The sequence below is a fragment of the Lentzea flava genome (assembly GCF_014648475.1).
Classification (GTDB): Bacteria; Actinomycetota; Actinomycetes; order Mycobacteriales; family Pseudonocardiaceae; genus Lentzea; species Lentzea flava.
Map to the genome: position 1 here is coordinate 1 of NZ_BMRE01000014.1, position 57,172 is coordinate 57,172.

Genomic DNA, 57,172 nt, shown 5'->3' on the forward strand with positions numbered 1-57,172 from the left:
GCCCAGACCCTCGCGGCCTAACCTTCACTTAGCCAGTCCAACTTTCGGGGCCCAGTTCACACCTCATGTGGATGAAGGAGCCCTTCATCGAGCACTACTTCTCGATCACGCGGGCCGTGGGGCCGGCGGACCAGGTGGCCTCCAGGCGGGAGAGGCGGCCCTCGGGGGTGCGGAAGTTCACGACCAGCGGGCCGCCGGGCTGTTCGACGGACACCGACCAGCCGTCGGCGGGGGTGGCCGACAGGGCTTCCACGGCCGACGGGCGGTAGCGCACGACCACGTCACCGCCGCGCAGGTGAAACGCGTGGACGTAGGAACCGTCCGACTGCCATTCCCCCTCCTGAGGTTGAGCCGAGGAGGGACGCGCATCCGTACTACTGGGAGGAGCCGCAACGGACGAGCTGACCACAGGAGGCCTGGTGGACGACGAGGGCGTGACAGGCGGCGAGCTGACCGCCGTGGTGGCGGGCACCGGGACGCTGAACGTGACGGTGGGAAGCGGCAGCACACCGGGGCTCGCCGTGGAGCCCGCGGCGTCGACGGCGGCCACCGGAGCGGGTTCCATCGCCGTGCGGATGCCGAACCAGGACAGGCCGATGGCGACGGTGGTCACCAACGCCCAGGCGACCAGGTATCCGACCGACCGTCTCACTGCGACGACCCTCCTGTAGCGGCTCATGGCATCAGTACTGCTGGTCGAGGACGACCCGGTGGTGCGAGCGGCGATCACGCGCGCTCTCACCGGCCAGGGCCACATGGTGCACGGTGTCGCGCTCGCGATCGAGGCTTTGCGCGAAGTCACCGCCAACAACTACGACGTCGTGGTGCTCGACCTCGGGCTGCCCGACCTCGACGGCGGCGACGCGTTGCGGATGATCCGGGGCGTCACGAACACGCCCGTGGTGATCGCGACCGCCCGCGACGACGAGCAGGAGATCATCCGCCTGCTCAACGCCGGTGCGGACGACTACCTCGTCAAACCCTTCTCCAGCGAGCACCTCGGCGCCCGCGTGCAGGCGGTGCTGCGCAGGGCGCGGGAGAGCAAGCAGCTCGTGATCGGCGGCCTCGAGATCGACGTGGAACTGCGGAGGGCCACTGTGGACGGTCGGGAACTCACGTTGACGCACAAGGAGTTCGAGTTGCTCTCGTATCTCGCGGCACGGTCGGGCGAGGTGGTTCCGCGCGCGGAGATCCTCGCGAACCTGTGGCCGTCCACCCGCGACGACCAGACGCTCGACGTCCACCTGTCGTGGTTGCGCCGCAAGCTCGGTGAGCGGGCGGCGCAGCCGCGTTACCTGCACACGGTGCGCGGTGTCGGCGTGCGTCTGGTCGCACCGAGATGAGGCGGTCACTGGTGCTGGTCGCTCTCGCGGCGACCAGCATGGTGGCACTGGCTTTTCTCATCCCGCTCGCCATCGTCACGAAGAAGGCCGCGTACGACAGCGCGCTCAGCGAGGCGGAGAAGCAGGCCAACGCCCTCACGCCGGCACTGCTGATCACGACGAAACCGCAGGAGATCCGCCAGGCGATCAGGAGCACCCGCTACGGCGGCCAGCAGCGGCTCGCCGTGCACATCAGCACACCGGCCCCCAACACCTACGGCACCTCGCACATCACCGCGGCCAACCTGCAGGACGCGCAGAACCTCGCGAAGGCGTCCACGCTCGAACGCCCCGACGGCGTCGCCTACCTGCAGCCGCTCGCCACCAGCGCCAACGGGATCGTGATCGTGGAGGCGTTCGTGCCGCGCGAACAGCTCACCCACGGCGTCATCGGCACGTGGTGGGCGTTGGCGGGCGTCGCCGTCGGGCTCGTCGCCGGCTCGGTGCTCGTGGCCGACCGGCTGGGTGCGCGGGCCGTGCGAGCGACCCGCGCACTGGCCGAGGGCGCACGGCGGATGGGCCAGGGCGACCTCTCCGTGCACGTGCCGGTCAAGGGGCCGCCCGAGCTCAAGGAGGTCGGCAAGGCGTTCAACGCGATGGCCGAACGCGTCCGGCACCTGCTCGCCGCCGAACGCGAGGTGGTCGCCGATCTCTCCCACCGCCTCAGAACGCCCCTCACAGCGCTGCTGCTGGACGCGGACACCCTCGGGAGGGGTCCTGGTGCGGATCGGGTCCGCGAGGCCGTCCAGGGGCTTGAGAGAGAGGTCGACGAGATCATCAAGGCGGCCCGGTCCGGTCTGCAGCCCGACAACGCCGGTGTGGACGCGGCGGGCGTCGTGCGCGAACGGCTGGTGTTCTGGTCCGCGCTCGCCGACGACCAGGACCGGCCGTGGACGATCCGCGGCGCCGACCGGCCCGCCCACGTGCCGCTCTCCCGCACCGACCTCACCGCCGCGCTGGACGCGTTGCTGGGCAACGTCTTCCGCTACACGCCGGAGGGCACGCGGTTCGCCGTCACGCTGGTGCACCAGGCCGATCTGGTGGCGCTCGTCGTCGAGGACGCGGGGCCCGGCATCGCGAACGTGGAACACGCGCTGCGGCGCGGCGCCAGCGGCGGTGGGTCCACCGGGCTGGGGCTCGACATCGCCCGCCGCGCCGCGGAAAGCACGGGTGGCTCTCTCCACGTCGACCGCGGGCCGCTGGGTGGGGCACGCGTGCAAATGAGGCTCCGGAGGCGCTAGGGCCCTGGTGAGGGCCGGGAAAGAACACCGCCGGCGGTGCGGACCGTGGGACGGGTCCGACACCGCCGGCGGGCACCGGCCGGCTGCGCTGCACCGCTGCCGCACCACCGAGTTCCGAGCAGGAGGGTGGAACCCGATGAGCAGTGCGCGCACGCCTTCCCACACCGGTGTTACGAGGTGGATCTGCCGGGGCTCTCGGCGCCAGGTGTGGGGACCGGCGTATTCAACGTGGTCTGTGTGATCGTTTTTGCGATCTGACACGAAGTTAGCCGACGGCCCGCCGTCGCCAATCCACCGTTCAGACGATTAATCCGTTTTAAATATATTTAAGTTCGCCCGGTCGGCTGTCCACGCCTTAAGTCTATTTAAGATAACGTCCTCGTCACGCCGCCATCCCATCCCCCGAAATGAAAGGCGCCTCATGCTCAGTGTGATGGCAGCTACGAGTTTGGCACTGTCGCTCCTCGTCGCCCCCGAGGCGCCGAGCACCGCCGATGTCGTTCCCCCCGGCAAAATCACCGTCGACGTCGTCACGGTCAACGGTTCCGGCTGCCCCGCCGGAACAGCGGCGGTCGCGGTGGCGGACGACAACACGGCATTCACGGTCACGTACAGCGACTACACCGCGCAGGCCGGTTCCGGATCCGCCCCGACCGACTTCAGGAAGAACTGCCAGCTGAACCTGCGCGTGCACTACCCGCAGGGCTTCACGTACGGGATCGCGAAGGCCGACTACCGCGGGTTCGCGCACTTACCCAGAGGCGCGAAGGGCATGCAACGCGCCAGCTACTACTTCTCCGGCTCGTCGTCGACGGGCATGAGCACGCACAACATCCCCGGCCCCAAGACCGACAACTGGCAGTTCACCGACACCACCGACATCGCGGAGATCGTCTTCGCGCCGTGCGGCATGGTGCGCAACCTCAACGTGAACACGGAGGTCCGCGTGTCCACGAACACCGCGAAGGAGCCGGCGTTCGTGTCGATGGACTCGACGGACGGCAGCGTCAACACCCGCTACCAGTTCGCCTGGAAGCGATGCTGACCGAACTTGATCACCAAGCGCTCCCGGCGCTCTACACACAGTGAGCGCCGGGGCGTATCCTCGTGACCCGGTCGTGACTTTTGACGGGTGAGTCAACCAGGGCATTGCTTCCCGCGTATACCCATGTAGATTCCCGCTCACCGCGACGGCCATTCGGGTGACTGTCGTTGGCTCGCGCGCCGCACGCGAACGGAGGCTGCATGCAGGTGAACGCCCAGACCGCACAGGTTGACGACCTGACACTCATCGCGTTGCCCACCGCGGTGAACTGCGCGGATCTGTTCGTGCGCTTCACACTCGGCGAGTGGCGGCTGCGCAACATGATCGACGACTGCTCCGCGGTGGCTTGCGCCCTGGTCGAGGCGGCCATCGAGTCGGCTGACCCCAAGACCTCGCGGCTCATCACCCTGCGGTTGCGGTTGAGCGGCGACTACCTGGTCGTCGAGCTCGAGGCGGCCCGGTTCACGATGCCGCCCACCTCTCCCGACCTCCGCACCGGCGAGCTGCAGCTCGGTGGCGGCGTGAAGCTGATCTGGTGCGAGCTCCCGCTGCCGACCGGCGTGAACGCCAACGCGGTGCCGCTGCCCCGGCGCGAGCCCCGCCGCTCCCCCGCGGCAGAGGCGCTGGGCGACGAGCCGGACGTCGATCCCGAGCTCATCCAGCGGATTCTCTTCGGACTCGGCGGCTCGATGGGCGGCGGTCCGCAGCGCTAGGGACTCGGGTAAACCGGTCCAGCTCCGATTTCACCCACAAGGGCGCGTCCGACGGTGGACGCGCCCTTGCCGGTTCCACGGGTTCACGGGTGTGGACACTTCACGAATTGAGTTCCGCATCTCAGACTGCGGTTGCTCCGTTCGAGCCGTGTTACATTCGCCACCCCGCGAGGACCATCACGTTCCCGAATAGCGTCCTTCCGGTACGGATGGCAATTAACCGACGACGGCTTCGGCTTGCCTTTTGATGCGGTAACCGATCGACCGCAATAAGTGACAAATGGTCGATGCGCCAATGTTGCTCTGGTTGGCGGAACGTTCGTTAACACCCTTTCCGATACGGTCTCGTATCACGCCGCCCGACATGTCCTGCACATTCGGAAAGGTGTCCCATGATTAGCACGTTGGCTGCGGCCGCTCTGGCTCTGTCCACCATCGTCATTCCCCCGGTCGCGGATCCGCCCCCGACGGGCCAGATCACCATCGACGTCGTCACGGTCAACGGCTCCGGGTGCCGCATCGGCACGGCCGCCGTCGCCGTCTCGCCCGACAACAAGGCTTTCACGGTCACCTACAGCGACTACATGGCCCAGGTCGGCCCTGAGGCGCGGCCGACGGATTTCCGCAAGAACTGCCAGCTGAACCTCAGGGTCAACGTACCGGGCGGATTCACCTACGGAATCGCGCAGGCCGACTACAGAGGCTTCGCCCACCTGGAGCGGGGAGCGAAGGGGACGCAGAAGGCGAGCTACTACTTCCAGGGAATGTCGGACAACGACCAGCGTTCGAAGACCTGGAACGGCGCGATGAGCGACGACTGGCAGGTGACGCACAAGACCGACGTCGCCTCCATCGTCTACCACCCGTGCGGCGCCAAGCGGAACTTCAACATCAACACCGAGCTGCGCGTGGACAAGGGCTCGTCCGACCCGAAGAAGACCAGCTTCATGGCGATGGACTCGACGGACGGTTCCATCGAGACGGTGTACCACTTCGCGTGGAAGAAGTGCCCGAAGCCGTGACCGGATAACCGCACAGCCAGGCCGCCGGGCCCCTCGGTCTCCTCCCACCAAACGAGACCGAGGGGCCTTCTGTTGTTTGTGCTCGCCGGAGAACCTCGGCTAGCCTTTCCGGCACGGATTGTAAACGTTTACAAAGCTGTGGAACCGGAGCTGTCGTGACGATTGACACCGTGGTTTTCGACCTGGACGGAACTTTGGTCGACACGGTCCCGGGAATCACACACGCCCTGAACATCGCTCTGCGCTCGTACGTGCTGACCGAGTTCACCGACGACGAGACGCGGCAATACGTCGGCTTGGGCGGCGATGCTCTCGTACGCGCGGCATTGGAGAAGTCCGAGGCGTCACCGGACCTGGCCGGCGAGGTCCAGGAAGCGTACCTGCGGGCGTACGCGGCGAATCCCGGCCATCTCGCGGTGGTGTACCCCGGCGCTGCCGAGTTGCTGAAACGTCTGCGCGCTCGCGGTATCAGGCTTGCGTTGTGCACCAACAAGTCCGGCCGCATCACCGGCGGGATGCTGCGCGCGCTGGGACTGGGCGAGGCGTTCGACGCGGTGGTGAGCGGTGACGAACTCCCCTACCGCAAACCGGATCCGCGCCACCTGCTGGAAGCGGTCCGCCGCGCGGGCGGCACGGCGGCGCTGATGCTCGGTGACAGCACCAGCGACGTCCGTGCCGCCCGCGCGGCGGGCGCTCCCGTCGTCTGCGTGTCGTTCGGTTACGGAACCGCGGGCCTGGAGCCGGATTCCTGGATCGACAGCTTCGACGACTTCGACTCAGATGTTCTGGTTCGCGAAGCCCTTGGTCGCGATCTTTGACAGCATCGCCTGCCACACCGACGAGCTGGTGTGCGGGTCGCCGGTGACGCCGAGCGCCGACTTGAGGCCGTTGAACGCGTTCTGCGTGTTCGTGCCCCAGATGCCGTCGATCACCAGGCCGGAGCCGCGGAAGTTGTTGCACACGGCCTGAACGAACTTGGTGTCGGACTCGGAGTCCTTGAGCACGCGGACCGGCAGGCCGCCGAAGTCGGAGTGGATGTGGTCCGCGTGGTCGGCGTTGTACCAGCCGTCGAGCACGTAGCGGAACCGGCGGCGGCACACGGCCTCGGTCGCGAGGTAGCGCTTGCGGATCGCGGCGTTGGTCGACGCGTGGTGCTTGTCGAGCGGCGAGATGGTGTTGCCGCCGGACCAGCGGACGTGGTCGAGGTCCATCGCGGTGCCCGCGCCGTGCTGACCCGGCTTGTCGACGTAGAAACCGGCCGAGACGATGTAGCTGATCGAGCCGTAGCTCGACGAGAGCGAGCGCAGGTCCCGGATCCAGGCCACGAGCGCGTTGTAGAACGCGTCGGTGCACTGCCAGTTGCGCAGGGTGGTGTTGCCCCGGTTGGAACGCCAGTAGTACACCGGCGTGCCGTCGATCTTCTGGAACGTCATCATCGCCAGCGCGCCGGCCTCGGAGGCCCGCAGCTCCGCCTCGGTGTGCTGGTCCGCGATCTTCGGGTCGGCGCTCGCGAGCCCCGGCGCGATGGTGGACAGGCCGGCGAGACCGGCGACGGCCGCCGCGCCCGTGACGAAGCCGCGCCTGGTGACGTTGTTTTCGAACACCCCAGTTCTCCCTCTGTGTCCTAGCCGGTGCGGACAGGAGGAAGGCCTGTCTCACGAACCGGCGCGAGGGAGTCTAGGGATCACCCCCGATCCGGGGAATGTATCCTGACCTGCGGTTTTCCTCTTCCTTTACCGCACGTCGCCCAGGACGCGGATCAAGCTCTTCTCGGTGTCGTTGCCGAGTTTCTCCAGCGCCAGCTTCGCCACCGGAGCCCCGAGCTTCGCCAGACCGGTGAACTCGAGGTGCGCGTGGTAGGCGATTCTGGTCGTGCCGGGAGCCGGTCCCGCGGTGATCGAGATGTCGTCGGTCGCGGTGGCGGTGTCGTTGCGCCCGACGAACTGCAGCCCCTGCGGATCGTCACGAGTCAGCTCGTAGACCAGCTCGGTCTTGCGGCCGAGGAACGTCGAGACGTTGCGCCAGCGCGAGCCGACCTCGACCGGGCCCTCGTCGAGGCGCGTGCAGGTCACGGTGCCCGGATCCCACTGCTCGGTGCGGGAGAAGTCGCGCAGGTACTCGACGACGCCCTCCGGCGAGGACGCCACGGTGAAGGTGCGTTCGACGTCGACACCCGACGTGTTCGGCGCGTTGAACGCACCGGGCGCGATGCGCAGGCGGTGCTGGTCGACGAGATCGGCCTGGCTCTCCGCCCGGCGCACCAGCCGGTCGAAGCGGTCGGCGTCGGCACCGGGCAACGTCCGCAGGGTGCGCCACATCGCGGCCTTGCCCTCGATGCCCATGCGCAACGTCTCCAGTTCGAGGACGTCGCTGAGCGGGGAACGGCCCAGCAGCCGTCCGTTGAGCTTCAGCCTGCCCGCCTTCTCGGTCAGCCAGCCGATCGCGGCCTTGTGCGGTCGCGGCTCGACGCCGAACGACCGCATCACGTCGAGCAGCTCGCGCCGGTCCGATTCCACGTCGTCGGCCAGCACGCGCAGTTCGGGATGCGTGCGGCAGATGCGGCGGGCGAGCTCGGTGCCCGCCATCGTCCCGGCCAGGTGGTCGTTGAGGTAGATGCCCAGCAGCTCCTTGTTCACGCCGCCCGGTTACCCGTGGGGCTGTCATAGGCAACCTATGGGCCGGCCGGGCCCAGCTGATATCCCTGGTTCCACAGGGTTTTGATCACCAGGCCGAGCGGGGCGATCCGGCGCCGCAGCCGCATGATGTGCAGGTGCAGCGCGTTGCTCGTGTCGCCGTCCTTCGTGGGCAGGCAGCGCAGCAGATCCTCGCGCGAGGTCAAGGAACGGAAATGCTTCAGCAGTTCGGCGACCAGCGCGCGCTCGGTCGGTGAGAGCACCACGGAACGCGTGCGGAAACGCAGGATGCCGGACGCGTCCAGCTCCGGCACCGCGTAACGCGCCGCGCGGGCCCGCAGCATCGCGATGCGCACGGCGAGGTCCTGCTGCGGCACCGGCGCGCGGACCCAGTCCTCCCGCATGTCCGTGAGGACGGGCGCCGGCACGTTCTTCTCCAGCACGAGCAGGCACAACGTCCCGCTGCGCTGGCACGCCTCCCGTGCCGCCGCGTCCACCGGCCACCGCACGACCTCGACGGGCAGTTGGTTCACCACGTTCGACATACGTCCACTTCCCCGGCCTTCGGCTGTCGTGGACGCTAGACGTGCGGGTTATTTCCGCTCTATCGCGTGCATGGGCTCCAGGATGATCGGCTGTGCCCGGCGCCCGGTGACGATGTTCCACGCCCACTGCGCCAGCACCGCGACCCGGTTGCGCCAGCCCACCAGGAACGCGATGTGCACGACCGCCCAGGCCACCTTGCCGATGAGGCCCTTGAGCCGCAGCTTCTTGATGTCCGCCACGGCGTCACCAGGCGAAATCGTCGCCATCGTGCCCAGGTCGAGGTACTTGAACGGCTTGCTGGGCCGCCCCTGCAGCCGTGCCCTGATCACGCGGGCGACGTGGTGCCCCTCCTGGATCGCGGGTTCGGCGATGCCGGGGAGGTCGTTGAGGTTGACCATGTCGCCGATCGCGTAGATGTCGTCGGTGACGCTGCAGTCCGAGGGGTTCACCAGGATCCGGCCCTTGCGGTCGAGCTCGGCGCCGGTGGCCTCGGCGAGCTTGCGCGCCAGCGGCGAGGCCTGCACCCCGGCTGCCCAGATGATCGTCCGCGCCTCGACCCGGTCGCCGTCCTTCGTGGTGAGGCCGCTGTCGTCGATCGACTCGACCATGGCGCCGGTCATCACCGTCACGCCGAGACTCTCCAGCTTCTTCCTGGTGTGCTCGCGCAACGGCGCGGAGAACGGCGGCAGCACGTGCGGCACGGCGTCCAGCAGCGTGATCCGGATGTCCCTCGGGTCGATCTCCCGGAACTGGCCCTTCAACGCCCTGCGCGCGAGGTCGGCGAGCTGCCCGGCCAGCTCGACCCCGGTCGGCCCGGCCCCGACGATCGCGAACGACAGCCACTCCTTGGCGTCACCGGCGGCCACCGCGGTCTCGAACGCCCGCAGCATCCGCGAGCGCAGGTCGACGGCCTGTTCGAGGGTCTTCATCGGCGGCGCGACCTCGGCCCACTCGTCGTGACCGAAGTAGCTGTCCCGCGCCCCGGCCGCCACGACCAGCGTGTCGTACCCGACCGTCCGCGACGTCCCGTCCGGCAGGTCGACGTGCACCCTCTTGTTCTGCGGGTCGAACCCCGTCACCTCCCCCAGCAGCACCTTCGCGTTGCGCTGCCTGCGCAGCACCGCCCGGAACGCCGGCGCGATGTCGCCGGCGGGCAGCAACGCGGTCGCCACCTGGTAGAGCAACGGCTGGAAGAGGTGGTGGTTGGTGCGGTCGATCAACGTGACCTCGACGTCCGCGCGTTTGAGCCCGCGCACGACGCCCAGCCCGCCGAACCCACCACCGACAACGACTACCCGGTGCTTACCCATGGTGGTCGCATACCCACTCAGGCGGCAGGGTATCCAGCCGCCATGACGACGACCGCCGACCAGTCACTTTGGCTCTCCGCGCTCTCCGCTTCGCCCCGTCCGCCGTTGACCGGCAAGCACACCTGCGACGTGGCGGTGGTCGGCGGCGGCATCACCGGCCTGACCACCGCACTGCTGCTGAAGCGCTGCGGCCTGAACGTGGTGGTCCTGGAGGCCGACCGGGTGGCCTCCGGCGTCTCCGGCAACAACACCGCCAAGGTGACCGCCCTTCAGTCCACTGTGTACACCCAGATCACCAAGGCCCACGGCGTGTCCGCGGCAGCCGACTACGCCACCGCCTCCCAGCGCGCCGTCACGCAGGTGGCAGATCTCGTGCAGCTGGAGGGCATCGACTGCGACCTGCGCCGCGCCCCCGGCGTGACCTACGCCTACACCGAGTCCGAAGTGCAGTCCGTGGAGGACGAACTCCAAGCCGCGGGCCGCGCCGGCCTCCCCGCGTACGCGAGCACCGACCTCGACCTCCCGTTCGAGGTGCACGCCGCCGTCAAACTCGACGACCAACTCGCCCTGCACCCGGTGAAGTACCTGCAGGGCCTGGCCGCCGCGATCGAAGGCGACGGCAGCAAGGTCTTCGAACACAGCCGCGTGACGAGCGTGAGCGGCAACCGCGTGTACACAGAGGACGGTCAGGTCGACGCCGAACGCATCGTCATCGCCACCCACTACCCCGTGCTGGACCGCGGCTTCTACTTCGCGCGCATGGAAATCACCCGCGCCTACTGCATAGCCGCCCGCCTGACGACCCCGCCACCGACCGCACTGGCGATCAGCACAGGCAGCCCGTCCTGGTCGATCAGCGCCAACGGCGACCACCTGATCGTCGCGGGCCAAAGCCACCCGACCGGCAAGTCCGCGGTGGAACCGTTCCGCAAACTGGAAGACTTCGCCCGCACCCACTGGCCGGTGGCCGAGGTGACCCACCGCTGGTCCGCCCAGGACCCCACGGCCTACGACCACCTGCCGATGATCGGCACCTACACCCCGGGCAACACCACCCTGTACACCGCCACGGGCTACATGAAGTGGGGCCTGACCTCAGGCACGTTCGCCGCCTCCCTGCTGGCCGACCTGGTCACCGACAAGCCCAACGACCTGGCCGACCGCTTCAGCCCCCACCGCCTGTCCCTGAGCTCCCTGCCCACCCTGCTGAAGAAGAACGCCGAGGTGGCCGCCGAGTTCGTGGGCGACCGCGTCCTCCCCGCCGACGCAACGTCCAGCGAGTCCCTGCAACCCGACCACGCCCACGTGATCCGCGACGGCCTGGGCAAAACCGGCGTGTACCGCGACCCGGAGGGCCAGCTGCACGCCGTCTCGCTGCGCTGCACCCACCTGGGCTGCCTGGTCCGCTTCAACGCGGCCGAACGCAGCTGGGACTGCCCGTGCCACGGCTCCCGCTTCGACGTGGACGGCGAGGTGCTGGAAGGTCCCGCCACCCGCCCACTCCCCAAACGCGACCCGCGCTAGGTCGTTGGTGGTCCGGTTGGGTGGTGGGTTGCGTGGGCGATTTACCGAGCCGGGTCATTTCATCGCCGCTTCGCGACGATTGCGATTGGGGCTCCGGATACTCGGCGCAGCAGTCGACCCGGCCGCAGACGGTCGGCTACGGGCTGGTCGACTCGCCGGCCGCCCTCTGCGCCTGGATCGTCGAGAAGTTCTGGTCGTGGACCGACTCCGGTGGCGACCTGCATCGGGTTGTTACCCGGGATGAGCTGCTCGACAACCTGATGCTCTACTGGCTGCCCGGCACCGGTGCCTCATCCGCCCGGCTTTACTGGGAAAGCCTCCGGCAGGTCAACGAATGGATCTCCGGGTCGGCCGGCGCGCCGGTGACCGTACCCACCGGCTGTTCGGTCTTCCCCAAGGAGCTGCAGCGCCCGTCTCGGCGGTGGGCGGAGCGCCGGTTCCCGAACATCCGAGGTCCGGTCATTCTTCCGGCTGGTCCGCCGATGGTCACCCCTACTCGGTAAGCGGCTGACTAAAGATCAACAAGTGCCCATCGGGTGTCCGTACGTTGAAGTCGCGCATCCCGTAGGGCCGGTCAGCCAGTGGCTCGACGATGTCGGCGCCGCGGGCGCGCAGCTCGTCGTGGCAGGAATCGACGTCGTCGACGACAACCGTCACCCTGGCCGGGCCGACGCTGCTTTCGGCGTACAGGTGGAACTCGGCGCTGTCGCGGATCACGGCCGCGTAGCTGGGTGGGGTCTCCCAGGTGAATATGGTGTCGAATCCGAGCACGTCCGTGAAGTACGACCGCGCTGCCTGCACATCTCGGCACGGCAGCACGGGAATCGCCACCCGCATGACCATTCCGTCACCCTACTTGACTTTGGCTCAAGATCGCTGATCTTGGGTAGGGTGCTGGCTGTTGAGCTGCGGTTTCGTCGTGTGAGCACATCGGCTCGGCGCATGACGATGCGGCGTTGGAGGCGCTCAGGGCGGTGGCGAGGCAGCGTCTGGCTGTGGGGCAGCCCGAGCTCGACTTCGGCCCGGACTTCGCGGCGTTGCAGGCCAGCAGTGGTGCTGGTGGTGGGCCGCTTGGGATCACGTCGTCGCGGATGGGGTACCTGTGGGACGCGCTCGGCCACGCCTACCAGCTGTTGGGGTTCGACAGTCTGCGGGTGGTCGAAGAGGCAGGTTTCGACCCGCCGGCGTACGCGACCCTCAAGCGGCGTCTGCCCGCGTTCGCGAAAGAGTCCTGGCGGCAGAAGTTGGCCGCGGCGTGCGCCCGCACCGCTGATCTGGGGCCGGCGTCACTGGTTCTCCACGATGTGTCCACCTTGTACTTCGAGACCGATGCCGGGGACGGGTTCCGTGAGCCCGGGTTCTCCAAAGAACGCCGCCTGGAGCCGCAGATCACGATCGGGCTGCTCACCGACGCAAGCGGGTTTCCGTTGATGGTTAACGCGTTCGAGGGCAACCGGGGCGAGACCACTACGATGCTGCCGACCATCCGTGCGTTCATGGACGCCCACCAGCTGGCTGATGTCACGGTCGTGGCCGACGCTGGCATGATCTCTGCGGCCAACCAGCAGGCCATCGAGGCCGCGGGGTTGTCGTTCATCCTCGGCGCGCGGATACCCGACGTGCCGTACGTGGTGCAGGCGTGGCGCCACGAGCACCCGGATGAGCAGATCCCCGACGGGCACATCTTCACCCAGCCCCCTGGCCTGCCGGCCCCAAGGACCAGCGCCGCGACCAGATCATCTACTACCAGTACCGGGCGGACCGGGCTCGGCGCACCCTGCACGGCATCGACGAACAGGTCGCCAAGGCCGAGCAAGCCGTCGCCGGCAAGACTGCGGTCAAACGCAACCGGTTCATCCAGCTCACAAGTCGTTCCGAATGTCTAAACACGACCTACGTGCGCGGCCGATCTACCACCACAAGCGCGAGTCGATCGACGCGCACCTGACGGCCGTGTTCGCACCACCCGCCGCTACCGCACCATCAACATCCAGGCCGGCGAGCACACCCTCACCGCCGTCGACCCGCTACCCGACGACCTCCGTGATGCCCTCACCCGCATCCACGACCGCGGTGCGCACTAATTTGAGCCAAGTCAGGTCAAGCAGTCGGGTTCCGGAAATTACCGCTTGAACGGCGTGGCACAGGGTGCTGTCCGGCTCGCTTCGCATCGCGGTTTCGAGATACGCCTCGGCTTCGCTTGCTATTTGTCCTTCGGCTTTGCCGATGCCTGGCCGGATTGTGGGCATGGCTGTGCCACGGCCGTGGTGGTGCTGCACGGCCGTGGCGGTCGAGATGGTGAGGGGCCGGTCGCGTCCCCCTGGCCGGGGTCAGGCGGCGGTGTGGAGCTGGTTGCGTCTGGGTCTGCGCCGCGGATCCAGCCAGGCGGGCGCGTAGAAGACCGGCACGCCCTGCTCGATCGTGACGCCCCAGCCGCTGCGGTGGATCAGCGTGTGGTGGTGACGGCACAGCAGTACGCCGTTGTCGACGCGGGTGTCTCCGCCGTCGGCCCAGTGATGGACGTGGTGGGCATCGCAATGCTTGGGCGGCCGACCGCAGCCGGGGAACGCGCAGCCGTGATCACGCGCCACCAGGGCGCGGCGGATCCCGGCGGTGAACAGCCGCGACCGGCGGCCCACATCGAGCGGCTGCGACTTCCCGCCCAGGACGATCGGGATGATGCCCGCGGTGCAAGCGAGCTGACGGACCTGGTCAGCGGGGATACGGTTGCCGTTGTCCAGCACCGCGTGACCCACCTGCTCGGCCAGGTCCTGGTAGGCCATGGTCAGGGTGAGAGTGACCGGTTCGCCACCGTGCTCGGGCAGTTGATCGGCGCGCAGCATCAGGTCGATCAGTTCGGCCAGGGCGTCGCCCTGGCGCTCGTCCCGCGAGCGCGGGTCCGGGCCTTCATCGGTGGTCGACCGGGGCTTGGCCAGCGGGTCCAGCAGCGTGACCAGCTTCGCGCCGGTGACCGCGTCCATCGTTCCCGCGAACTTCCAGTCCCCGGCCTTGTCCTGGCGCAGCGTCAGCCGGTTGCCCGGCGGGGCGGGCTCGGGATCACGGGGTTCGGGGTCGTTCTGGTAAAGCCCGTAGATCAGCCTCGTGCCCAGCGCGCGCACCGAGGCGGGCGCGAATTCGCGGGCGTAGCCCACGACCTGCGCCTCGTAAGTGGAGGGCAGCGACTTCATCACTTCGGCGACCACCGCGACGTGCTCGATCGACAGCGTGCCCTCGGCGGCTGCCTCGGCGGTCACGGGGAGTTCGGGGGCCAGTTCGTTGCCGGTCGGGGTGATCTCGCTGCCGAGCAGGACGGCCTGATCGACCCAGCGTTTCGCGGTCTTGGGGTCCCAGCGGACCGCGTGCTGCAACACCTGCGGCAAAGTCTTGTAGCCGAATTCGGTCGCGGCTCCGCGCCGGTTCAGTTCGGCGATTTTCTGCATGACCGTGTATTCGCGGGCCCGGATTTCCGTCACCTCGTCGACGATGCCGCGCAGCAGCTCGCCGGCGGAGAGGAGGGAAAGGTCGGGGTCGTTCACGTGTTCGACTCTACCGCAAGATCACGAGAATATTACGGTCGAAATGAACACCATCGAGTGAACCGAGAAGCGGTGATTCCCGGAACCTGACCGCCACAAACGCAACCATGCCGATGTGCGCCTCACTAGGCCCAGAAATCAAGCCCCAAAATCGCAATCGTCGCGAAGCGGCGATGAAATGACCGGGCTCGGTGAAGCGCCCACGCAACCACCGAGCCGGACCACCCGAGCGCGCCCTCAGCCCTTGGCCACCAACGTCAACACGTCGTACCGAGCCACCGACTCGCCCTTCTGGTTGACGACATCCGCGTCCCACCGAACCTCGCCGTACTCCTGATCCTCCCGAGGCGTGATCTGCTTGACCGTCAACGTCACGGTCAACGAATCACCGGGGAAGGTCGGCGTCAGGAACCGGAGGTTCTCCAGCCCGTAGTTGGCCAGCACCGGCCCTGGCTCAGGCGAGACGAACAACCCGGCAGCGAACGACACCACGAGATACCCGTGCGCGACCCGCCCGCCGAAGAACGGGTTGGCAGCAGCGGCTTCCTCGTCCATGTGCGCGTAGAACGTGTCGCCGGTGAACTCCGCGAAGTGCTCGATGTCCTCCAGAGTCACCTCACGAGGCCCGGCCACCACGGTGTCGCCCACCCGCAGCTCTGCCAGCGTCTTGCGGAACGGGTGCACGGGCTCCGTGTTCCGCGGGGCCCCGGCGACCCACCGGTTCGTGACAGCGGCCAGCGTGCGAGGAGAACCCTGCACGGCCGTGCGTTGCATGTGGTGCAGCACGCCGCGCATGCCGCCCATCTCCTCGCCACCACCGGCTCGTCCGGGGCCGCCGTGCACCAGCATCGGCAACGGGGACCCGTGGCCGGTGGATTCGCCGGCGTCGTCGCGGTCCAGCACGAGCAACCGCCCGTGCCAAGGCGCCACACCGACAACAACGTCACGCACGAAGGAACTGTCCGCGGACACGATCGACCCGACCAGCGAGCCGGAACCACGAGCCGCCAGGGCGACGGCGTCGTCGACCGACGAGTACGGCATCAGCGTCGACACGGGTCCGAAGGCCTCGACCTCGTGCGGCTGCACGGCGTCAGCGGAAGCGCGCAACAGCATCGGCGACATGAAGGCGCCGCGCTCCGCGTCAGCGTCCACAAGCGACAGAGGGCCGTCGCCGTAGACCACGGAGGCGCTCTCCCGCAACGCCTTGAGCGAGCGGCGGACCTCCTCGCGCTGTTCCAGACCGGCCAGGGCACCCATCTTCACCGACTTGTCGGCGGGGTTGCCGATCACCACGTCGGCGAGGCGGGCGGCCGTGGCCTCGGCCACCGCGTCCATCAGGGAAGCGGGGACCAGTGCGCGGCGGATGGCCGTGCACTTCTGGCCCGCCTTGGTGGTCATCTCCGTCACGAGCTGGTCGACGAACAGGTCGAACTCCGGTGTGCCGGCGACGGCGTCCGGGCCCAGGATCGAGCAGTTCAGCGAGTCCGCCTCGGCGTTGAAGCGCACGGACGACCGGATCACGGCCTGGTGCGTGCGCAGGTGCTGGGCGGTGGAGGCCGAACCCGTGAAGCCCACCAGGTCCTGGGGCGTCAGGTGGTCGAGCAGGTCGCCGGCCGAGCCGCAGACCAGCTGCAGCGAGCCCTCGGGCAGCAGGCCGGAGGCGAGCATCAGCTCGACCAGCTTCTCGGTCACGTAGGCCGTCTGGGACGCCGGCTTGATCAGTGACGGGACGCCGGCGATGAACGCGGGCGCGAACTTCTCCAGAGGGCCCCACATGGGGAAGTTGAAGGCGTTGATCTGCACGGCCACGCCGCGCAGGGGCGTGCAGATGTGCTGGCCGACGAACGTGCCGCCGCGGCCGAGGGGTTCCACGGCGCCGTCCACGAACACGTGGTCGTTCGGCAGTTCGCGCTTGGCCTTGGACGCGTAGCCGAGCAGCACGCCGATGCCGCCGTCGATGTCGATCCACGAGTCGGAGCGGGTCGCGCCCGTGCGTGCGGACAGCGCGTACAGCTCGGCCTTGTGGTCCTTCAGGTACAGGCCGAGGGCCTTCAGCAGCTGCGCGCGCTGGTGGAACGTGAGCTCGCGCAGCGCGGGCCCGCCGACCGAACGCCCGTGGTCGAGCGCTGCGGCCATGTCGATGCCCGCGGACGAGATCCTGGCGATCTCCTCCCCCGTCACGGCGTCGTGCAACGGCGTGCCCTCGGCGTCCGGCGTGTGCCACCGACCCGACACGTAACTGCGCAGCAAGCTCATCGAGCCAACCCTTCTCACGCTGGGCCGGCGGGTCCGCGCCGACCTCGTTCCCGCACCGTAGCAGTGGATAGGGTGATCACCATGAAGCTCGGTGCCGCCATCCCGGTCCTCAACGAGTGGCGGTTCCTGCCCGCTGTCACCGGGCAGTTGCTCAAGGTCGTCGACCGGGTCGTGCTGCTGCGCGGCACCCGTGCGCAGTCCGGCGCGCCGACGACGCTCACGCCCGTTCCTCCGCTCGGCCCGCGCGTCGAGGTGATCGAGGCGGAGTGGCAGAGCGAGCAGGACACGCGCAACGCCGGGCTGGACGCGCTGGACGACTGCGACTGGGCGCTGTGCCTCGACTCCGACGAGATCCTGCTGGACGACGACCTGCGCGAACTGACAGCGCTCTGCGGGTCCGGCGAGCACGCGGTGATCAGGGCCAGGCTGCTGACGTACTGGAAGACGATCGAGCACCGCGTCGAGCCGCCGGAGAGGCTGACCGCCCCGATCGCGATCCGCAAGGGCGTCCGCTTCTCGGGCACGCGTCACCCGGACGCCGAGGCCCACCTCTCGGACATCTGGCTGCGGCACCTGTCCTACGTGCGGACCGATGCCGAGCTGCGGGAGAAGCTGCGGTTGTTCGGGCACGCCCACCAAATCGTCCCCGACTGGTACGAGAAGGTGTGGCTGGGCTGGGACGCCGACCACGACCTGCGCGACCTGCACCCGACCCTGCCGCCCGCGTACGGCCGGATCGTGCACGAGCCCGACGCCGAGCTGCGCCGAGTCCTGACCGAGCACGGCGTCGACCTCGAGGGACTTGCCTGATCGTCCCACCGCCGGGAGCATCGCGAAGCGTGGACGAACTGCGCGCGTTGCTCGCCAAGCACGCCAGGCCGGACCTGACCACGGCAATCGAGGACGTGCTGGTCTCCAGGACGACCAGGAGCAGCCCGCCCACGCCGTCGATGACCGGCACGATCCTCGCGTTCGTCGCGCAGGGCCGCAAACGCATCGCGTTGGGCGACCGCATCTACGACTACCGGGCCGGCCAGTACCTGGTGGCCTCGATCGACATGCCGATCACCGGCAACTACGTCGACATCAGCCCGGAAGAACCCGCGCTCGGCATCGGCCTGGTCCTGCGCCCGGAGAAGGTCGCCGAACTGCTGCTGCGCCACGACCTGCCGAAGACCGGAGGCACTCCTGAAGGCCTGGCCGTCAGCGACGCCACCCCGGAGCTGATCGACGCCGTCACCAGGCTCGCGAGGCTCCTCGACCACCCGCGGGACGCGAAAGCGCTCGCCCCGCTGATCAAGGAGGAGATCCTCTGGCGGGTCATGACCTCGGAACAAGGAGCCGTCGTCCGCCAGCTCGGCACCCAGGACAGCAGCCTCAGCCACATCGCCAGAGCGGTGAAATGGATCCGCGAGAACTACGCCGAGTCGTTCAAGGTCGAGAACGTCGCGCGCATCGCGGGCATGAGCGAGTCGGCCTTCTACCGCAACTTCCAGGCCGTCACGGCGATGAGCCCCATCCAGTTCCAGAAGCAGATCCGGCTGCAGGAGGCACGGCTGCTGCTCGCCACCACCAGGGACGTGACGGGCGTCAGCCACCGCGTCGGCTACGACAGCCCGTCGCAGTTCAGCCGCGAGTACCGGCGCCGGTTCGGGGCGCCGCCCAGCCGCGACACCGCGCTCAGCCCCCAGCCCGCTCTCTGACCGCCAGGTACACCGCGCGGACCTCCAGCGTCCGTTCGACCTTCTCGAGCACGGGCGCGAAGAACCGCTGCCGGTGCTCGGCGTCGCTCATCGAGATCACCGAGAAGTACATGCTGCCGAACGCCGCGAACAGCGTGGCGTTGCGCAACATCGCCGACGGCACACCGGGAATGATCGACGGGGTCACCGAGCCACCGATCCACTGCGCGGCGATGTCCGGCGTGACCACGATCAACCCGAGCACGACGAAGAACGAGAACAGCGCGAGCCCGACCACCGCGGCCTGCACGAGCTGCCGGATCGCGAGCATGATCAGCAGGTTGCGCAGCTGCCGTCCGTTCAACCGCTTGGGCGGCAACGGTTCCGCGATCTCGACCCCGGAGAGCGGCGTGCCCTGGCACGCGACGGCCAGCACCTCCGGCCGCAGGTCCTGTTCGACCCTGCCGATCTCGTCCCGCAACCGCGCGGCCGCGGCCAGCACCGTGACGGCCGCGAACAGCAGCACGATCAACGAGACGCGCGGCCACCTCAGCTGGTTCATCGCCTGCCACAGCTCGCCGGTGAAGAACAGGAACAGCGTCACGAACAGCATCGGCGGCAACGCCCGGCCGAGCAGGTGCACGCTGTTGCGCAGGTCGGCGATCACGTGCCGGATGGCGGCCTTCAGCAACGATCCCAGCCCGTAGGTGGTGGCCAGCATCGTCGCCACGAACGCCACCCCGAAGAAGGCGATGAACCACAGCGCGTTGACCCACAGCTCCGCTTTGGGATTCTCGGCTCCCGGCGTGATGATCTCGTCGTTGACCACGTACTGCAGTGTCGGCACGATCACCGGCATCGCCGAATACACGACCAACAGCACGACGGTCGTCTGCCGGGAGAAGCTCGGCAGTCGCCGCACGAACAGCGAGAGGAAGATCCACGCGGACACCATCACCGCGACGATCAGGCCGAGCAGCACCCACTTCGACAGCCCGGTGGAGCGCAGCAGCACCAGCCACGCGAGGCTGCCGACCGCCACGAACGTCAGCGCGGGCAGCATCCGGGGCAGGACGTGCGACCGGAAGCCGTAGCCCTCGATCATCGTCGGCGCGCCCTGCCGCACGAACCACTGCTCAGTGCGTCGCACCACCGCGGAGGAAACCACGGCGGAGATCATGCCTCACCGTTCGAACAGGCGCGCCATCACGCTGAAGTAGTGGGTCGGGGCGATGCGGGCGAGCGCGTCGAACACGTACGCGTCCGGCCCGACCAGGATCCGCGCCTTGCCGGCCTCGACACCGCGGTGGATGATCTCGGCGGCCTTGTCCGGCGTGGTCAGCGCGATCTTGTCGAAGTCCGCCGCCATCTGTTCCAGCGACCGGCCCTTGCCGTCGGGATCGCTGTGGATGCGGGCGTTGCGGATGATGTTGGTCTTGATGCCGCCGGGGTGCACGGTGACCGCGGACACGCCCGTGCCGCGCAGTTCCTGGCGCAACGAGTCGGTGAACCCGCGGACGGCGAACTTCGCGGCGCAGTAGGCGCTGTTCTTCGGCATTCCCAGCAGCCCGTACACGCTGGAGGTGTTCACGATGACGCCGTAGTTGCGCTCGAGCAGCAACGGCAGGAACGCCCTCGTGCCGTTCACGACACCCCAGTAGTTGATGTCGAACAGCCAGGAGTCGTCCTCCGGCACCGAGTTCAGCACCGTCGTGGACGTGGCGACGCCCGCGTTGTTGAACACCGCCGCGATCGGCAGGTCGAGCCAGTCGCGGACCTCCCCGGCGAACCGGTGCACGTCGTCGGCGTCCCGCACGTCGAGCACACGGCTCAGCACCGGGCCGTGCAGCGACTTGGCGGTCTCCTCCAGCCCAGCTTCGTTCACGTCGGCGATGACCACCGGTGAGCCGTGCCGGGACAGCCGTTGCGCGAGGCTGCGGCCAATTCCCGAGGCGGCTCCGGTGATCACCGCCGGACGACCCGCGATCTTTCGCACCATGTGACCAGTAGATCACCCTGGGCAAGCGGCCTACCGGCGCAGCTCGGGGAACTCCTCGTCGCGCCACTCGCCACCGCGCGCACCGGCCTCCTCACGGGTGCGCAGGTCGACGCGGCGGATCTTGCCGGACACGGTCTTGGGCAGCTCGGCGAACTCCAGCCGCCGGATCCGCTGGTAGGGAGCCAGGTTCTCGCGGGCGTGCCGCAGGATCGCGAGCGCGGTGTCACGACTGGGCTCCCAGCCCGCGCTCAGCGCCACGTACGCCTTGGGCACGGCGAGCCGCACCGGGTCCGGCGCCGGAACGACCGCGGCCTCCGTCACCGCCGGGTGCTCGATCAGCACGCTCTCCAGCTCGAACGGCGAGATCTTGTAGTCCGACGCCTTGAACACGTCGTCCGTCCGTCCTATGTAGAACAGGTAGCCGTCCTCATCACGCGATGCGATGTCACCGGTGTGGTAGTAACCGCCGGCCATCGCCTCGGCGTTGCGCTCCTCGTCGCCGTGGTAGCCGACCATCAGCGACATCGGCCGTTGCGCGAGGTCGATGCAGATCTCGCCCTCTTCCGCCGGTTCGCCGGTGATCGGGTCGACGAGCACGACCGGGACGCCCTGCAACGGCGTTCCCATCGAGCCGGGCTTCACCGGTGCGCCGGGAACGTTGCCCACCGACAGCGTGGTCTCGGTCTGGCCGAAGCCGTCCCGCAGCGTGAGGCCCCACTGCTTCTGGACCTGTTCGATCACCTCGGGGTTGAGCGGCTCACCGGCGGCCACGACCTCCCGCAGCGCCCCCGGCCCGCCGCTCAGGTCGGCCTTGATCAGCATCCGCCACACGGTCGGCGGCGCGCAGAACGTGGTGACGCCCTTGGCGCGGATCTGGCCCAGCAACGCGGCGGCGTCGAACCGCGTGTAGTTGTAGACGAAGATCGTCGCTTCGGCGATCCACGGCGCGAAGAAACAGCTCCAGGCGTGCTTGGCCCAGCCGGGCGAGCTGATGTTGAGGTGCACGTCGCCCGGCCTGATGCCGATCCAGCGCATGGTCGTGAGGTGGCCGACCGGGTACGACGTCTGGGTGTGCTCGACGAGCTTGGGACGGCTGGTCGTGCCGGAGGTGAAGTACAGCAGCAGCCGGTCGTCCGCCCTCGTCTTCGGGTGCGGCACCGGGTTGTCCGGCGCCTCGCCGGTCTCGGCGTAGTCCAGCCAGCCCGCCTCGGCGCCGCCGACCGCGATGAGGACCGGACCGTCCTCGAACTTGTCGGCGTCGGCGGCGCGCGCGATGACGTGCCGGACGTTGCCGCGCTTGAGCCGGTCCGCGAGGTCGGCTGGTCCCAGTGCCGTGGTGGTCGGCATGATCACCGCGCCGAGCTTCATCACCGCGAGCATCGACTCCCAGAGCTCGACCTGGTTGCCGAGCATGATCATCACGCTGTCGCCCTTGCCGACGCCGTGCCACGCGAGCCACCGCGCGACGCGGTTCGACCGGCGGCGCATCTCGTCGAACGTGTAGGCGCGCTCGGACCCGTCCTCCTCGACGATGTGCAACGCCGTCGCGGTGTTGCCCTCGGCGATGAGGTCGAACCAGTCGTGCGCCCAGTTGAAGCTGCTGCCGAAGCTCGGCCAGCGGAACGACGCGGGGTCGGCGAGCATCAGGTCGCGGGCCGCGCGGTAGGTGTCGTGACTGGACATTCCCAGAGGGTGAGGAGACCCCAGGTCATCGGTATACCCCCGTACGGGGGTGCACCCCTTTTCGAGGGTGCGCCCGTCAGCGACACTGCGGGACGTGCTGCCAGACCGTTTTCAGGCACTGCTGCCGCAACGCCTGGACATGCTCCGCCGTGCCACCGGGTTGCCCGTCGTGTTCGGCGGCGCCGTCACGCCCGGCCGCGACCTGGTGCTCAGCAGCTTCTACGGCACGCACGGCACGTCGTTGCACGGCTTGAGGATCGGTGCCGGCCGCGGCCTGGGAGGCACCGCGATCGCGATGGGCGCCCCGGTCCGCGTCAACGACTACGCCTCCACTCGCGCGATCACCCACGAGTTCGACCAGATGGTGGTCGTCGACGAACGCCTGACCTCGGTGTTCGCCTACCCGGTCGTGGTTCGCGGCACTGTGCACGGCGTGCTCTACGGCGCCGTGCGCGGGCAGACGACCGTCGGCGACCGGGCGATCAGGATGGCCGGCGCGATCGCGCGGGGCCTCGCAGGGGACCTGGACATGCCTTCTCTTCACACCAAAGCCGCTCTGCGCGAACTCGCCGAGGTCACCAGACTCGTCGGCGATCCGGCGTTGCGCGAGCGGTTGCGCAAGGTCCACCAGGACCTCGGCGGTGAAGCTCCCGTGACCGTCCCGACCGGACTGACGCCGCGCGAACTCGATACGCTCCGGCTGGCCGCGGTCGGTGCGTCCAACCGGGAGATCGCCGCCGAGCTCGGGTTGAGCACCGAAACCGTCAAGGCCTACCTCCGGGGCGCGATGCGCAAGCTGGGGGTGCACAACAGAACCGCCGCCGTCCACGCGGCGAGGTCGACGGGAGTGCTCTGAATGTCCTGGTTCGAGAAGGCCGTGATCGGCACCGACCGCCTGCTGTACAAGCTGACCGGCGGCAAGGTCATGACCGTCTCGTTCAGCAAGCAGACCGGGCTGACGCTGATCTCCACGGGCGCGAAGTCCGGTGAGCGGCGCGAGAACCAGGTCCAGTACGTGGCCGACGGCGACGGCATGCTGGTCGTCGGATCGAACTGGGGCAAGCCGCACCACCCGGCGTGGACGGCGAACCTGCTGAAGAACCCGGACATCCAGGTGAACGTCCGCGGCGACGTCCGCGACGTGCGGGCGACGCTGCTGACCGGTGCCGAGCGCGAGGCCGCCTGGCGGAAGCTGGTGGCGGCCTGGCCGGCGTTCGAGGACTACGTCGAGCGGTCAGGCGGCCGCGAGCTGCGGGTCTTCCGCCTGACTCCGCGCTGAGGCCCACGCGAGCCACACGCAGCCGACGATCATGAGCACGCCGTGCGCGATGCGGACGGCGGGCGGCGTGAAGAACTGCGGCAGGAACAACGCGAACCCCGCCGCGAACAGGATCGCGGGCAGCGTGCGCAGCCTGAGCGCGACCATGATCGCCGCGACGCCCATCCCCACCAGCCCGATGGCGAAGGTCGTGACGGCAACGGGGTTGTAGCGCACAGCCTCTGCGAGTTCGACGATGTTGGGCTGCGCGGCGATCTCGTGCAGGGCGAAGTCCTCCGCACCGTAGTACGGCAACGTCAGCCCGGCGCCGACCCAGAACGTGATCGCAGCGCTCCGGTGGATCTCCAGCAACGCGATCGGCACGAGGATGAAGCCGATCATCGCGAACAGGTGCGACGCGACCCACGCGGCCGACCCCATCGCGGCGGCCGCGCCCTGCGTCGTCGTCTCGTCCTCCCACGGTCTGAACACCGGGTACAGCAGGAAGAGCAGGCCTGCGGCCGTGAGCGTCCACTTCATGATTGCCCCCTGAGATCGGTGAGATACATCCGGACGAGCTGGTCGTAGGTGTCGTCGAGTCCTTCCGGCAGGCCGAACCCACCGCCCGACTCGATCGACGCGAAGCCGTGCACGATCACCCGCAACCGCCGCGTGGCGTGGATGGCGGCGGAGCCCTCCAGGCCGTAGCTGCGCAGCGTCGCGAGCATGACCTCGATGAGCTTCGTCCCCGCCGCCTTCTGCAGTTCGTCGTGCAGCGGATCCATCGGCATGGCCGCGTACCGGTGCGGGTGTTTCGCCGCGTACGCGCGGTACGCGTGCATGAGAGCTGCCACGGCTTCGTCGCCCGACAGCCCGAGCACGGCCTTCGTGAACCAGTCCGTCATGTCCTCCAGCACCCGCACGCCGACGTGGTCGCGGAGTGTCTGGAGGTTCGCGACGTGCTTGTACAGCGAGGGCGTGGCGACACCGGTGCGGGCGGCGACGGCGGCGAGCGTCAGTCCTTCGACGCCCTGCTCGTCGATCAGTTCCAGCGCGGCGTCAACGACCTTCGAGGTGGTGAGTCCGGGGCGAGCTGCCATAGCTCAAAAGCTAATGTCATTAGCCGCTGATGTCAACACGCTGTCTGACGAGGTGACGCGCCAAGGCCGCGAACGCCATGAGAGCCACGAGTGCGCAGACTCCGCGCCAGCCGAACAGGGTGTACGCGCGCACTCCCAGCCACGACCCCACAGCGCCGCCGAGATACCCGCACGTCATGTAGGCGGTGTTGAGGCGACCGCGGTGGGTGTCGCTCAACGCGTACATGCGGATCGAGTTCGCCACCATCCCGCACTGCATCGCCACGTCGAGCACGAGCGTGCCGACGACCAGCGCGACCAGCCCGCCGACTCCACCGGCGGTCCCGGCCGCCAGCACGGCCGCCGAGCCGACCACCGCGAGCATGCACACGAGGTTCACCGGATCCGGCCCGCGCCGGTCCACGACGCGCCCGGCGAGCGGGGTCGCGATCATCGTCGCGGCGTTGACCAGCGCCAGCAGCCCGACCGCTTGCGCGCCGTAGCCGTACGTCGGCCCGGTGAGCAGCAACGCGACGCTCCCCCAGACAGCGCTGAACGCCCCGAAGATCATGGCTTGGTACCAGCAGGAACGTCGCAGCTCGGGCTCACTTCGCAGCAACCGCAACGGTTCCAGCAGCAGGTCCGGATAGGACTGCCGGGTGTGCGGCTCGGTCCGCGGCAACGCCCGCCACAGCGCCACCGCCATCACGAACGCGAGCCCGGACGCCACCAGGTACGGCGCCCGCCAGCCGAGCCACTCGCCGAGCACACCGCTGACCGTGCGGGCGAGCAGCATCCCGCCGACCGAGCCGGCGAGCATGGTTCCGCTGGCCGCACCCCGCTGGTCGGGAGCGACCATCCCGGCGACCATCGGCCCGATGATCGGCGCGATCACCGTGGTCACGCCGACCGCGACCCCGGCGGCGAAGAGCGGCCCGAACGACGGCGCGAACCCCGCCGTCGCGAGGCCCAGCCCGGTGACCGCGAACAACGTGGCGATCAACGGCCGGTACGGCACCCGGTCGCCCAGCGGCACCAGCAGGAAGATCCCGCAGGCATAACCGATCTGAGCCGCCGTGACGACCAGTGCGGCCCGGTCCGGAGCCATCCGCAGTCCTTCGGCCACCAGCGGTGTGACCGTCTGCGGGAAGTAGACGTTGCCGACCGCGACGCCGCACGCGACCGCCAGCAACCAGAGCATCCCCCGTCTCATGACCGCGACGCTGTCGGTTGCCGCCACCCGGTGCAATCGAATTTCCCCATAGGTAGCAGCCCGTTCGGCTCCACCCGGCCGCCGCTACACCTCCAGACCCAGGGACGTCCGCGACGCCCTGTCGGTGAGAGCGCTCCCATCTGACAACAACGTGAAAAGGTTTACAAGTTGACCGAGAGTCACGGCATGACAACACTTCCGAACCACTGGGCGCACAACTAAATCCAGGAAAGGTCGGTTCGATGCAGCGACGCATCGGGACGGCCCTCGCCGCCGCCTTGATGGTGGCCGCGGGGATCACCGTCACCACCACCACCCAAGCTCCCCCTGCCAATGCGGCGGTGATCTGGGCCGACGAGTTCAACGCTCCCGCCGGCACAGGTGTCGACGGCGGCAAGTGGCAAATGGAAGTGGGCAACAACAACGGCAACAACCGCGAGTCTCAGTGGTACCAGGCGGGTACCTCCAACGCGGCGCACGACGGCAACGGCAATCTCGTGATCACCGCCAAGCGCGAGAACCCCGGCAACTACCAGTGCTGGTACGGCCGTTGCGAGTACACGTCCGCCCGCATCAACACCGCGGGGAAGTTCACCCAGACCTACGGCCGGTTCGAAGCGCGCATGAAGATGCCGCGCGGCAAGGGCATCTGGCCGGCCTTCTGGATGCTGGGTGCGGACATCAACAGCGGCAACCCGTGGCCGGGTTCCGGCGAGATCGACATCATGGAGTTCCTGGGACACCAGCAGAACACCGCGTACGGCACGATCCACGGCCCTGGCTACAGCGGCGCGGGCGGCCTGCAGTCGGTCTACAACGGACCGAACCTCGCCGACGGCTTCCACAACTACGCCGTCGACTGGCGTCCCGGTGAGATCGTGTGGTCCGTCGACGGCCAGGTCTACGGCCGCAAGACGCCGCAGGACCTCGGCGGCAAGACGTGGGTGTTCAACAAGCCGTTCTTCATCATCATCAACCTCGCGGTCGGTGGTGAGTGGCCGGGTTATCCGGACGGCAGCACGACGTTCCCGCAGCAGCTCGTGATCGACTGGGTCCGCGTCTCGAACGACAGTCCGCCGCCCAGCGGTGGCACGGAGATCCGCGGCATCGGCGGCAAGTGCGTCGACGTGGCCGGGGCGAACACCGCCAACGGCACGCCCATCCAGATCACCGACTGCAACGGCAACGCGGCCCAGAAGTGGAGCCGTCCCGGTGACGGCACGATCCGCGCGCTGGGCAAGTGCATGGACGTCTCCGGCGGCGGCACGGCGAACGGCACGCAGGTCCAGTTGTGGGACTGCAACGGCACCGGCGCGCAGAAGTGGACCGTCAGCGGGGCTCAGGACATCGTGAACCCGCAAGCCAACAAGTGCCTCGACGCCACCGGGAACTCCTCGGCCAACGGCACAAGACTCCAGATCTGGGAGTGTGCGGGCACGGCCAACCAGAAGTGGCAGGTGTGAGGTCTCTCCCGGCCGGGTTGCGCATGGCCTGACCGGGAGAATCACGGCGCTGGACGGGAACTTCCGCGGCGGAGGGGTTCACGTCCAGCGCTCTGTCACGCCAGCAGCCGTGCCACGGCCCAGTCCTGCACCGCGACCCCGACCGACTTGAACACCGTCCTGCCCTCACGGAGCGGCGGATTTCCCAGCGCCGCACCGAGTTCGACGAGCGACTCCAGCCGGAGCACGCCCGAGTTGACCGCGCGGATGATCTCGCCGGCCTCGCTCAGCGCGGCCTCGACCTGATCGACCACAACGACTTCCGCGCACGTGAGCAACTCCTCCGGCAGCTCGCGCATCACCGGCCGGTAGGAGCCGATCGCGTTGACGTGCACCCGTTCCTTCAACGCGTCGCACGAGAACAACGGCACCGTCGACGCCGTCGCACAACACACGACGTCCGCGCTCTGCACGGCTTCCTCCGCGTCCAGCGCCACGTCCATGACGGTGTCCGGCAGCTCGTCCTTCAGGCTCTCCAGCAACGCCTCCGCCTTCCCGGCGTTGCGGTTGAACACCACGAGCTTCTTCAACGGCCGCACCGCGTGCACGGCCCGCACCTGGTCGGCCGCCTGCGCCCCGGCCCCCAGCAACGCGAGGTGCGAGGCGTCCTCGTCGGCCAGCAGATCCGTTGCCACACCGACCACGGCCCCGGTGCGCAACGTCGTGAGCGGCACCGCGTCCGTGACGAACTGCCCGTCCGGGTGCGAGTAGACGACCGTGCCGGTGATCACCGGGTCGCGCTCGACCTCGAGGCTGAGCACCTTCACCGCCGTGGACGCCGTCGGCAGGTGGTGCACCGTCATCACGAGCGACCGGCTGTCGCTGAACGCCTGCCGCGGCGGCAGCTCGAACTCCCCGGCGGTCAGGCCGATGAACGCTGCGCGGACGGCTTCGATCGCCGCGGGCATGGTCATGGTTCGGATGGTAACGACCGGGCCACGGCCGGGGTCCGGGGCCCGGCGGGAGTCCTCCCAGCAGCCGAACGAAACGTGGCGCCACCAGTGCGAGCGACGAGCCGCGAGATGGATGGACGCCGGACGAACCTCAGCGCCGCGGTGTGATGCGCATGATCGATAGCGTGCGCGACGCACCTGGGGTAGGTCAGTCGCACTTCACCGCGCTCAGGAAGGCGGTCCAGGCGGCGGCGCTCACTTCCACGTGAGCGGCGGGCGCCTTGCTGTCGCGGATCCCGATGCCGGTGGCGACCTCCACGCAGGCACTGGCGTTCGCGCTACGGCTGCTCTTGCGCCACTCGGCCACCGGCTTCTCCTCACATGAGCAACTTCTTGATCAGCTCCTTCGATTGTTCCGCATCCAAGGCGACCTGATCGAGCCCTTCCACGATGCGCCCGTACGCCTTGACCGGCTCAGGCGCCTCGATGATCAGGCTGGAGTTCTCGCTTTCCAGGAACACGACGTCCTCGTACCTGTCGAACGTCAACATGTCGAAGGATCCGGCCATCCCGGCATGCGCACCAGCGGTGAGGGCCACGATCCGGACGACGACGTTCGGTCGCGTGGCCAGCTTCTCCAGGTGGAGCAGCTGCGCTCGCATCACCTCGGGTCCGCCGACGGAGTTCACCAGCACCGACTCCGGGATGAAGAAAACCGCTTTCATCCCGTTGCGGAGAGGCTCCTGCCGCGGGATCCGCGCCGCGATCCTCTCCTCGACCTCGTCGTCCGACACGTTCGCGCACGCCGTGATCACCGCACGCATGTACTCCGGGATCTGCAACATGCCGTGCAGCAACATGGTCTGCCGCTTGTCAGCGAAGAACTCGCCGACGCGGCGTCCCAGCGACGCCGCGCGGCGGAAGGACGCGTGCGGTGGTGAAGCGCAGTTGATGAAGATCGGCAGCACCGGCCTGGCGTTGATCTCGCCGAGCAGGTCGCGGGCCGTGTGGCCGAACGCGTGGTCCAGCGCGGCCTCGTAGGCCGTGGCGATGTCGAAGTCGTGCGCCACGAGGTTGGCCACCAGGGCGCGGCCCAGTTCGGAGGGCACGTCGTAGGTGCCGACGGGGCCCGCCACGTCGCCCTGCGCCGTGGCCGCCAGGACCACCGCGAAGGTGGGGACGACCGCGCGGAACGCCCGGCGGTGGTCGGTGCCGAAGAACACCACGAGTTCCGGGTCGAAGGCCGCGACGGCCTCGCGGGCCGTCGCGATCGCCGCGCGGACCGGGCCGTGGGGCGCGCTCGGCAGGGTGATCAGGTGCGAGGAGCAGACCGTTAGGCGATTCTTCACCGGGCCAGTCTAGGTTCCCGTGCGTGACGAGACGTGCACTTGCGGTGATCATCGCCGCTGCCCTCATTGCGCCCGTTTCCCCTGCTCACGCCGACATCGCGAGACGCATCGAGACCGAGCGGACCGAGAGACCGGTGGCTCCCGGCGTCACTCTCAGCTCCTTCGACTGGTACGAACCCGGCGGGTGGGTCCGCGGTGATGCGCTCGCCGTCGACCTCACGAAGGCCAGGATCGGGTATGTCGACCCCGGCAGCGTCACGCAGACCGCTCCCCTGTCCCAGCAGACGCCCAACGCCGTCGCGGCCATCAACGGCGATTTCTTCGACATCAACAACAGCAACGCGCCACAAGGCGTCGGCATCAAGGACGGGCAGCTCAGGAAGTCCGGTCAGGGCCGCGCGGTGGGGATCGACGCGGCGGGCGTCGGCAGCGTGATGGAGACCTTCTTTGAGGGCACGCTCAACGGCACGCACAAGCTGACACAGCTCAACAGCGCGCGGATCGACGTCGACGGAATCGGTGTCTTCAACCCGTTGTGGGGCACCTACAGCAGAGCGCGCGCTGTGCAAGGTGCCACCAACACGGCCGAAGTGATCGTCCGTGACGACGTCGTCGAGTCCGTCGGCAGCCCCAGCGACCGGCCCGTCCAGGGGTACGCGTTGGTGGGCAGGGACAAGGGCGCGGACGTCCTTCGGCAGCTCAAGCCCGGCGACCGGGTCGAAGTCACCTACCGGAGCCGCACCAGCAACGGCAGCCGTCCGCACACGGCCATCGGCGGGCGGCACCTGCTGGTCGAGAACGGCAGGAACGTCGCGCCGGCCGACCCGGTGCACCCGCGCACGGCGGTCGGGTTCAGCGCGGACGGCAGGAAGATGGTCATGCTGACCGTCGACGGACGGCAGAACCCGTACCTGCCCGGCCTGAACCTCCGCGACCTCGCCGACGCCATGATCGAGCTCGGCGCGCACAACGCCCTCAACCTCGACGGCGGCGGCTCGTCGACCATGCTCGCCCGTGAACCGGGCACCACCGAGCTCAAGGTCGTCAACACGCCTTCGGACGGTGCCGAACGCCCGATCCCCAACGGCCTGGCCCTCTACGCACCTGGCGGCTCCGGCAAGCTCGTCGGGTTCAACGTCGACACCCACGACAAACGCGTCTTCCCCGGCATGACCAGGCGCATGACCGTGCACGGCTACGACGAGACGTTCGGCCCGGCCGCCAGCAACGACCACGTGACCCGCGCGACCGGCGGCTGGGCCGTCGGCGACACCTTCCACGCGGCACCGCGCTCCGGACCGGCGTCGTTCACCGCGTTCCGCGGCGCCACGACGAAGACCACGACATTGACCGTCCTGGGCAAGCTCACCAGGCTCGCCCCGGCCAGTCCGCTGATCAGCCTCGGCGCGAACGAGCGGAAACCGTTGCAGATCAACGGTTTCGACGCCAGGGGCTTCAGCGCGCGGATCGAACGGGCCGACCTCGGCCTCACCTACGACCGCCGGGTCGTCGAGGTCACCCCGGACCTGCAGGTCAGAGCGCTCAGGCCCGGCACGACCACGATCAGGGCACGAGCCCAGGGCGCAGAAACCCAGGTGGCCGTCACGATCGGCGTGACCGATGAGCCGATCGCCACCTTCGACCACGACGCTCCACAGTGGACCTTCGGGTCCGCCCGCGCGACCGGCTCGGCCTCCCCCGACCCGCACGGCCACACCGGCACCGGCCTGAAGCTGAGCTACGACTTCACCCGGTCGACCGGCACCCGCACCGCCTACGCCGTCCCGCCGAAGCCGTTGCAGGTCAACGGGCAGCCGCTGGCGCTCGCCGCCTGGGTGCACGGCGGCGGCCGAGGCGAGTGGACCGCGTTCACCGTGACCGACGCGTCCGGCCAGTCGAGAGCTCTCTACGGCCCGTACGTCACCTGGAACGGCTGGAAGCAGCTGGAGGTCCCGGTTCCGCCCGAGCTGAAGTTCCCGATCCAGGTCACCAGGTTCACCGTGATCGAGACCAGGGCCGACCGCTCCTACCAGGGCGAGGTGATCGTCGACGACGTCACCGCACGGGTCGCGCCACCGGTCACCCTGCCGCCCGCCCCTGAACTCCGAGAAGACGTGATCGGCCCGGCCACCGGCTGGAAGTTCGCGGTCATGTCGGACGCCCAGTTCGTGGCGAGGAACCCGGACAGCGACCTGGTCAGGTCCGCGAGACGCACGCTCAGGGAGATCAGGGCGTCCGGCGCGGAGTTCGTCGTCATCAACGGCGACTTCGTCGACGAAGCCTCGCCGGAAGACCTCGCACTCGCGCGACGGGTGCTGACCGAGGAGCTCGGCGACTTCCCCTGGTACTACGTGCCGGGCAACCACGAGATCATGGGACCGGGCACGATCGACAACTTCCGCCGCGAGTTCGGCGCCACCCACCGCACGTTCGACCACAGGGGCACGAGGTTCGTGCTGCTCGACTCGTCGACCGGAACGATCAGAGGCGGCGGCTTCGACCAGATGGAGATGCTCCGAAGCGCACTCCGGACCGCCGACGGCCAGGTCGTCGTGATGATGCACCACCCTCCGCGCGATCCCACGCCCGCACGCACCAGCCAGCTGTCCGACCGCATGGAAGCGGACTACTTCGAGAAGCTGCTGTCCGAACGCGACAAACCGACCACGTTCATCGGCGGTCATGTCGGCGGCTTCTTCGCGTCCACAGTGGACGGCGTCCCGCACGTGGTCAACGGCAACTCCGGCAAGGCACCGGCCGAGGCGGGCGGTTTCACCGGCTGGACCCTCGCCGGTGTCACCGACCACGGCGTGAAGGCGGAGATCCGACCCCATGTGGACTCGCTCCAGCTGCACGCACCCGCCACGCTGAGGCTCGGCGGTCAGGAAACGGTTGCGGCGACGCTGAAACAGGGCTCGCGGACCGTCCCGGTGAGGTACCCGATGGGCGCGGTGTGGGCCGGGTCACCCGGTCTGCACGTGGGTGAGGTGTCCGGAGTGCGGCCGTGGCACGTGGCGTGGCTCGATCCCGGTTCGGGGCTGCTCACCGCGCTCAGGCCAGGCCAAATCCGGATCTCCGTCACGGTAAACGGGGTGACGAGCAGCACTGACGTGCGGGTCAGCCCGGTCTGAGTGAGTGCGATGCCGGGCGGTGGGGGAAGATAGCCGTCATGACCACCGCCGACAACGGTTTCGCCGACCTGGGGCTGCGGCCCGACATCCTCAACGCACTCACCACGCTGGGCTACGAGGAGCCGACGCCGATCCAGAGCGAAGCGATCCCTCCGCTGCTCGCAGGCAACGACCTGCTGGGCCAGGCGGCCACCGGCACGGGCAAGACGGCGGCGTTCGCGCTGCCGCTGCTCGAGCGCATCGCCGACCGGATCGGCAAGGGCGAGAAGCCGCTCGCCCTCGTGCTCGCACCGACCCGTGAGCTCGCGGTGCAGGTGTCGGAGGCGGTGCACCGCTACGGCAGGCACATGGGCGCGCGCGTGCTGCCGATCTACGGCGGCCAGCCCATCGGCCGCCAGCTGCGCGAGCTGTCCCGCGGCGTCGACGTGGTGGTCGCGACCCCCGGCCGCGCGATCGACCACCTCCAGCGCGGCACGCTGTCGCTCAGCGAGCTGCAGATCGTCGTGCTCGACGAGGCCGACGAGATGCTCGACATGGGCTTCGCGGAGGACATCGACGCGATCCTCGCCGAGGCCCCAGCCGAGCGGCAGACCGTGCTGTTCTCGGCCACGATGCCCCCGCGCATCGACCGCATGGCCAAGAGCCACCTGCGCGAGCCGGTGCTGATCCAGATCGAGCGCGAGAAGACCGAGCCCGGCGAGGCCCCGCGCGTCCGCCAGACCGCGTACCTGGTGCGCCGCGAGCACAAGCCGGCCGCTCTCGGCCGGGTGCTGGACGTCGAGTCGCCGACGGCAGCCGTCGTCTTCTGCCGCACCCGCGACGAGGTCGACCAGCTCACCGAGACGCTCAACGGCCGCGGCTACCGCGCCGAGTCGCTGCACGGCGGCATCAGCCAGGAGCAGCGCGACCGCGTGATGGCACGCCTGCGCGGCGGCACCGCCGACCTGCTGGTGGCCACCGACGTCGCCGCCCGAGGCCTCGACATCGAACAGCTCACGCACGTCGTCAACTACAACGTGCCGTCCGCACCCGAGGCGTACACGCACCGCATCGGCCGCGTCGGTCGCGCGGGCCGCGAGGGTGTCGCGATCACCCTGGTCGAGCCGCGCGAGAACTCGATGCTCAAGACCATCGAGCGCGTCACCAAGACCAAGATCCCGATGGAGAAGGTGCCGACGGTCGCCGACCTGCGCGCCCGCCAGCTGGAGCTGACCCGTTCGTCGCTGCAGGAATCGCTGATGGAGGACGACCTCTCCCGCTTCCGGGTCGTCGTCGAGACCCTGGCCGACGAGTTCGACGTCATGGACATCGCCCTGGCCGCCGTGAAGCTCGCCCACGAGGCCTCGGGTGCCGCCGCGGACGAGGAGGAGATCCCCGAGGTCCGCCCGCGCGAGGACCGCCCGCGCCGCGACGGTGCCCCCGGTGGGCCGCGCCGCGAGCGCCGCGGCCCGTCCGAGGGCATGACGAGGCTGTTCCTGGGCGCGGGCCGTTCGTCGGGCATCCGCCCGCAGGACATCGTCGGCGCCATCACCGGCGAGACGAACCTGAAGGGCCGCGACATCGGCGCGATCGAGATCGCGGACCGCTTCTCGCTCGTCGAGGTGCCGGGCCCGGCGGCGAACGACGTGATCATGTCGCTGCGGGACGCGACCATCAAGGGCAAGCGCGTCACGGTGCGCCGCGAGCGCCAGCCGCGCTGAACCCACTTCGCGCTCCTGACGCCGACGCATCCGACATCGGCCGACCCGTCCATCGTCTGTCGGCGGTGGACGGACGAGGACGGCGTCACGCGCGAGGAGGAGTACACCCAGAACCTCAGGTGGGAGACCAGCTGCACGGAGCAGAACGTCCTCAGCGGCAAGATCGACGGTGAGATCCAGGCGGCACGCGTCCGCAGCCGCGAACCGGCGGACGGCCAGTACTTCTACTCGGTGATCGTGACCAGGCTCCACCCGCTGGAGAATCCTCGCCGACCACCTCGACGGCGATGCGGTGGGCATAGCGGAGGAGGACGTCCAGCGGTACCAGGAGATCGCCGCGAGGAACCACCTCGCCGCCACCCGAGTGATCGAGTACCGCCACCTCGCGATCGTCGCCGAGGGGCACCCCGTGGACGATCCGCTGACGATGGTGCGTCAGTGGAACGAGGGCGGCGAGGTGAAGGAAGAGCGGTTGGACGGCGATCTCAGGCGGGTGCCGGCTGACCTGCTGCGGCAGCACGGTGATCAGGCCGTGCCCGTGGACGTCGACGCCGTGAGGAAGCACGAGGGCACCTTGGCCAAGCGGTACCGCGAGAAGCACGGGTTCTAGGGCTTGCGGGCCTCGATCAGGAACCGGGTCGAGGTGGAGACGAACTCGCCGTGCTCCTGGATGTGCTCGTGCATCTCCAGGAGCCGGTCGCGGTAGGCCTCCACGGTGAACCCCGGCACGGTCCACAACACCTTGCGCAGGAAGTGCACCACCGCGCCGACGTCGAAGAACGCCACCCGCAGCGCGACGGACTCCAGCCGCAGCACCTCCAGCCCGGCGGCGACGGCATCCGCCCGCGCCCGCTCTGTGCTGCGAGCGTCGCTCACCGGCTGCGGCCCCATCATGAAATCCGTGAGCTCGCGGTTCGTTCCGGCCCCGATCTGCTGCGAGAAGTACGTTCCACCGGGCTTGAGCACCCGTGCGACCTCTGCCCACGGCGTCACGACCGGGTGGCGGCTGATCACCAGGTCGAACGTCGAGGAGCAGAACGGCAGCGGCCCGTCGTCCGGCGCCTGCACGACGACCGCGCCGGGCAGGTTTCGCGCCGCTACGCGCGCGTTGGGCGGCCACGACTCGGTGGCGGCCAGCAGCGCGGGCTTCACCGGCGCCGACGCCGTGACCTCTCCCCCGCCCGTCTGCAGGTCGAGCGCGGACTTCACCGCCGCCAGCCTCGCGGCGATCAGGGAGGCGTAGCCCCACGGCGGGCGTTCCTCGGTGGCGCGGCCGGAGAACCAGGAGAAGTCCCAGCCCTCCAGCGGTACCGCCGCCCCCTCTGCCACCAGGTCTTCGAAGATCCCCATGCGGCGACCATAGTGGCGGCACCTGCCTCGGGCGCGAGACGCCGCGTCCTCCTTCGTCTCGCGCGGAACAAGGCAGGTGCCGCAGGGGGTTACAACGACCGATCGGCCGCGCGGTTACGCCCGGAGGCGGTAGGCCCGCAGGACCGTTTGGTCGACCGTGTTGCCGTCGGTGTCCTCAGCCACCACGCGTAGCGACACGTAACCCCCAGGAGCCCCACCAGGGGGCACGATCGACTTCACCGGCATCCAGTTGGCACCGTCGTCGAACGACGCGTAGGCGCGAAGTTCACGAATGGTGGCCTTGCCTGCACCGGACTGACGCGACGCGGTGAACTTCGCCGGCATCGGCGCACCGGCCTTCCAGCTGTTGCGCAGGTCGACCGGCAGGCTGTAGTCGACCTCCAGCAACGGCAGCTTGCCGTCGGCGGCACCGGAGAACCCCCACGTGGCGTAGACGTTCTTCGACAGCTCCGGGTTGTCACGAGCGGCGCTCAGCGTCAGCTGGTAGCGGCCGTCCCTCGCGGTGGCGGGAAGGACACCTTCCCGGTACGAGGAGGTGCCCACCACCTCGCCGTTGTGCCTCAGTTCCACTGAGCCGTAGCCGCTGTTCCGCCAGTTCTCCACCCAGGTGGACCCTCCGAACGGGGAGATCCGCACGTTGATCACGCCACCGGTCCTGTCGACGCCGCCACCCAGAGACCAGGGCACCTCCGACGGACGGCCGAACCGGGGTGAGGCGACCGCGCGGTGGTTGGACCGCTCGTACTTCCTGCCCGGCGCGTAGGTGACCGCCTTGAGGTCCGCCCAGGACGTGGCTCCGTCGAAGCCCTCGTGGAACCAGCCGACGCCGTTGCCCGCCGAGTAGTACTCGGTGCGCTGCACCGGACCCGTCAGGTCCTCGTCGAGGGCGCCGAAGTTCAGCTTGGCCTCGCCGTTCACCACCGGGTAGTTGCGTTGTCCGACCCAGCCGCCCGCACCCGACGTGTGGTACCGCGCCTTGACCTCGGCCAGTTCGGAATGGCGGATCTGCCGCGTCCCGACCGGCAACGCGCCCTTGTCCTGCTGGTACAGCGTGTAGGACACCGGCGATCCGCCGATGGCGCGCAACGTCAGCCGCGCCGGCGTGGTGGCCACGAGGTGTTCCGCCACCGCGATCACCGGGATCGCCGACCACTCGTCGAACCCGAACGGCACCGGACCGGCCCACAGCACGGCGACCGCGCCCGCCGCCTGCATGGCGCGGGCGACGTCGTACGGGTCCTCGCCCGCGGTCCGCACCAGCGCCAGCTTGCCGCGCACGTCGGCGCCGCGCTCGGCGACCTCGAGCTGGTGGTCGCCCACCGGCAGGCGAGTGCTGGCTTCCCAGTACCGGACCGGGAACCCGCCCACGACCGAGATCAGCGGCTGCCCGCCCTTGAGGTTCGAGTCGTAGGTCAGCTCGGGCAACGCCGCGCCGAACGACAGGCTGTACATCGGCACGCGGCCGTCGATGATGCTGGCGACGCCGTTGATCTTGCCCGGCTTCAGCGGCACGCGCAGGTCGGAGTTGCGGTACCACACCTCGGACTCGCCGTCGGGCAGCTTGACGCTGAAAGCCTTGCCCTGCCTGGCGTCCAGCGTCACGGTCGTGTTCGCGGTCAGCGACACGCGGCCGGCGACCTCCGTCGCCGACACGGGCGTGAACCAGGCGTAGTTCGCCGTCTTCTCGTCGATCCGGCCGATCACCGCGTAGTCGCCCACCGCGACCCGCGCGGAGCCGGTGCCGCCGGTGATGCTCAGCACCGTCCCTTCCTGCGTGGACATGTTGACCAGCACGACGAACTCGTCGGGGACCGGCTTGCCGTCACGGCCGGTCATCGACACCGTCAGCGTGGCGCGTTCCTCCTGCACGTACGCACCGACCGCGGTCGTCAGCGAGACGCCGCCACCGGAAGCCTTGACGTGGCCGAAGAACGTGCCGTTGCCCTTGCGCGGGTCCAGCACCACGTCGACCGCCGCCGTGCCACCGGCGGGAACCGTCACCGAGGCCGGAACCGTGAAGCCGGCGCCGAGGTTGTGCTGCAGCGCAAGGGAAACCGGCTCCGCACCGGGGTTCGAGTAGGTGATCGTCTTCGTGAAAGTCCTGGTGTGCGGCCATTCCAGCAACCCGAACGACAGGCTGCCGACGTCCGCGCGCACCTGCTGCGACACCGCGCGGCCCACGTCCACCAGGCCACTGCCGACGTTCGCGGACGTGTCGGCGACGGGCTTCACCGTCGCCATCAGGTGTGCCTTGAGTTCGGCCGCGGTCCAGGAGGGGTTGCGCTGAGCCAGGATCGCCGCCGCACCGGCGACGTGCGGCGCGGCCATCGACGTGCCGGTCAGCCGCGCGTGCAGGTCGTCGACGTAGTAATCCCACAACGTTCCCGCGGCCCGCGCCGCCACGATGTCCGTGCCCGGCGCCGCGATGTCCGGCTTGACGGCGAAGTCGCGGTCCCTGGGCCCGCGCGACGACGAGTCGTTCAGCGTGCCGGACTTGGTCAGGTTCGCCACCGCCAGCGCCGCGTCGGCGGCCGCCGGTCCGCCGACCTTGACGCGGTCGCCCGAGTTGCCGGCCGCGGCCACGAACAGCGCACCGGTCTCGGCCGTGAGCTCGTTCGCCTTCACCGACATCGGGTCCGTGCCGTCGGACGCCATCCGGCTGCCGAGGCTCATGTTGACGACCTTGGCCCTGACCTCGCGCGCGGCCCAGTCCATCCCGGCCAGGATCGCGCTCTCGTCGCACCAGTCGGCCTCGCAGACCCGGCCGACCGCGAGCTTCGCGCCCTTGGCCACGCCGGAGTACCTGTCACCGCGGCCCGCGATCGTCGCGGCCACGTGCGTTCCGTGCCCGATGTTGTCCTGGATGCCGGCCGGGGTGAAGTCCTTCGACACCGCCACGACACCGGCTAGCTCGGGGTGGTTCTGGTCGTAGCCGGTGTCGAGTACGGCGACCGTGACCCCGGTGCCGTCGAAACCGGACTGCCACGCGGCGGGTGCCCCCACCATCGGCACGCTCTGGTCCAGCGAGATCCTCGCCTTGCCGTTCAGCCACAGCTTTCCGGCACCGCGCGCGGTCGCCCGCTGCGCCCACCGCCGCGAGGCTTCTTCCTTCGGCACCGCGGCGGCCGCGCGGAAACCGTTGTCCAGCACCGGAATCCGGTCGATCTTGTCGTCGGTGTAGCCGAACGCGTGCAGTGCCGTGACGTTGAAGAAGCGCTGGTCGACGCGATCCTGCCCCACCGCGTCCACCGCGTCCGCCGGCACCACGTACTGGTCGCCGTCCCGCACGTACTGGGCGAACCGCATGCCGGGCCGCCCCTGCACTCCGAGCAGTTCCCCTCGCTCGTTCACGACGACCTTGTCACCGCTGATCAGCGTGATAACACTGCTCGGCCCCACCGGGGTTCTGGGTGGTTCCGCCTGTGCCGTCGCCGCCGGGCCGAGCAGCCCGGCGGCGAGGACGGCGATCATCAAACAGCGCGCTGGGCGCACCTGTCCTCCCCTGGATGTGAACCTCTCCACCCCAGGAGACTCCAGCCGTCAGGAAAAGGTTGCCTCGCTCACGCACCGCGATAGGTGCCGAAACTCCAGCGGTTGCCCTCGGGATCGGCGACGGTGAAGCCACGCGACCCGTAGTCCTCGTCCTTCAGCCCGCGGACCTCGGTGGCCCCGCGCGCCATGCACTGCGCATAGATCTCGTCGGGCCGATCCGTCACCACGTACACGGACGCCCCGCCGACAGCCGTGGCGAGCACTTCGCCGACCGAACGCTTGGCGGATCCCAGCATCACGCCGCCGCCCTCCGGCCAGACCAGCTCGCAGTGCACGACCTCGCCGTCGGCCTCACCGGGCACGACGAGGTGCTCGGAGAAGCCGAAAGCCTCGACCAGGAAGCGGATCGCGGCCGGTGCGTCCTCATAGGACAGTGTCGGCCAACAGGTAGGTGCAGGTGTGGTCATGGCTACAACTCTGCGACGGCACCCGCCTCGCTGCCTTGTACGAATGGAAGCTCGGTCGCGATCCACTCCGTCGGGGTGGCCCCGCACAGCGCCCGCCAGTCGCGGTTGAAGTGGGCCTGGTCGGTGTAGCCGCAGGCAGCGGCCACCTCGGTCAGGGTCGGCCTGGTCTGCCCCCGCAGCATCCGGTTCGCCAGCTCGAACCGCATCACCCGGCCCATGACCTTGGGCGTCAGCCCGTACTCCGCCGCGAACCGCGCGCTCAGGTGCTGGCGGCTCCACCCGACCTCGGCGGCGATCTCCCCGACCGGCGCCCCTTCGGCGATCCGCTGCCACGCCCACGCGAGTTCGACCTGCTGCCGCACCGGCCGGACCAGCCTGCCGAACACCTCGTCCAGGCACGCGAACCGGTCGGTCCAGGTCGCGGCCTCCTGCAGTCGTTCCCGCAGCTCACCGGCCGGAGCATCGAGTGCGTCGAGGCCCACCGCCGTGCCGGCCAGCTCGCCCGCGGGCAGGCCGAAGAACGCCCGCGCGCCCAACGGGGTCAGGGAGCACTGGACGCCGTGCTGGAAGCCGTCGTGGGTGATGAGCACGGCCTCGTCGTGCAGACCGCCGCACAGCGTCGCGAACCTGCCGTGGGCCAGGTCGACGGTGCCGTCCATCGTGACGACGAGCGTGAGCGAGCGCGACGGCAGGCCGCGGTGGACACCGGGTTCGGTGCGCATCCGATACCCGGAGTACCGCGTGACGAACGGCCGCAGCCTCGGATGCGGCGCTCCGACGACGTGCTCGACGTCCACGTTCTCGATGATAGGCGCTAGAACAACTCGCCCAGCACCAGCAGTCCCGCGCCCACCGGCACCAGATCGTCGCCGTAGGACGTGACGCTCACGTCCAGGCCGGGCATCGCGCGCAGGTAGAGGTCAGGGGACTCGAGCACCTTCCGTCCACTCAGGACGATCTGGTCGAGGTCCAGCAACTGCACCAGGTTCCCCACGGCGGCGGCGAGCACCCGAGCCGCTTCCTCCCCGTGCGCGGCGGCGTGGACGGCCTCGACGCAGCCACGCCGCCCGCACACGCACAGCGGCCCGTCGAGCTGAATGGTCGTGTGCCCGAACTCGCCGGCACCAGACCTCGCGCCCCGGTGCACCTCACCGCCCAGCAGCAACCCGACGCCCAGACCGGTGCCGACGAACACCAGCGCCGCGTCCTGCATGGATCTCCGCCACGCCTCCGCGAGCACGGCGACGTTGGTGTCCTTGTCCACCACGACCGGCAGCCCGAGCCGTTCCTCCGCCAGGGTCTTCAACGGAACGCCCGACCAGCCCGGCAGGCCGTTCGGGGACACCACGCCGTCGCGGAAGTCCAGCGGACCGGCGATCCCGATGCCGAGGCCGAGCACCCTCTCCCCCGGCTCGACCAGCGCGGCCAGCGCGTCCAGGACGTCGGGAGGCGTGAACATCGGCGCCAGCGGCACGACCGACGCCGACACGACCTCACCGGTCAGGTCGAGCCGCACGACCCGCACCTCGTCCCGGTCGACGTAGGCCCCGTACGCGCAGGCGCCGCCGGCGGCCAGCCGCAGCGACGTGCGCGGCTTGCCACGACCTCCGTCGCGGACCGCTCCGGTCTCCTCCAGCAGCCCCGCCGAGATGAGCCGCGCCACGATCTTCGACACCGCCTGCGGGGTCAGCCCGGCTTCAGCGGCGATGGAAGCCCTGCTCAGAGCCCCTGAGCGGACGAGACGGAGCACTGTCCGGTCGTTGTGCGAACGCAGTGAGGTGAGGTCCACGTGGCGATTATGCAACAGCGTTGCTTTAATCAGCGGCATGACACGAGTCGGACTGCTGGGCTACGGCATCGCGGGGCGGGTCTTCCACGCCCCGCTCATCTCCTCGACCGACGGCATGGACCTCGCCGCGATCGTCACCGCGAACCCGGAGCGGCAGGCCCAGGCCCGTGCCGCGCACCCGGACGCGAAGATCGTCACGGCCGGCGAGCTGTTCGAGCTGGACCTCGACCTGATCGTCGTCGGCACCCCGAACCGGACGCACGTCGAGTACGCGCGACGCGCGATCGACAAGGGTGTCGCGGTCGTCGTCGACAAGCCGTTCGCGCCCACCAGTGCCGAGGCGAAGGACCTCGTGGCCGCGGCGCGGGCGAAGGGCGTGCCGCTCACGGTCTTCCAGAACCGCCGCTGGGACAGCGATTTCCTCACCGTCCGCAAGATCATCGGCCAACTGGGCGAAATTCGGCGGTTCGAGTCTCGATACGAGCGCTGGGTGCCCGAGATCTGGGACAACTGGCGCGAGTTCGGCGCGCCGGAGGAGGCGGGCGGCCTGCTGTACGACCTGGGCGCGCACCTCGTCGACCAGGCGTTGCAGCTCTTCGGCCCGGTCTCGAACGTCTACGCGGAGCTGGACCTGCGCCGGCCAGGTGTGCAGCTGGACGACGACGTGTTCGTGGCGCTGACGCACGACAACGGCGTCCGCTCCCATCTGTGGGCCAGCGCGCACGCGGCCCACCACGGACCGCGGTTCCGCGTGCTCGGCAGCGAGGGCGCGTTCGTGATCGACGGCATGGACGAGCAGGAGGACGCGCTCGCCGCGGGCCGCCGTCCGACCGGCCCCGGCTGGGGCCGCGAGACCCGCACCGGACAGCTCGGCGTTCTCGGTGAGACGAAGGAGATTCCGGTGGAACCCGGCGCCTACCAGACCTTCTACACCGAGTTGCAGGCCGGCCGGATCCCCGTCGACCCCGAGGGCAGCGTGTACGCGCTCGAGGTCATCGAGGCCGCGTTCACCTCCGCGCGCGAGAACCGGGTGGTGACGCTGTGAGCTCGGAGGAACTCCTCGCCCAGGAGCGGCGCCTGCAGTTCACGCGCTTCGGCAACGACGTCGCGATCGAGCTCGGCCTGCACCTGCTGGACGCGGCCCGCGAGCAGGGCCTGCCGATCGCGATCTCGGTGCAGCGCAACGGACACAGGCTCTTCCACGCCTCGTTGCCCGGCACCGCGCCGAACAACGACAGGTGGCTGGAGCGCAAGGCCCGCGTGGTCGAGCTGTTCGGCCACAGCTCGTTCTACGTGGGCGAGAGCTTCCGCGAGAAGGGGACGACGTTCGAGGCGGAGTCACGCCTCGACCCCGACCTGTACGCGGCGCACGGCGGCGTCTTCCCGGTGATCGTCCGCGGCACCGGGCCGGTCGGCACGGTCGGCGTCTCGGGACTGCCGCAGGCCGAGGACCACGCGTTCGTCGTCACTCAGCTGGAATCGTTCCTGAACTCCCGCGAGGCGTAATAGCACGAATAGTCCTCGGTACAAAACCGGAACTTTCGACGCGGCCTGCACCAAGAGGTGTGGCGCGGTATTGGAACACACCACTTCGAGTGGACGCGGATCCACTCGGAGTGGTGTTGTATAGCACCCCGACAAGACGCGCTAACGCCCACAAAAGAGTGATCCTACTGAGCCAAACGAGTGGACCATTCCACACTAATACGAATATCAACGACTCACCCTCCTGCCGATACGAAGGTGGTTGCGTAGGTCAGGAGTTGTACGCTCCGTAGCTTCCAGAGGCGTAAGGCACCCACCCGAATGTCGCCTTTTTGGCCCCTTCACAGTCCTCAATCGCGAGAACTAACGTCCATTCCGGCTTATCGGATTGGTCCATTAGCGCATTGAGATAGGTGGGTGTGGGTTGTGACTGTGACGGATTCTGACCTCAATGAGGGCCGTCAGCAGCTGAGTTTGGGCACGGCCGCCGCACGTAATCTGGCCACGACCACCAAGTCCGTCCCGCAGATGCAGGGAATCACTTCCCGCTGGCTGCTCAAGGTGCTGCCCTGGGTTCAGGCCGCGGGTGGTGCCTACCGCGTCAACCGCCGTCTCACCTACACGTTGGGCGATGGACGCGTTTCGTTCACCAACATCGGCGCGGACATCCGCGTCGTGCCCCAGGAGCTGACCGAGCTGTCGCTGCTGAAGGGCTTCGACGACGACGCCGTCCTCGCCGCGCTGGCCGGCCGCTTCCAGCAGCGCGAGTTCGGCATCGGCGAGCTCATCGTCGAAAAGGGCCGTCCGATGGACACCGTCGTGCTGATCGCGCACGGCAAGGTCGACAAGATCGGCACCGGTGAGTACGGCGGCGAGACCGTCCTGGGCAACCTGGCCGACGGCGAGTACTTCGGCGAGACCGTGCTGGCGGGGCCACAGGGCGAGTGGGAGTACTCCGCCAAGGCCGTCACCCCGGTCACCGTCCTCACGCTGTCGTGGGACGACTTCCAGGCTCTCAACGGCGAGGCCGGCGGCCTGCGCGCGCACATCCAGCAGGCCTACAACAACCGCAACAAGCCGCAGAACGACTTCGGTGAGGCCGAGATCGGCCTGGCGGCCGGCCACGACGGCGAGCCCGTGCTGCCCGGCACGTTCGTCGACTACGAGCTCTCGCCGCGCGAGTACGAGCTGAGCGTCGCGCAGACCGTGCTGCAGGTCCACACGCGTGTCGCGGACCTCTACAACAACCCGATGGACCAGGTCGAGCAGCAGTTGCGGCTCACGATCGAGGCCCTGCGCGAGCGCCAGGAGCACGAGATCGTCAACAACCGGTCGTTCGGCCTGCTGCACAACGCGGACCTCAAGCAGCGCATCCACACCCGCTCCGGCCCGCCCACCCCTGACGACTTCGACGAGCTGCTCTCGGTGGTGTGGAAGGACCCCGGCTACTTCCTCGCCCACCCGCGCACGATCGCGGCGTTCGGCCGCGAGTGCAACAAGCGCGGCATCTACCCGCAGCACATCGACTTCAACGGCCAGTCCGTCCCCGCGTGGCGCGGCATCCCGGTGCTGCCGTGCAACAAGATCCCGATCTCGGACACCCGCACGTCGTCGGTCATGCTGATCCGCGTCGGCGAGCAGAACCAGGGTGTCATCGGCCTGCACCAGACCGGCATCCCCGACGAGTACCAGCCGGGCCTTTCGGTGCGGTTCATGGGGATCAACGACCAGGCGATCATCAACTACCTGGTCAGCGCCTACTACTCGGCAGCGATCATGGTGCCGGACGCGATCGGTGTGCTGGAGCACGTCGAGCTGGGCCGCGAAGGCTAGCCGGAGAAGATGGCCACCGCACCTTTCACCATGCCGGAGTTCTACGTGCCGCACCCGGCACGGATGAACCCGCATCTCGAACGTGCCCGCGTCCACTCGACGCAGTGGGCGCGGGACATGGGGATGCTCGACACCGGGGTGTGGACACCGGAGATCCTCGCGGGCGACGACTACGGGTTCATGTGCGCGTGGACCCACCCGGACGCGCCCGCGGAGATCCTCGACCTCATCACGGACTGGTACGTCTGGGTCTTCTACTTCGACGACGAGTTCTTCGCGGAGTTCAAGCAGAACACGGACGTGACCGGGGCGAAGGCCTATCTCGACCGGTTGCCGGCGTTCATGCCGATCAACGGCACGGATCCGACGCCCCAGCCGCGCAACCCGACCGAACGCGGCCTGGTCGACCTCTGGCAGCGGACCATCCCGCTGATGTCGCAGGACTGGCGGCGCCGGTTCACCACGAGCACCCACAACCTGCTGCTCGAGTGCATGTGGGAAATCAAGAACATGGCGTCCGGCACCGTCGCCAACCCCATCGAGTACATCGAGATGCGCCGCAAGGTCGGCGGCGCGCCGTGGTCGGCGAACCTGGTGGAGGTCTCGGAAGCGGCGGAGGTGCCCGCGTCGATCGCGGGCACCCGGCCGCTGCGGGTGCTCTCCGACACGTTCTCCGACGCCATCCACCTGCGCAACGACATCTTCTCGTACGAGCGGGAAGTCCAGCGCGAAGGCGAGAACTCCAACGGGGTCCTCGTGTTCGAGAAGTTCTTCGGCCACGACACGCAGACCGCCGTCGAAGCCGTGAACACCCTGCTGACCTCCCGCCTGCACCAGTTCGAGAACACGGTCTTCACCGAGCTGCCGGTGCTGTTCGCCGAGCACGGCGTCGGCCCGCTGGAGCAGGCTCGGGTGCTCAAGTACGTGAAGGGCCTGCAGGACTGGCAGTCCGGCGGACACGAGTGGCACCTGCACGCCGGCCGCTACACCAAGGTCGACGGCGGAGCCGGCAACTCGGCGTTCTTCCGCACGATCCTGCGCGGGCCCACCGGTCTCGGCACGTCCGGCGCGTGGCTGGGGGTGGCGCGTGGCTGAGTTCGACATGCCGTTCCCGGCACGGCTTTCCCCGCACCTCGACCGGGTCCGTCAGCACACCAGGACGTGGGTGCGGGACATGGGCATGCTGAACGGCGCGCCCTGGACCGAGGCGTTCTACGACGCGGCGGACTACGGCGGCTTCGCACCGCTGACGCACCCGACGGCGTCGCTCGACGACCTGAAGCACATCGGCGACTGGCACACGTGGGGCTTCTACGTGAGCGACGCGTTCCGGGAGGGCTTCCTGCGGCCGCGCAACGTCGCCGGCGGCAAGGCTTTCGTCGCCCGGCTCAAGTCGGTGCTGGCCGGGTCGGCTCCGTCGGCGAACCCCGCGGAGAGAGGCCTGGCCGACCTCGTCTCGCGGTCCACTTTGGACTCCGAAGACACCGAGCACCTCGGCGAGCACCTGGACGCGCTGTTGTGGGAGCTGCACAACACCGCCCAGGGCCGGGTGCCGGATCCGATCGACCTCGTGGAGATGCGGCGGCGGTCGATCGCCGCGGAGCTGTCCGCGAAGCTGGTGCGCAAGTCGGTCGGCGCGGAGCTGCCCGCGGAGTTGCTGCGCAACAGCACGATGCGGGCGCTCGTCGACTCGTTCGGCGACGTTCCCGCGTTGCGTCAGGAGATCGTCGGGTTCGACCGCGTCTACGCCACCGGTGCCAGCACGACCAGCGCGGTGCTCGCCGTCCAGCAGTTCTTCGACTGCGAGCGGGAGCAGGCGGTGTCGGTCGCCGCCGACCTGATCGCGGCACGGCTGCGGCAGATCGTCTCGATCATCGCCGAGCTGCCGTCGATCGCGGCCGAGTACGACCTCGACGAGGCGGCGCGGGCCGGGCTGCACCGGTACGTCGAAGCGCTGAAGTCGTGGCTGGCCGGTGAACTGCTGTGGACGCAGCGATCCGGCAGGTTCAGCTTCACCCCCACCCCCACCCGCAAGTCCTTCCACTCCCCCACGGGACTCGGCACTGCCGCCGCAGTCCTTGCCCGCTGAAGCAGATTGGCGTGATTCGCAGTGACTGTTACCGATCCGGGTCTCGGGGTCGACGAGCAGCAGCTGAGCCTTTCCACCGCCGCAGCCCGCAACCTCTCGACGACCACCAAGTCCGCGCCGCAGATGCAGGGCATCTCGCCCCGGTGGCTGCTGCGCATGCTGCCCTGGGTCGAGGCCAAGGGTGGCGCGTTCCGGGTCAACCGGCGCCTGAGCTACGCGGTCGGTGACGGCCGCGTCACGTTCACCAGCGTCGGTTCCGAGGTGCGTGTCGTGCCGCAGGAGCTGTGCGAGTTCGTGCTGCTGCGCGGGTTCGAGGACGAGGCGGCGCTGACCGCCGTCGCGAACCGCTTCGAGCAGCGCGAGTACGAGCCGGGTGAGGTGATCGCGGAACGCGGCGCGTCCGTCGACCAGATCGTCGTCATCGCGCACGGCAAGGTCACCAAGACCGGCCTCGGCGAGTACGGCGACGAGGTGGCGCTCGGCACGATCGCGGACGGCGAGTACATCGGCGACGAACCCGTCCTGTCCGGCGTCGAGAAGAACTGGAGCTTCACGGCGCGGACGCTGACGCCGACGACGGCCGTCGTGCTGTCGCGGGCGGCCTTCAACCAGCTCAACGGGCAGATCGAGCCGTTGCGCGAGCACATCGCGCACCAGCTCGCGCACCCCTCGGCGCCGTCGAACAAGCACGGTGAGGCGGAGATCCACCTCGCCTCCGGGCACGACGGCGAGCCGGTGCTGCCCGGCACGTTCGTCGACTACGAGCTGCGGCCGCGCGAGTACGAACTCTCGGTGGCACAGACGATCCTGCGCGTCCACACGCGGGTGGCCGACCTCTACAGCCAGCCGATGGACCAGGTCGAGCACCAGCTGCGGCTGACGATCGAGGCCCTGCGCGAACGGCAGGAGTTCGAGCTCGTCAACAACAAGGAGTTCGGCCTCATCGCCAACGCCGACCTCAAGCAGCGGATCAGCACCAGGTCCGGGCCCGTCACGCCGGACGACATGGACGAGCTGATCTCCCGGCGCCGCAACACCAAGCTCATCCTGGCGCACCCCAAGGCGATCGCCGCGTTCGGCCGGCAGCTGAACTCGCGCGGCCTGTACGCGCCGACGGTCGAGGTGGAGGGCAAGCCGCTGCAGTCGTGGCGCGGCATCCCGATCGCGCCGTGCGACAAGATCCCGGTCAACAAGAACGGCACCACGTCGATCCTCGCGATGCGCCTGGGCGAGGAGAAGCAGGGTGTCGTCGGCCTGCGCCAGACCGGCATCCCCGACGAGTACGAGCCCGGCCTGAACGTGCGGTTCATGGGCATCGACGAGCACGCGGTGCTCAAGTACCTGGTGTCGACGTACTACTCGGCCGCGGTGCTGGTGCCGGACGCGCTCGGCGTGCTGGAGAACGTGGAGATCGGTCTCTAAACCATGACCGCGGAGATGACTGAACCTCTCGCTGCCGGACGGCCGGCGGCCGAGGTGCTCGCGTGGAGCCGGGGCCTCGTGCTCCCGGCTCTGCGCAAGGCCGTCGAACAGCTGCCCCCGTCGATGCGCACGATCGCCGAGTACCACCACGGGTGGCGCGACGAGTACGGCAACCCGGTGCTGGAGAACGGTGGCAAGGCCATCCGTCCGGCCTTGGTGCTGCTGGCGGCCGAGGCCGTCGGCGGCACCGCCTCCGCCGCCGTGCCGGCCGCGGTGGCGGTGGAGCTCATCCACAACTTCTCGTTGCTGCACGACGACGTGATGGACAGCGACACGACCCGGCGTCACCGTGCCACGGCGTGGACGGTGTTCGGCGTCAACGCGGCGATCCTGGCCGGTGACGCGTTGCAGGCGTTGGCCGTGGACGTCCTTGCCGCGTCAGGACATCCGCGTGCTCTGGAGGCGATCCGGACGCTGGGTGACGCCGTGGTGGCGTTGCTCGACGGGCAGGCGTTCGATCTCGACTTCGAGACGCGGTCCGACGTGAAGGTGTCCGAAGTGGAGCAGATGGCGCGCGGCAAGACCGGCGCGCTGCTGGGCGCCTCGACTGCGTTGGGCGCGCTGTACGGCGGCGGGACCGACGAACAGGTCGAAGCGATGCGCGGGTACGGCGCCGAGCTGGGTCTGGCGTTCCAGCACGTGGACGACCTGCTCGGCATCTGGGGCGACCCGGAGGTGACCGGCAAGGCCGCGCACTCGGACCTGGCCAACCGCAAGAAGTCCCTGCCGGTCGTGCACGCCCTGACCGCGGGAGTTCCGGCGTCCGCCGAGCTCGCGTCGCTGTACTTCGGCGCTCACGAGATGAACGCCGAGACGCTGGCGCGGGCAGCTTCGCTCGTCGACGCCGCCGGTGGCCGGGCGTGGAGCCAGGAGCAGGCCGGCGAGCTGCACACGCAGGCGTTGGTTCACCTCGGTGAAGCCTCGCCGACCGCGCGTGCGGCGGTGGAGCTCGGCACGCTCGCCCAGCTGGTGACCCATCGAGACCATTGAAAGGCACCTGATGACGGAACACCCGCCGCGTTCGGTGCTGCTCGCCTCACCCCGGTCGTTCTGCGCCGGGGTGGAGCGCGCCATCGAGATCGTGGAACGGCTGCTCGACCAGCGCGGCGGCCCCATCTACGTGCGCAAGCAGATCGTGCACAACATCCACGTGGTGCGGTCGCTGGAGGCTCGCGGTGCCGTGTTCGTGGAGGAGCTGTCCGAGGTGCCCGCGGGTGCCACCGTGGTGTTCTCCGCGCACGGTGTCTCTCCCGCCGTCCGTGCCGAGGCCGTGTCCAGGTCGCTCGACGTGCTGGACGCGACCTGTCCTCTCGTGGCGAAGGTGCACGCCGAGGCCAAGCGGTTCGCCGAGCGCGGCGACACGATCGTCCTCATCGGACACGCCGGGCACGAGGAGGTCGAAGGGACGCTGGGAGAAGCGCCCGACCAGATGGTGCTCGTCGAGACCGTCGACGACGTCGAGGCCCTCGACGTCACGGGTCCCGTGTCGTACCTGACGCAGACGACGCTGGCCGTGGACGAGACGGCGGACGTGATCGAGGCGTTGCAGCGCAAGTTCCCCCAGCTGCGCGGGCCGGGGTCGGACGACATCTGTTACGCGACGACGAACCGGCAGATCGCCATCCGGGACGTGGCCGCGCAGTCGGACCTGGTTCTCGTGGTGGGCTCGAAGAACTCGTCCAACTCGGTGCGGATGGTCGAGCTGGCCGCGCGCGGCGGCACTCCGGCGTATTTGATCGACGACGCGTCGGAGATCGATCCGGCGTGGCTCGCCGGGGTGTCGACGGTCGGCCTGTCGGCCGGTGCCTCGGCGCCGCCCGAACTGGTGGACGAGGTGGTGTCGGCCTTGCGGGCCTTGGGTTCCGTCACCGTGTCGACGCACACGACGGCCACCGAGACGGTCTCCTTCACGCTGCCGCTGGCGGTGCGCCGTGCTGGCTGACATCACCTCGCCCGCGGACGTCCGGGCGCTCCCCTCCTCGGCACTCGGTTCCCTGGCAGAGGAGATCCGGGCGTTCCTGATCTCCAGGGTGCACCGGACCGGCGGGCACCTCGGCCCGAACCTCGGTGCCGTCGAGCTGACGATCGCGGTGCACCGGGTGTTCTCCTCGCCCGTCGACGTCGTGCTGTTCGACACTGGTCATCAGTCGTACGTGCACAAGATGCTGACCGGCCGGTGCACCGACTTCGACTCGTTGCGCCAGGCCGGTGGCCTGTCCGGTTATCCGTCGGCGGCCGAGTCCGCGCACGACGTCATCGAGAACTCGCACGCGTCGACCGCACTGTCCTATGCGGACGGTCTGGCGAAGGCCTTCGAGCTGTCCGGCGCCGATCGCCGGGTCGTGGCCATCGTCGGCGACGGCGCACTGACCGGTGGGATGTGCTGGGAGGCGTTGAACAACATCGGCGGGTCGGCTCGGCCGGTCGTGGTGGTGCTGAACGACAACGGCCGCTCCTACGACCCGACCACGGGCGGCTTCGCGGCGTCGTTGCGCTCCGGCACCGCGCGGGGGCTGTTCGAGGCGCTGGGGCTCGCCTACCTCGGCGAGGTCGACGGCCACGACGTGCACGCCGTCGAGAACGCCCTGTGGGAGGCCAAGGCTCTGGGGCGGCCGGTGGTCGTGCACTGCAAGACCGTGAAGGGCAAGGGGTACGAGGCCGCCGAAGCCGACGAGGCCGACCGCATGCACGCGGTCGGCGCGTCCGGGGCGTCGACCGGCCGCACCTGGACCGACGCGTTCTCCGACGAGATCGTCGCCATCGGCTCGGAGCGTCCGGACATCGTCTGCGTGACCGCGGCGATGCTGGAACCGGTGGGTCTGCGGCCGTTCTCGCAACGCTTTCCCTCGCGGGTCTTCGACGTGGGCATCGCCGAGCAGCACGCCGTGACGTCGGCCGCCGGCATGGCGATGGGCGGCCTGCACCCGGTCGTCGCCGTCTACGCGACCTTCCTGTCGCGCGCCTTCGACCAGCTGCTGATGGACGTGGCACTGCACCGGTTACCCGTGACGTTCGTGCTGGACCGCGCCGGGGTGACCGGCCCGGACGGCGCGTCGCACCACGGCATGTGGGACGCCTCCGTCCTCCCCGTGGTGCCGGGACTGCGCCTAGCCGCGCCGCGCGACCCTTCGTCGCTGGCCGCGTTGCTGCGCGAGGCCGTCGCGGTGTCCGACGGCCCGACCGTCGTGCGCTATCCCAAGTCCTCGGCCGGGCCCGACGTGCCGGCGTTGCGCAGGGTGAGCCATTTCGACGTGCTGCGCGAGGTTCCGGACGCCGAGGTCCTGCTGGTCGCGGTGGGACCGCTGGCCGGTCCGTGCCTGGCGGCGGCTCTCGAGCTGGAATCGCACGACGTCCGGGTCAGCGTGGTCGACCCGAGGTGGATCGCTCCCCTGGACCCGCACCTCGTGAAGTACAGCAGCCGGCACCGCCTGGTCTTGGCGGTGGAGGACACGACCTCGACCGGTGCTCTGGGTTCTCGTCTGGGGCAAGCTCTGACCGGCAGCTCCACGTGCGTGGCGACCTTCGCGTTGCCCGCGCGGTTCCTGCCGCACGACTCACGCGCCCGCATCCTGCGCGCCCACGGCCTGGACGCGGCGGGCATCACGACGAGCGTGCTGAAGCGCCTCGGCGGGAAGTGACGACCCAGCCGATCGCGAACGCCAGCGCGATCGCTCCCCCACCCACCACCGGCGCCTTCACCTCGGCCGGCAGGTCGAGCGGCCGCATCGCCGTGGCGAGGCTGAGCAGAATCGGCCCCTGCACGATGAACGCGACGTAGGCGGACCGCGCCAGCCCTTCGGCGAGGGGCCCGTGGCCGGTCAGCCTGCGTTGCGCGAGCCCGATGAGCCACAAACTGCCCGCCACCACCAGAACTCCCTCGGTGAGCGCCAGCGCCAGCGCCTGCCACCGCCAGCCCCCGAGGAACGGCTCGGCACTCTTCGCGAGGTCCAGCACCCCGAACAGCGCCGCCGCGACGGGCAACGCCGCGATCGTGGCGACGACGACGTTGCGGCACGTCCGGTAGATCTCGTCCGGCACCCGCTCGGCCAGCTTCCGCCCGCCGATCGCGCCGAGCAGGAACATGCCGAGGCACTGCGGCCACCACCACAGGTGCAGGTCGCCCACCTGCCCGCTGCGCGCCGGGAACACCAGCCGCGTCAGGAACGTCGTCCCCGCCACGAGCATCGTCATGCCGACGACGGTTCTGGTGGTGATGGCGCGTTCCCTGACCGGCGGCAGGAACGCCGCCGCGATGCTGAACACCAGCAACACGCCCACGAACCACAGCGATCCGCTGTCCAGGAACGGATCCCGGTGCGTGAACGCGTGCCACCAGCTCACGTCCTGCCCGGCCCCGTTGTAGGCGATCCACACGAACGTCGGCCAGACGACCACGGCGCTGACCACCCACGGCGTGCCCAGGCGGACCAGCCGGTCGGCGATGAACCGCTGCCGCCCTTTGCGCTCGATCGAGCCGGGCGTGAAGATCCCGGCCATGAAGTAGAACGTGCCCATGAAGAACAAACCGGACGGCCCGATCAACGCCGCCAGCACGGTCTCCACGCCGGGGTGGAACGTGACCTCGTTGACCTCGTCGTAGGGCCAGCCCCCGACGGCGGCGTAGCCCAGCAGCGCGTGGCCGCCGATGACCCACGCCACGAGGATCACCTTCAGGTTGTCCACAGCGGACAATCTCACGCGTCCCATGGTCCGCTTCCGGAAGTCCGGACGCCACCACCAACGGGACGGATATGGTTGTGCGCGGTCAGTTGCGACCCGCTGCGACGAGACACGCCATCGCTGTTCCCCGGGCGAACATCGTCACCATGGCCGGCACGTTGCTGGGGGTGCTGGCCGGCGGAGTGCTCGCTCGGCGCACGCAGGAACGCCACTGGCTCAAGGACACCGAGGCCGAGGCGTACGCCGCGGTGCTGCGGGAGTACACGCGCGTCGAGTTCGACCTGCGGATGGCCCACGTCGAACGCAGGGCGCCGAAGGTCGACTGGGCGCCGTGGGGTGCCGCGCCGACGGCGTTGAGCCTGGTGGCCGAGGACAGGGCCGTCTCGGCGGCCGAACAACTCGCCAGGACCTTCGTGAGCATGGAGGCCCACCTGCACAACGCGGAACCGCAGCAGTAAAAGTGGCTGAGGCTGCAACGCACCCTGATCGACGAGCAGATGGCCTTCGTCAACCTCGCCCGCCGGAGCCTGAACCGGACCCAGCCCGAGCTCACCGTGCGGGTGGGCGGCCCGCCCGCGACGCCGGAGTAGTGCGCTACGGGCGGTCGCCCGTGTACACGCCCAGCGTGCGGAACCGCAGACCCGGCTCCTGGTACTCCTCCATCGCGTGCGCGACCCACCCCACGATCCGCGCGATCGCGAAGATCGCCTCGCCCGCGTCCGGCGGCATCTTGAACGTCAGGCCTAGCTGCGCGAGCGCCAGGTCGACGTTCGGGAACGTCTGCGGCTGCGTGGCGATGATCTTGTCCGCCACCAGGTCGCCGTGGCCGCGCAGCAACGCCAGCAGGTGGTCGGCGCGCGGGTCGCGCGAGGAGTAGACCCGGTGGCCGAAGCCCGGGATCGGCTGGCCAGAGCGCAGGTGCTCGGCCACGGCGCCCATCGGATCGCTTTCGGCCTGCGCCAGGAAGCGGTGCGCGAGGGTCGTGGCGGTGCCGTGCTTCTGACCCTCCATGGCACCCAGGCCGGCGGACACCACCGCGTACGGGTGCGCACGGGCGGAGGCGGCGACGCGGGCGGCCATCGTCGAGATCGCCATGTCGTGGTCGGCCAGCAGGATCAGGGCCGCGTTCAGCACCTCCGGGACGGGCGGCAGTGGCGACAGGCGGGCCCACAGGCGGTCGGCGATGTCGGTGCCCTCGGGCTTGCCGAGCAGCGGCAGGGACTCGACCACGTCGGCAATGAGGGACTTGGCGGTGGAGACGGCCCGGTCGAGGTCGAAGCGGAGCGGGTCGCCCGCGCTGGCGAGGGCCACGGCCACGCGGACGCGGTCGGTCAGGGTGGCGCTCTCCGGCAGGGCCATCCAGATCTCCTGGCCCTCCGGGAACTGCAGGCCGACGGTGTCGATCTCCGTCCACAGCCAGTGGGCCACGTCCTCGAAGCGCCTGGTGCTCGCGAGCTGGGGAACCGAGCGGCCGCGGTAGTAGAGGCGGTCGCCCTCCAGCAGGGAGATGCGGGTGCGGATGCGATCGGTCACAGCGGCCACTGCTCCGCGCGCACCAGTGCGTTGCGCCAGGGCCTCCACCTCGGCGACGTCGAACATGCTCTGGCGGTTGACCTTCTTGCTGGTCAGGAGGCCGCGGCTGACGTAGGCGTACACCGTCGCCGGTTTGACGCCCAGGCGCCGGGCAGCTTGATTCGTCGTCAACATTGATTCCATCAACATTGACTGTACTAGACATGTTGACGGAGCCTGTTGTCCATGTTGATTGATGCACCCAAAGGGCTTAAAGACGTCGTCGTCACCACCACCCAGATCGGGGACGTGAACGGGGCCGCGGGCTACTACCACTACCGCGAGCACGACGCGATCGAACTGGCCAGGACCCGGTCGTTCGAGGACGTGTGGTTCCTCTTCGTCGAGGGCAGGCTGCCCGGTCCCGACGAGTCCGCGCTCTTCGCGGCGCAGACCGCCGAACTGCGGCAGCTGCCGGCGACGATCAGCGAGGTGCTGCCCGCGATCGCGCGCTCCGGCTGCACGGCGCTGGCCGGGCTGCGGACGGCGTTGTCGATGCTGCCGTCGCAGCCGATGTGGGACGCGCCGATGAGCGACAGGAAGGCGGACGCGCTGCGGGTCAGCGCGATGACGCCGACGATCCTCGCGGCACTGCACAGGCTCAAGCTGGGACTTGATCCGGTCAACCCCAGGGTTGATCTGTCAACGTCGGCGAACTGGTTGTACATGTTGACTGGACAGGAGCCGTCAACGTGGACGAGCCGTGCCGTCGAGCAGTACTTGATCGCCACGATCGACCACGGCTTCAACGCGTCGACGTTCACCGCGCGCGTGGTCGCCAGCGCGGGTGCGGACGTCGTGTCCGCCGTGACGGCGGCGATCGGCACGTTCTCCGGGCCGTTGCACGGTGGTGCGCCGGACCGGGCGCTGGAGGCGCTCGACCTCATCGGATCGCCGGACAACATCGACGCCTGGGTGCGGGAGCGGATCGAGCAGGGCGACCGGATCATGGGCTTCGGCCACGCCGTCTACAAGACCGAGGACCCGCGGGCCCGCCTGCTCAAGGAGATCGCGCTCGAGCACCCCACCGAGCTGACGAGGTTCGCCGTCACGGTCGAGCGCCGGGTCACCGAGCTGCTGGCCGAGCTCAAGCCCGGCCGGCAGCTGTACGCGAACGTGGAGTTCTACGCCGGCGTGGTGATGGAGCTGTGCGGGATCCCGCGGGAGATGTTCACGCCGACGTTCGCGTGCAGCCGGGTGATCGGGTGGTGTGCCAACGCGCTCGAACAGTCCGAGGACACGAAGATCATCCGCCCGGTCGCCCGCTACACGGGTCCGCTGCCCCACGTTGATCCAACCCCACATTGATCAACACGGCTCAAGTGAGGTAGCGCAGTTCGTCGCGCACGCGGATGCGGTCGCGGTCGGTCACGTCGGTCGAACCGGCGAGACCTCCGGAGTACAGGCTGTTGCGGTCGCGGTGCCGGTCGAGCCAGAGGGAGATGCCTGCGAGGACGAGGACGATCAGTGCAAGAGTCATGGCACTAAGTTTGCGATCCACCAGATCCTGCCAACAGTGGCAGATCTGACGATGAGAGCTAAAATCCTGCCATGCTGCAATCGGTGGCGGTTCCGCTGATCGACGGTGTCGCGCCGTTCGAGTTCGGCCTGCTCTGCGAGGTGTTCGGGTTCGACCGGACCGACGACGGCGTGCCGCCGATCGATTTCCGCGTGTGCGGCGAGTTCCCGAACCAGCCGGTGGCGACCAACGTCCGCGGGATCACCATCACGCCGGAGTTCGGGTTCGACGCGATGCACGACGCCGACCTGGTCGCGCTGCCGGCCGCCCGCGTGCGCGACGAGTACCCGGAGAAGCTGGTCAAAGCGCTCCAGGAGACCGACGCGACGCTGCTCAGCGTCTGCAGCGCGGCGTTCATCCTGGGCGCCGCCGGACTGCTCGACCACCGGCGCTGCACCACGCACTGGCGTGAGGTGCGGCAGTTCCGCGAGCGCTTCCCGAAGGCGCAGCTCGATCCGGACGTGCTGTTCGTGGACGACGGCAACATCATCACCAGCGCCGGCACCGCCGCGGGCATCGACGCGTGCCTGCACCTCGTCCGGCGCGAGCTCGGCACCAAGGTCGCCAACACGATCGCGCGCAGGATGGTCGTGGCACCGCAGCGCGACGGCGGTCAGCGGCAGTTCGTGGAGCTGCCCATCCCCGACTGCAGCGCCGACAGCCTCGAACCGGTGCTGGAGCGGGTGCTGGAGA

The 57,172-nt window shown here is 69.1% G+C and carries 53 protein-coding genes and 1 pseudogene (1 of these 54 cut by a window edge); 29 read left to right on the forward strand and 25 right to left on the reverse strand.

Annotation, left to right across the window (positions count from 1 at the left end):
* Positions 1-94 precede the first annotated feature (94 nt).
* Positions 95-652, reverse strand: coding sequence for a hypothetical protein (locus IEZ09_RS18075; RefSeq protein ID WP_189254889.1), 558 nt, complete (start codon positions 650-652; stop codon positions 95-97).
* A gap of 25 nt (positions 653-677) precedes the next feature.
* Here IEZ09_RS18075 and IEZ09_RS18080 point away from each other — a divergent pair, with 25 nt between their 5' ends.
* The 6 genes from IEZ09_RS18080 (at position 678) to IEZ09_RS18105 (ending at position 6,221) form a co-directional block, all read left to right on the forward strand.
* Entirely contained in the window at positions 678-1,343 is a 666-nt protein-coding gene (locus tag IEZ09_RS18080; RefSeq protein ID WP_189254890.1) for a response regulator transcription factor, read from the forward strand.
* A complete protein-coding gene (locus tag IEZ09_RS18085; RefSeq protein ID WP_189254891.1) occupies positions 1,340-2,623 on the forward strand; it encodes a sensor histidine kinase in 1,284 nt (427 codons plus the stop codon). The genes IEZ09_RS18080 and IEZ09_RS18085 overlap by 4 nt, the downstream gene beginning before the upstream one ends.
* Positions 2,624-3,044: 421 nt before the next feature.
* Positions 3,045-3,668, forward strand: a complete 624-nt coding sequence (locus IEZ09_RS18090) for a DUF4360 domain-containing protein (protein ID WP_189254892.1) — start codon at positions 3,045-3,047, stop codon at positions 3,666-3,668.
* Positions 3,669-3,868: 200 nt separating this feature from the next.
* The gene (locus tag IEZ09_RS18095) at positions 3,869-4,381 is read left to right on the forward strand and encodes an ATP-binding protein (protein WP_301325422.1); all 513 of its coding nucleotides are present in this window, start codon (positions 3,869-3,871) and stop codon (positions 4,379-4,381) included.
* 392 nt (positions 4,382-4,773) lie between these two features.
* On the forward strand, positions 4,774-5,403 hold the full coding sequence (locus tag IEZ09_RS18100; RefSeq protein WP_189254893.1) for a DUF4360 domain-containing protein: 630 nt from the start codon (positions 4,774-4,776) through the stop codon (positions 5,401-5,403).
* A 155-nt stretch (positions 5,404-5,558) separates the two neighbouring features.
* Positions 5,559-6,221, forward strand: a complete 663-nt coding sequence (locus IEZ09_RS18105) for an HAD family hydrolase (protein ID WP_189254894.1) — start codon at positions 5,559-5,561, stop codon at positions 6,219-6,221.
* Here the strand turns inward: IEZ09_RS18105 and IEZ09_RS18110 are convergent.
* The 4 genes from IEZ09_RS18110 to IEZ09_RS18130 all read right to left on the reverse strand — a co-directional run bounded on the left by IEZ09_RS18110 (position 6,180) and on the right by IEZ09_RS18130 (position 9,892).
* The gene (locus tag IEZ09_RS18110; RefSeq protein WP_189254895.1) at positions 6,180-7,007 is read right to left on the reverse strand and encodes an extensin family protein; all 828 of its coding nucleotides are present in this window, start codon (positions 7,005-7,007) and stop codon (positions 6,180-6,182) included. The genes IEZ09_RS18105 and IEZ09_RS18110 overlap by 42 nt on opposite strands.
* A 129-nt stretch (positions 7,008-7,136) precedes the next feature.
* Positions 7,137-8,039 (reverse strand): SRPBCC family protein, encoded by a 903-nt coding sequence (locus IEZ09_RS46505; protein ID WP_229812673.1) that lies wholly within the window; start codon positions 8,037-8,039, stop codon positions 7,137-7,139.
* A gap of 35 nt (positions 8,040-8,074) precedes the next feature.
* A complete protein-coding gene (locus IEZ09_RS18125; protein ID WP_189254896.1) occupies positions 8,075-8,581 on the reverse strand; it encodes a winged helix-turn-helix domain-containing protein in 507 nt (168 codons plus the stop codon).
* Between the two features lie 48 nt (positions 8,582-8,629).
* Entirely contained in the window at positions 8,630-9,892 is a 1,263-nt protein-coding gene (locus IEZ09_RS18130) for an NAD(P)/FAD-dependent oxidoreductase (RefSeq protein WP_189254897.1), read from the reverse strand.
* Between the two features lie 42 nt (positions 9,893-9,934).
* On the opposite strand from IEZ09_RS18130, the gene IEZ09_RS18135 reads away from it, so the two are divergent.
* Together IEZ09_RS18135 and IEZ09_RS18140 are read left to right on the forward strand one after the other, a co-directional pair.
* Positions 9,935-11,416: an FAD-dependent oxidoreductase gene (locus tag IEZ09_RS18135; RefSeq protein WP_189254898.1), complete on the forward strand. Its 1,482-nt coding sequence runs from the start codon at positions 9,935-9,937 to the stop codon at positions 11,414-11,416.
* Between the two features lie 32 nt (positions 11,417-11,448).
* Positions 11,449-11,919, forward strand: a complete 471-nt coding sequence (locus IEZ09_RS18140; RefSeq protein WP_308202406.1) for an alpha/beta hydrolase — start codon at positions 11,449-11,451, stop codon at positions 11,917-11,919.
* On the opposite strand, the gene IEZ09_RS18145 is transcribed toward IEZ09_RS18140, so the two are convergent.
* Positions 11,909-12,259, reverse strand: a complete 351-nt coding sequence (locus IEZ09_RS18145) for a VOC family protein (protein WP_189254899.1) — start codon at positions 12,257-12,259, stop codon at positions 11,909-11,911. The genes IEZ09_RS18140 and IEZ09_RS18145 overlap by 11 nt on opposite strands.
* Positions 12,260-12,366: 107 nt before the next feature.
* Between IEZ09_RS18145 and IEZ09_RS18150 the strand changes: the two are divergent.
* Positions 12,367-13,500, forward strand: a pseudogene (locus IEZ09_RS18150) (IS1634 family transposase); the annotation flags it as partial.
* Between the two features lie 246 nt (positions 13,501-13,746).
* Here the strand turns inward: IEZ09_RS18150 and IEZ09_RS18155 are convergent.
* Positions 13,747-14,952 (reverse strand): HNH endonuclease signature motif containing protein, encoded by a 1,206-nt coding sequence (locus tag IEZ09_RS18155; protein ID WP_189254901.1) that lies wholly within the window; start codon positions 14,950-14,952, stop codon positions 13,747-13,749.
* A gap of 237 nt (positions 14,953-15,189) precedes the next feature.
* Positions 15,190-17,211: a phenylacetic acid degradation bifunctional protein PaaZ gene (gene paaZ / locus IEZ09_RS18160; RefSeq protein WP_189254902.1), complete on the reverse strand. Its 2,022-nt coding sequence runs from the start codon at positions 17,209-17,211 to the stop codon at positions 15,190-15,192.
* An 81-nt stretch (positions 17,212-17,292) separates the two neighbouring features.
* On the opposite strand from paaZ, the gene IEZ09_RS18165 reads away from it, so the two are divergent.
* The gene (locus tag IEZ09_RS18165) at positions 17,293-18,021 is read left to right on the forward strand and encodes a glycosyltransferase family protein (RefSeq protein ID WP_189254903.1); all 729 of its coding nucleotides are present in this window, start codon (positions 17,293-17,295) and stop codon (positions 18,019-18,021) included.
* A 29-nt stretch (positions 18,022-18,050) separates the two neighbouring features.
* Positions 18,051-18,914, forward strand: a complete 864-nt coding sequence (locus IEZ09_RS18170; protein ID WP_189254904.1) for an AraC family transcriptional regulator — start codon at positions 18,051-18,053, stop codon at positions 18,912-18,914.
* Here the strand turns inward: IEZ09_RS18170 and IEZ09_RS18175 are convergent.
* Genes IEZ09_RS18175 through IEZ09_RS18185 form a run of 3 tightly spaced genes read right to left on the reverse strand, consistent with a single transcriptional unit; the run spans position 18,892 to position 22,575 of the window.
* Positions 18,892-20,073, reverse strand: coding sequence for a hypothetical protein (locus IEZ09_RS18175; protein WP_189254905.1), 1,182 nt, complete (start codon positions 20,071-20,073; stop codon positions 18,892-18,894). The genes IEZ09_RS18170 and IEZ09_RS18175 overlap by 23 nt on opposite strands.
* A 3-nt stretch (positions 20,074-20,076) precedes the next feature.
* Entirely contained in the window at positions 20,077-20,892 is an 816-nt protein-coding gene (locus IEZ09_RS18180) for an SDR family NAD(P)-dependent oxidoreductase (RefSeq protein ID WP_189254906.1), read from the reverse strand.
* A gap of 30 nt (positions 20,893-20,922) precedes the next feature.
* Positions 20,923-22,575, reverse strand: coding sequence for an AMP-binding protein (locus tag IEZ09_RS18185; protein ID WP_189254907.1), 1,653 nt, complete (start codon positions 22,573-22,575; stop codon positions 20,923-20,925).
* 94 nt (positions 22,576-22,669) lie between these two features.
* On the opposite strand from IEZ09_RS18185, the gene IEZ09_RS18190 reads away from it, so the two are divergent.
* Complete coding sequence (locus tag IEZ09_RS18190; RefSeq protein ID WP_229812674.1) at positions 22,670-23,431, forward strand: helix-turn-helix transcriptional regulator; 762 nt, start codon at positions 22,670-22,672, stop codon at positions 23,429-23,431.
* Positions 23,432-23,854, forward strand: a complete 423-nt coding sequence (locus IEZ09_RS18195; RefSeq protein ID WP_189254908.1) for a nitroreductase family deazaflavin-dependent oxidoreductase — start codon at positions 23,432-23,434, stop codon at positions 23,852-23,854. It begins immediately after the preceding gene.
* On the opposite strand, the gene IEZ09_RS18200 is transcribed toward IEZ09_RS18195, so the two are convergent.
* From IEZ09_RS18200 to IEZ09_RS18210, 3 genes are read right to left on the reverse strand one after another with little or no spacing between them, the layout of a single operon-like run.
* The gene (locus IEZ09_RS18200) at positions 23,810-24,373 is read right to left on the reverse strand and encodes a hypothetical protein (RefSeq protein ID WP_189254909.1); all 564 of its coding nucleotides are present in this window, start codon (positions 24,371-24,373) and stop codon (positions 23,810-23,812) included. The genes IEZ09_RS18195 and IEZ09_RS18200 overlap by 45 nt on opposite strands.
* The gene (locus tag IEZ09_RS18205; protein ID WP_189254910.1) at positions 24,370-24,933 is read right to left on the reverse strand and encodes a TetR/AcrR family transcriptional regulator; all 564 of its coding nucleotides are present in this window, start codon (positions 24,931-24,933) and stop codon (positions 24,370-24,372) included. Before IEZ09_RS18205 ends, IEZ09_RS18200 begins: the two co-directional genes overlap by 4 nt.
* 19 nt (positions 24,934-24,952) lie before the next feature.
* Positions 24,953-26,125, reverse strand: a complete 1,173-nt coding sequence (locus IEZ09_RS18210; protein WP_229812675.1) for an MFS transporter — start codon at positions 26,123-26,125, stop codon at positions 24,953-24,955.
* Positions 26,126-26,367: 242 nt separating this feature from the next.
* On the opposite strand from IEZ09_RS18210, the gene IEZ09_RS18215 reads away from it, so the two are divergent.
* The gene (locus IEZ09_RS18215) at positions 26,368-27,588 is read left to right on the forward strand and encodes a glycoside hydrolase family 16 protein (protein ID WP_189254911.1); all 1,221 of its coding nucleotides are present in this window, start codon (positions 26,368-26,370) and stop codon (positions 27,586-27,588) included.
* A 95-nt stretch (positions 27,589-27,683) separates the two neighbouring features.
* Here IEZ09_RS18215 and IEZ09_RS18220 read toward each other — a convergent pair whose 3' ends face one another.
* The 3 genes from IEZ09_RS18220 to IEZ09_RS18230 all read right to left on the reverse strand — a co-directional run bounded on the left by IEZ09_RS18220 (position 27,684) and on the right by IEZ09_RS18230 (position 29,869).
* Positions 27,684-28,541 (reverse strand): ornithine cyclodeaminase family protein, encoded by an 858-nt coding sequence (locus IEZ09_RS18220; protein ID WP_189254912.1) that lies wholly within the window; start codon positions 28,539-28,541, stop codon positions 27,684-27,686.
* 187 nt (positions 28,542-28,728) lie between these two features.
* The gene (locus tag IEZ09_RS18225) at positions 28,729-28,887 is read right to left on the reverse strand and encodes a DUF397 domain-containing protein (RefSeq protein ID WP_189254913.1); all 159 of its coding nucleotides are present in this window, start codon (positions 28,885-28,887) and stop codon (positions 28,729-28,731) included.
* A gap of 10 nt (positions 28,888-28,897) precedes the next feature.
* On the reverse strand, positions 28,898-29,869 hold the full coding sequence (locus tag IEZ09_RS18230; protein ID WP_189254914.1) for a Scr1 family TA system antitoxin-like transcriptional regulator: 972 nt from the start codon (positions 29,867-29,869) through the stop codon (positions 28,898-28,900).
* A 23-nt stretch (positions 29,870-29,892) separates the two neighbouring features.
* On the opposite strand from IEZ09_RS18230, the gene IEZ09_RS18235 reads away from it, so the two are divergent.
* From IEZ09_RS18235 to IEZ09_RS18245, 3 genes are all read left to right on the forward strand, one after another.
* Complete coding sequence (locus tag IEZ09_RS18235; RefSeq protein ID WP_189254915.1) at positions 29,893-33,000, forward strand: phosphodiester glycosidase family protein; 3,108 nt, start codon at positions 29,893-29,895, stop codon at positions 32,998-33,000.
* A gap of 38 nt (positions 33,001-33,038) precedes the next feature.
* Complete coding sequence (locus tag IEZ09_RS18240; RefSeq protein WP_189254916.1) at positions 33,039-34,700, forward strand: DEAD/DEAH box helicase; 1,662 nt, start codon at positions 33,039-33,041, stop codon at positions 34,698-34,700.
* Between the two features lie 292 nt (positions 34,701-34,992).
* A complete protein-coding gene (locus IEZ09_RS18245; protein ID WP_189254917.1) occupies positions 34,993-35,310 on the forward strand; it encodes a hypothetical protein in 318 nt (105 codons plus the stop codon).
* Here IEZ09_RS18245 and IEZ09_RS18250 read toward each other — a convergent pair.
* The 5 genes from IEZ09_RS18250 to IEZ09_RS18270 all read right to left on the reverse strand — a co-directional run bounded on the left by IEZ09_RS18250 (position 35,307) and on the right by IEZ09_RS18270 (position 41,819).
* Positions 35,307-36,050, reverse strand: coding sequence for a methyltransferase domain-containing protein (locus tag IEZ09_RS18250; RefSeq protein ID WP_189254918.1), 744 nt, complete (start codon positions 36,048-36,050; stop codon positions 35,307-35,309). The two genes, IEZ09_RS18245 and IEZ09_RS18250, sit on opposite strands and share 4 nt — an antisense overlap.
* Before the next feature lie 114 nt (positions 36,051-36,164).
* Entirely contained in the window at positions 36,165-39,563 is a 3,399-nt protein-coding gene (locus tag IEZ09_RS18255; RefSeq protein WP_189254919.1) for a S8 family serine peptidase, read from the reverse strand.
* A gap of 68 nt (positions 39,564-39,631) precedes the next feature.
* On the reverse strand, positions 39,632-40,030 hold the full coding sequence (locus tag IEZ09_RS18260; RefSeq protein ID WP_189254920.1) for a VOC family protein: 399 nt from the start codon (positions 40,028-40,030) through the stop codon (positions 39,632-39,634).
* A gap of 2 nt (positions 40,031-40,032) precedes the next feature.
* A complete protein-coding gene (locus IEZ09_RS18265; RefSeq protein ID WP_229812676.1) occupies positions 40,033-40,827 on the reverse strand; it encodes a helix-turn-helix domain-containing protein in 795 nt (264 codons plus the stop codon).
* A 17-nt stretch (positions 40,828-40,844) separates the two neighbouring features.
* Positions 40,845-41,819 carry an ROK family transcriptional regulator gene (locus IEZ09_RS18270; RefSeq protein ID WP_229812677.1) on the reverse strand — a complete coding sequence of 325 codons (975 nt, stop codon included), beginning with the start codon at positions 41,817-41,819 and terminating at the stop codon, positions 40,845-40,847.
* Between the two features lie 37 nt (positions 41,820-41,856).
* On the opposite strand from IEZ09_RS18270, the gene IEZ09_RS18275 reads away from it, so the two are divergent.
* The 9 genes from IEZ09_RS18275 to IEZ09_RS18310 all read left to right on the forward strand — a co-directional run bounded on the left by IEZ09_RS18275 (position 41,857) and on the right by IEZ09_RS18310 (position 52,346).
* Positions 41,857-42,864 carry a Gfo/Idh/MocA family oxidoreductase gene (locus tag IEZ09_RS18275; RefSeq protein ID WP_189254922.1) on the forward strand — a complete coding sequence of 336 codons (1,008 nt, stop codon included), beginning with the start codon at positions 41,857-41,859 and terminating at the stop codon, positions 42,862-42,864.
* On the forward strand, positions 42,861-43,325 hold the full coding sequence (locus IEZ09_RS18280; RefSeq protein ID WP_189254923.1) for a heme-degrading domain-containing protein: 465 nt from the start codon (positions 42,861-42,863) through the stop codon (positions 43,323-43,325). The genes IEZ09_RS18275 and IEZ09_RS18280 overlap by 4 nt, the downstream gene beginning before the upstream one ends.
* A gap of 405 nt (positions 43,326-43,730) precedes the next feature.
* Positions 43,731-45,137, forward strand: a complete 1,407-nt coding sequence (locus IEZ09_RS18285) for a family 2B encapsulin nanocompartment shell protein (RefSeq protein ID WP_229812678.1) — start codon at positions 43,731-43,733, stop codon at positions 45,135-45,137.
* Positions 45,138-45,146: 9 nt separating this feature from the next.
* Entirely contained in the window at positions 45,147-46,232 is a 1,086-nt protein-coding gene (locus IEZ09_RS46510) for a terpene synthase family protein (protein ID WP_229812679.1), read from the forward strand.
* Positions 46,225-47,226, forward strand: a complete 1,002-nt coding sequence (locus IEZ09_RS46515; protein ID WP_229812680.1) for a terpene synthase family protein — start codon at positions 46,225-46,227, stop codon at positions 47,224-47,226. Before IEZ09_RS46510 ends, IEZ09_RS46515 begins: the two co-directional genes overlap by 8 nt.
* 21 nt (positions 47,227-47,247) lie before the next feature.
* A complete protein-coding gene (locus IEZ09_RS18295; protein WP_229812681.1) occupies positions 47,248-48,648 on the forward strand; it encodes a family 2B encapsulin nanocompartment shell protein in 1,401 nt (466 codons plus the stop codon).
* Positions 48,649-48,663: 15 nt separating this feature from the next.
* Positions 48,664-49,698, forward strand: coding sequence for a family 2 encapsulin nanocompartment cargo protein polyprenyl transferase (locus IEZ09_RS18300; protein WP_189254925.1), 1,035 nt, complete (start codon positions 48,664-48,666; stop codon positions 49,696-49,698).
* Positions 49,699-49,708: 10 nt separating this feature from the next.
* Positions 49,709-50,650 carry a 4-hydroxy-3-methylbut-2-enyl diphosphate reductase gene (locus IEZ09_RS18305; RefSeq protein WP_189254926.1) on the forward strand — a complete coding sequence of 314 codons (942 nt, stop codon included), beginning with the start codon at positions 49,709-49,711 and terminating at the stop codon, positions 50,648-50,650.
* Positions 50,640-52,346, forward strand: a complete 1,707-nt coding sequence (locus tag IEZ09_RS18310) for a 1-deoxy-D-xylulose-5-phosphate synthase (RefSeq protein ID WP_189254927.1) — start codon at positions 50,640-50,642, stop codon at positions 52,344-52,346. The genes IEZ09_RS18305 and IEZ09_RS18310 overlap by 11 nt, the downstream gene beginning before the upstream one ends.
* Here the strand turns inward: IEZ09_RS18310 and IEZ09_RS18315 are convergent.
* On the reverse strand, positions 52,309-53,406 hold the full coding sequence (locus tag IEZ09_RS18315) for an acyltransferase family protein (protein ID WP_189254928.1): 1,098 nt from the start codon (positions 53,404-53,406) through the stop codon (positions 52,309-52,311). The two genes, IEZ09_RS18310 and IEZ09_RS18315, sit on opposite strands and share 38 nt — an antisense overlap.
* A gap of 128 nt (positions 53,407-53,534) precedes the next feature.
* Between IEZ09_RS18315 and IEZ09_RS18320 the strand changes: the two genes are divergently transcribed.
* A complete protein-coding gene (locus tag IEZ09_RS18320; RefSeq protein ID WP_189254929.1) occupies positions 53,535-53,846 on the forward strand; it encodes a hypothetical protein in 312 nt (103 codons plus the stop codon).
* A 136-nt stretch (positions 53,847-53,982) separates the two neighbouring features.
* On the opposite strand, the gene IEZ09_RS18325 is transcribed toward IEZ09_RS18320, so the two are convergent.
* Positions 53,983-55,104 carry a citrate synthase gene (locus IEZ09_RS18325; RefSeq protein ID WP_229812682.1) on the reverse strand — a complete coding sequence of 374 codons (1,122 nt, stop codon included), beginning with the start codon at positions 55,102-55,104 and terminating at the stop codon, positions 53,983-53,985.
* Between the two features lie 42 nt (positions 55,105-55,146).
* Between IEZ09_RS18325 and IEZ09_RS18330 the strand changes: the two genes are divergently transcribed.
* Positions 55,147-56,268 carry a citrate synthase/methylcitrate synthase gene (locus tag IEZ09_RS18330; RefSeq protein WP_189254931.1) on the forward strand — a complete coding sequence of 374 codons (1,122 nt, stop codon included), beginning with the start codon at positions 55,147-55,149 and terminating at the stop codon, positions 56,266-56,268.
* Between the two features lie 10 nt (positions 56,269-56,278).
* Here IEZ09_RS18330 and IEZ09_RS18335 read toward each other — a convergent pair whose 3' ends face one another.
* Complete coding sequence (locus IEZ09_RS18335) at positions 56,279-56,440, reverse strand: hypothetical protein (protein WP_189254932.1); 162 nt, start codon at positions 56,438-56,440, stop codon at positions 56,279-56,281.
* Positions 56,441-56,511: 71 nt separating this feature from the next.
* On the opposite strand from IEZ09_RS18335, the gene IEZ09_RS18340 reads away from it, so the two are divergent.
* Positions 56,512-57,172: the 5' portion of a helix-turn-helix domain-containing protein gene (locus IEZ09_RS18340; RefSeq protein ID WP_189254933.1), read on the forward strand. It continues 284 nt past the right edge of the window; only the first 661 of its 945 coding nucleotides appear in the window; the start codon lies at positions 56,512-56,514; its stop codon lies off the right edge, out of view.

Excerpts from the sequence above, each read along its gene's own strand:
- IEZ09_RS18080 (WP_189254890.1), top strand. The coding sequence starts at position 678 with ATGGCATCAGTACTGCTGGTCGAGGACGACCCGGTGGTGCGAGCGGCG.
- IEZ09_RS18085 (WP_189254891.1), top strand. The coding sequence starts at position 1,340 with ATGAGGCGGTCACTGGTGCTGGTCGCTCTCGCGGCGACCAGCATGGTG.
- IEZ09_RS18090 (WP_189254892.1), top strand. The coding sequence starts at position 3,045 with ATGCTCAGTGTGATGGCAGCTACGAGTTTGGCACTGTCGCTCCTCGTC.
- IEZ09_RS18095 (WP_301325422.1), top strand. The coding sequence starts at position 3,869 with ATGCAGGTGAACGCCCAGACCGCACAGGTTGACGACCTGACACTCATC.
- IEZ09_RS18100 (WP_189254893.1), top strand. The coding sequence starts at position 4,774 with ATGATTAGCACGTTGGCTGCGGCCGCTCTGGCTCTGTCCACCATCGTC.
- IEZ09_RS18125 (WP_189254896.1), bottom strand. The coding sequence starts at position 8,581 with ATGTCGAACGTGGTGAACCAACTGCCCGTCGAGGTCGTGCGGTGGCCG.
- IEZ09_RS18130 (WP_189254897.1), bottom strand. The coding sequence starts at position 9,892 with ATGGGTAAGCACCGGGTAGTCGTTGTCGGTGGTGGGTTCGGCGGGCTG.
- IEZ09_RS18135 (WP_189254898.1), top strand. The coding sequence starts at position 9,935 with ATGACGACGACCGCCGACCAGTCACTTTGGCTCTCCGCGCTCTCCGCT.
- IEZ09_RS18145 (WP_189254899.1), bottom strand. The coding sequence starts at position 12,259 with ATGGTCATGCGGGTGGCGATTCCCGTGCTGCCGTGCCGAGATGTGCAG.
- paaZ (WP_189254902.1), bottom strand. The coding sequence starts at position 17,211 with ATGAGCTTGCTGCGCAGTTACGTGTCGGGTCGGTGGCACACGCCGGAC.
- IEZ09_RS18165 (WP_189254903.1), top strand. The coding sequence starts at position 17,293 with ATGAAGCTCGGTGCCGCCATCCCGGTCCTCAACGAGTGGCGGTTCCTG.
- IEZ09_RS18175 (WP_189254905.1), bottom strand. The coding sequence starts at position 20,073 with ATGATCTCCGCCGTGGTTTCCTCCGCGGTGGTGCGACGCACTGAGCAG.
- IEZ09_RS18180 (WP_189254906.1), bottom strand. The coding sequence starts at position 20,892 with ATGGTGCGAAAGATCGCGGGTCGTCCGGCGGTGATCACCGGAGCCGCC.
- IEZ09_RS18185 (WP_189254907.1), bottom strand. The coding sequence starts at position 22,575 with ATGTCCAGTCACGACACCTACCGCGCGGCCCGCGACCTGATGCTCGCC.
- IEZ09_RS18195 (WP_189254908.1), top strand. The coding sequence starts at position 23,432 with ATGTCCTGGTTCGAGAAGGCCGTGATCGGCACCGACCGCCTGCTGTAC.
- IEZ09_RS18200 (WP_189254909.1), bottom strand. The coding sequence starts at position 24,373 with ATGAAGTGGACGCTCACGGCCGCAGGCCTGCTCTTCCTGCTGTACCCG.
- IEZ09_RS18205 (WP_189254910.1), bottom strand. The coding sequence starts at position 24,933 with ATGGCAGCTCGCCCCGGACTCACCACCTCGAAGGTCGTTGACGCCGCG.
- IEZ09_RS18210 (WP_229812675.1), bottom strand. The coding sequence starts at position 26,125 with ATGAGACGGGGGATGCTCTGGTTGCTGGCGGTCGCGTGCGGCGTCGCG.
- IEZ09_RS18215 (WP_189254911.1), top strand. The coding sequence starts at position 26,368 with ATGCAGCGACGCATCGGGACGGCCCTCGCCGCCGCCTTGATGGTGGCC.
- IEZ09_RS18220 (WP_189254912.1), bottom strand. The coding sequence starts at position 28,541 with ATGACCATGCCCGCGGCGATCGAAGCCGTCCGCGCAGCGTTCATCGGC.
- IEZ09_RS18240 (WP_189254916.1), top strand. The coding sequence starts at position 33,039 with ATGACCACCGCCGACAACGGTTTCGCCGACCTGGGGCTGCGGCCCGAC.
- IEZ09_RS18250 (WP_189254918.1), bottom strand. The coding sequence starts at position 36,050 with ATGGGGATCTTCGAAGACCTGGTGGCAGAGGGGGCGGCGGTACCGCTG.
- IEZ09_RS18260 (WP_189254920.1), bottom strand. The coding sequence starts at position 40,030 with ATGACCACACCTGCACCTACCTGTTGGCCGACACTGTCCTATGAGGAC.
- IEZ09_RS18275 (WP_189254922.1), top strand. The coding sequence starts at position 41,857 with ATGACACGAGTCGGACTGCTGGGCTACGGCATCGCGGGGCGGGTCTTC.
- IEZ09_RS46510 (WP_229812679.1), top strand. The coding sequence starts at position 45,147 with ATGGCCACCGCACCTTTCACCATGCCGGAGTTCTACGTGCCGCACCCG.
- IEZ09_RS18300 (WP_189254925.1), top strand. The coding sequence starts at position 48,664 with ATGACTGAACCTCTCGCTGCCGGACGGCCGGCGGCCGAGGTGCTCGCG.
- IEZ09_RS18305 (WP_189254926.1), top strand. The coding sequence starts at position 49,709 with ATGACGGAACACCCGCCGCGTTCGGTGCTGCTCGCCTCACCCCGGTCG.
- IEZ09_RS18320 (WP_189254929.1), top strand. The coding sequence starts at position 53,535 with ATGGCCGGCACGTTGCTGGGGGTGCTGGCCGGCGGAGTGCTCGCTCGG.
- IEZ09_RS18325 (WP_229812682.1), bottom strand. The coding sequence starts at position 55,104 with ATGGAATCAATGTTGACGACGAATCAAGCTGCCCGGCGCCTGGGCGTC.
- IEZ09_RS18330 (WP_189254931.1), top strand. The coding sequence starts at position 55,147 with ATGTTGATTGATGCACCCAAAGGGCTTAAAGACGTCGTCGTCACCACC.
- IEZ09_RS18335 (WP_189254932.1), bottom strand. The coding sequence starts at position 56,440 with ATGACTCTTGCACTGATCGTCCTCGTCCTCGCAGGCATCTCCCTCTGG.